A 56,999-nucleotide genomic window follows, 5' to 3' on the forward strand; every position below is an offset into this window, starting at 1 on the left:
GCGGACCTGGGACTCGGTAAGCGCAGGCAGCGGCGCACCCGAGCGGGCATCGAACAGCCGCGCCCCTTCGGGAGTTTCAGCGCGCCAGACGGGGCGATCGAAGAAACGCTGCAAGCGAACCTCGGACGCACCCGGTGCGGCCGCAACGATCCGCGACGGCGGCGCGAGGCCCGCGAGGTCGAAGGGCTGAACCATCGGCGCGCGCACGAGATGGTCGCCATGGATGGTGTCGATGTGCACGACCACCATGTAGAAGCCCGTCAGCGTCCAGAGCAGCGCCTGGACGCCGACCACCAGGGCCAGCCATTTATGCGTTCGCCGGACGAGCAGCGGCCAACGGATCGCCATATCGATTACCCTCAGAACGCGGTGCGGAAGCCGACGTAGAAACGCCGTCCGAGCAGGTCATAGGTCATCGTGTCGGTGTTCGCATCGGTGAAGCTCTGGATATAGGGCGCCTTGCGATCGAAAAGATTGTCGACGCCGACCTGGAAGCGGGTCTTCTCGTCGATTTCGAAAGCGACCTGAAGATTGTGGTAGAAGACATTGGGCGTGCTGTAGCCGATTTCGCCGGGCGCCGCATTGAAGTCGGTCGCCTTGCCGATCCACTGGGTCGACCAGGTCGCGCTGACACCATCCTTTTCGGCGGTCAGCACGCCATAGCCGCGCCACTTCGGATAACCGCCATTGCCGCCGCCGATAAAGCCGTCGAAGTCGATCGGCGCGCCGCCCGGGAAGGGCAGGACGACATATTTGTTGAGATAGGTCACGTTGACGTCAAGCGAGACGTTCATGCTGCCGATGTCATTGTTGTAAACGAGACCCAGATCGAGGCCGTTCATTTCCTCGCGGCCCGTATTGATCGGTTGCGCGGAGAGGAAGGTGACTTCGCCGGTCAGCGGGCTGCGCGTAAAATCTTCGCAGAAGGGATGCGACAGATTCTGGCTCGCATAACAGATGCCGAGCTTGGTCGACCCGGGAATAGCACGGATCGCATCCTTGATCTTGATGTCGAACCAGTCGGCAGTGAGCGAGAGTCCCGGAACCAGTCCCTTCGGTGAAATCACCGTCCCGACCGTCCAAGTCGTCGAGCTTTCGGGTTTCAGATTCTCGTTGCCGCCGACCGTCGTCAGGATCGTTGTACCAAGCTGAACATAATTGGCCGGCACGCCCGACGCCTGACAATTGGCGATCAGCGTCGCGTTTCCGCTTGTCGCATAGCGCGAGCAGGGGTCGGTGGTCGTCAGATTGCCCTCGGAGACGCCGCCGAACAATTCGGGGACGTTCGGAATGCGAAAGCCGGTGCCGTAGGTGCCGCGCAGACGGAAGCTGTCGTTGATGACCCAGTCGACGCTCCCCTTGTAGTTCCAGTCGCTGCCGAACAGGTCGTAGTTCGAGTAGCGAACCGCGCCATCGAGAGTAAGCGACTGGAAGAAGGGTGTGTCGGCCAGAACGGGCACCGACAGTTCGAGATAGGCTTCCTTCGCCGTGCTCGTTCCGGAGATCGGATCCTGCTGGTTCGTGTTCGCGATACCAAGCACCGTCAGCGGGTCCGGATCGCGCCAACCCTTTTCCTTACGATAGACGACACCGGCCGCGAAGGAGACGGGTCCCGCGGGCAGCTTGAAGAGATCGCCGTTGATATCGGCCGTCACCGTCGCGAGCTCATTGCCACCGCGGTCGCGCGACGTGAACAGGATATAGTCGAGCACTTCGGGGGTCAGGTCGCCGAAACCCAGATAGTCGGCGCAGGGGATCGAAGCCCCCGCCGCGAGGCTGCACTTGGTCGTATCGAGGGAATTCGCCACTCGCTCAAGATTGGCGATGTTGGTGGAGCCGTCGACCGCGGTGTTGCGGCCGAACGCGCCGGCGATTTCCCATCCCCAATTGTTCGAGAGCTTGCCGCGGAGGCCGAAAGTGCCCTGCCAGGTGTCGGTTTCCTGGAAGAATTGGCGCGGGCCGGGCTCGGCGAGGCGGCGCTGGACGAGGACGATATTCTGCCCCGTCGGATTGGTGGGATTGCTCGCCGCGATCGAGAGGTTACGAAGCGTTCCGGGCGTCGCGATCTGGTTCGACTTGCGGAAGGTGTAAAGGAATTCGCCGAACGCCTCGATATTGTCGGTCAAATCATAGTCGGCGAAGAAGGCCGTGCTGACGCGCTCGACGGGACTAACCGCGTTGAGGAACGGGTTCGAGTTGAAATTGTGCTTCGCCGCGCTGTACGGCTCGAAGAAATTGCCGTTGCCGCCCAGCACCTGATTGAAGTTGATCTGCTGGCCGTTCGGCAGCACCGCGCGGCCGCCGATCGTCGAGGCGCTGTTGACGCAGCTCAGCATGCCGGGCGTGGTTTCCGCCAGCGAGCAGGGCGCGCGGCTCGCCATGTTGACCGCCTTGGTCTTCTGATAGGTGACGGCCGCCATGAAGCCGCCGCGATCATTGCGGACGCCCCAGAGGAGGTCGGCGGTAAAGTCCGACCCGTCGCCCTTTTCGGTGATGCCCTGACGCACGCTGAGGCCAAGACCTTCATAGTCGGTGCGGGTCACGAGGTTGACGACGCCCGCCATCGCGTCGGCACCGTAGATTGCCGAGGCGCCGTCCTTGAGCACATCGGTGCGTGCGAGCGCCGCGACGGGAATCATGTTGAGGTCGGGCGAGGAGTTCGCCCCGGTGCCGCCCGCGACGAGGCGGCGGCCGTTGAGCAGGACGAGGGTGCGCTTGATGCCGAGACCGCGCAGGTTCACCTGCGCCGTGCCATATCCATTGTTCGCCCAATAGGCCGAAGTCTGGTTGCCCGCGAAGCCGGCGTTGGCGGGCAAGCGCTGCAGCACCGTCTCGATATTGACGACACCGGTATTTTCGATCTGCTCGGCCGACACGACCGTTGCCGGACCAACCCCCGCCAGATCCTGCCGGCGGATGCGCGAGCCGGTTACGACGATGTCCGAGCCGTTCGGGGCATCCTCGGCGGCGGGCGGCTGCGCCGGAGCGTCGCTCTGCGCAAAAGCCGGCGTCGCAAAGGTAGCGACCACTGCGGCGCTGGCGAGCAAAAATGTCTTGGTCATAGCGAAACCCCCTGATGGTTGGCTGATTCCCCTCAGAGAGCATCAAATGTATATACAGGTCAATAGGAATTTCTTGAATTATCTCAATTAGTTATACAAGAAAATGGGGGCGCAAGACACGCATTAAATACGCATGCCAAAGCGTTACCCCTCATCGATTTTGAAATTTTTTTCCAGGCCTGAGCCTTTTCGCGCAAGGAGCCACCTGCCCCTTCCTTCACCTTACTTATGAAATGACAGGATAAGTAGGCCGGCGCAACGCGGTGCGGCTGGCACGGGGCCGCCTAATGCGACAGTATCTGTTCCAGGAACGTCCGCGCACGTTCACTTTTCGGAGCGGCAAAAAAATCGACAGGCTTTGCATCCTCGATGATCTGCCCCTGGTCCATGAACAATATTCGGTCGGCCGCCTCGCGCGCGAATCCCATCTCGTGCGTCACGCACACCATCGTCCGCCCCTCGCCAGCAAGGGCGGTCATGACGTCGAGCACTTCCTTGATCATCTCGGGATCGAGCGCCGATGTCGGCTCGTCGAAGAGAAGAATCCGGGGTTCCATCGCCAGCGCGCGCGCGATGGCTGCCCGCTGCTGCTGCCCGCCCGAAAGCTGCCCCGGATATTTGTTCGCCTGATCCGCAATCCTCACTTTTTCGAGATAGGACATAGCCCGCGCCTCGGCCTCCGGAAGGGCGACGCCGCCGACAAGGACGGGCGCGAGGGTACAATTTTCGAGCACCGTCTTGTGCGGAAACAGATTGAACTGCTGAAAGACCATGCCGACCGAGCGAAGCGCCGCGGCGGCGTCGCGCGAGGCGTCCGTCACCTTGGTGCCCTCGATCAGGACCGCGCCGGAATCGGGCACTTCGAGCATGTTCATGCAGCGGATGAGCGTCGACTTGCCCGAGCCTGAAGGTCCGCAAACGACAACCCGCTCGCGCGGCGCAACTTCGAGGTCGATTGTGCGGAGCGCGTGATAGGGGCCGTAATATTTCTCGACTTGCCGAAGGCTGACAGCCGCTGGAGACGAAGCATCCGTCATGATGTCTTCCGTCCGCCGCGCATGGCCCGCACCCGCCCGAAGGCCGCATCGAGGTCGACGATCAAATCCTGCGGCGCCTCGAGCCCCGCGTGAATGCGGATCAGCGCGCCGTCGGCCTCGCCGTTGGGAAAATCGCGTATCGGCGCGGGCCATGCCGGGACCGCGAGGCTTTCGAAGCCGCCCCAGCTGGAGCCGAGCTGGAAAAGCGAGAAATTGTCGAAAAAGCTGCTTGTTTCAGCTGGAGTCAGGCGATCGAGCTGGACGCCGAACAATCCGGACGCACCGGTGAAATCTCTCTTCCAGATCGCATGACCCGGATCGGCGGGGTGGGCCGGATAGCGGACTGCGACCACCTCGGGCTGCTCGAGAAACCAGTCGATCAGCGTCATCGCGGTGCGCTGATGACGCTCAAGGCGCGTGTCGAGAGTTCGAATTCCCCGGTGGACCAGATAGCAATTGTCGGGGCTCGCGCAATTCCCCCAACGCGCCGCAGCGTCCTTGAGCTGGCGGTAGATGGTCTCGCTTGCGGCCGTCATCGTTCCGAGCAGGCAATCGGAGTGTCCCGAGAGATATTTGGTCGCCGACGCGACCGAGACATCGACGCCATGAGCGAGGGGCTTGAAGAAAAGCGGCGTCGCCCAGGTGTTGTCGATGGCGGTCACAATTCCCCGGCTGCGCGCAACCGCCGTTATCGCGGGCACGTCGATCATATCGAACGTCTGCGAGCCCGGGGTCTCCATATAGATGAGCCGGGTATTGCTACGGCACAGCGCGGCGATGTCCGAGCCGATATCGGGCCGGAAATATTCCACCTCGACTCCGAAGCGCGCGAGCACATCGGTCAGGAATTTGCGGGTCGGCCCATAGACGCAGTCCGCGACGAGCAGATGGTCATCCCCGCCGACGAATGCCGTGAGGGCAAGCGCGATCGCGCTCGTTCCCGACGAGGTGATGACCGTCGCGTAGCCGGCCTCGAGTTCGCTCACGGCCTCGGCGAGCGCGAAAGTCGTGCGCGTTCCGTAAAGGCCGTAGATGACCTCGTCATAGAGACCTTGGTGCCGGTCCATATAGGCTTCGACGCTATCGTAGATGATGGTCGACGCCCGATCGACGGGCGGATTGATGAGGCCACGCTGATCGCGCGGTCGGGGACCGGCATGAACGGCACGGGTCGGATCCTGCCAGGCGCGCCCGTTCGGGTTCGTCGGCCCGGCGGGCCATTCTCGGTCGTGATTATCCTGCATGGTATAATTTCCGTTCGATCTTCATGCTGAGCCGGGACAGCGAGAAACAGAGGAGGAAGAAGATTGCCCCGGTGAAAAGATAGGCTTCGGCGAAATAGGGCCGCCATTGCGCCTCGACGTAGGAAAGGCGCGTCGTCTGCAACAAGTCGAAGACGCCGACGATGAGGACAAGCGTCGTGTTCTTCAATTCGCTGATCGAGGTGTTGACCAGACCCGGCACGCTCACTTTCAGCGCCTGCGGCAACTGAATGTGGCGCCGCGCCTGCCACTTGGCGAGACCCAGGGCCTGCGCGGCCTCGGCCTGCCCGCCGGGAACCGCCAGCAAGCCGCCCCGGATGACCTCCGCCATATAGGCAGCGGTGAAGAGGATGAGCGCGAGCTGGACGCGCGGCAGGCTATCGATCGAGAGGTAGGAGGGCACGAACAGCGGGAACAGGACCGCAGCGAGAAAGAGCACGCCGATGAGGGGCGTTCCACGAACCAGCTCGATGAACGCGACGCTCGGCCAGCGAATGCCGCGCCGCGCCGACCTGCGGCCGAATGCGAGAAGGATGGCGAGAGGGAAAGCGCCGACCACTGCGATGCTCGCGAGCAGCAATGTGACCGGCAGGCCGCTCCACTTCTCCATCGGCACATAAGCGAGGCCCGCGACCCCACCGCGCAGCAGGAGCATGGCGATCGCGATCGCGCCGAGCCAGGCAAGACCGAGGCGGCTGCTCCAGAATCGCGGGACGAAGGAGAGCGCGAGGCAGGAAAGCAGTATGGCCGCCGCCGCCGCAGAGCGCCACTGCTCGGCTTCGGGATAGGTTCCGAACAATATGAGCCGCGCATTTTCGCGGAGGAAAGGCCAGCAAGCGCCGCTGGCCAAGCGGCACTCGGCCGCGCCCCCGGAATAGGTCGCGTCGATCAACAGCCAGGACAGGCCCTTGCCGGCAGCCAGCGCGGCGAGGGCGAGGATTAAGACCGTCAGGATCGATTGGCGCCCTCCCCTAAACAGGTTGCGCCGGATCCACGACGGCCAGGCGGCGATCGAGCGCAGCGGAAACGGTTCGAGGGTCGCCGTCTGGATGCTCCGGCCGGGCTGTCCGGTAACGCTCCACCCCATCCGGCGCGCGTAGAGGCCGGTGACGAGTGACAAGGACAGCGAAAGCAGGAGGAAGGTCAGAACGATCAGGCCGACGCCCTCGATCGCCTGGCCCGTCTGGCTGATGACGGTGTCGACGACCGAAACAAACTCGGGATATCCGATCGCCACGCCCAATGAGCTGTTCTTGATCGTGTTGAGATGCCAGCTCGTCATCGGCGGTATCGCGATGCGCAGCGCTTGCGGAACCACGATCCGTCCCATCGCCTGAGCCGGCGACAGCCCGAGCGCCTTCGCGGCTTCGCGCTGCCCCGCGGGAACCGCGAGGATCGCGCCGCGGAATATCTCGGCCAGATAGGCCGAGGCATAGACGGAAAGGCCGGCGACCAGCGTCAGAAATTCGGTGGAGAGCGAGAGGCCGCCTATGGTTCCGAAACGCCCCGCCCGCGGCAGATCGATCGCGCCCCACAGCAAAAACGGAAGGATGACAATGCCGGTCAGGGCTAGCGCGGTCCCGGCTCCAACATATTTGCGCCGATAGGCAACAAACAGAAAAGCGCAAGCCGCAAGCGCGATCAGCAATAGCGGCGTTACTGGATCGGCGAGCGTGAGCGCCGGGAGGTGCAGTCCGCGGTTGTCGAGATCGACCGCACCGACATCACCCTGGCCGGGAGCAGGGAGACCGAACAACAATGCGGCGTACCAGACAAACATCTGGAGCAGCAGCGGGATGTTGCGAACCAGCTCGATATAGAGGCCGGAGAGCCGAGCAAGCAGCCAGTTCGTCGACAGGCGCGCCATACAAACTGCAAGGCCGAGCAAGGTCGAGAAGATAATACCGAGCGCCGATATCAGAAGCGTGTTGAGAAGACCCACCGCCAGCGCCGCGGCATAGGAATCGCCCGGCGCGTAGGCGATCAGCGTTTCACCGATCGCGAAGCCCGCCCGGTCGAACAGGAAACCGAACCCCGTCCGGATGTTTCGGTCCGCAAGATTGTCAGCCAATGTCGCAAACAGGCCGTAGGCGGCCACAACTCCGCCCGCCAAAAGCAGCCAGGGCAACGCAGCGATTACAAGGCGCCTCTGCGTATGGGTCATCGCATCGGCAACGGGTAGATCAGCCCGCCGTCCCGATAGAGCTTATTTTGCCCGCGCTCGACGCCGAGCGGCGTAATGTGCCGGTCGAAGATTTCGCCATAATTGCCCGTCGCTTCGATCGCCCGATACGCCCAGTCATCGTCGAGTCCGAGCGACTTGCCGAATCCGGGCAGGCCGCCGAGCATCTTGCGCACTTCGGGGTCACGCGAGGTCACGCGCATGCGCGCTGCATTCGCGCGGGTGACCCCCATTTCCTCGGCAGCAAAGAGCGCGTTCAGCACCCATTTGTTGATCTCATACCATTGCTCGTCGTCGCTGCGCACGACGGGGCCTACCGGCTCCTTGGTGAGTCGTTCGGGCAGCACAACATAATCGTCCGGATGCGTGGTATCGGCGAGACGGATCACCGTCAGCGTGAAGGCATCTGTGGTCATCGCGTCGCACCGCCCGGCAAAGAAGGCGAGCTTGGCTTCCTCGGGATTCTCGAACACGACCGACTGGAAGCGCAGCCCCTTGCGCTCGAAATATTCGGCGGTGTTGAGTTCAGAGGTCGTTCCCTTGGTGATGCAGATCGACGCGCCGTCAAGATCTGCGGGCAGCCGCACGCCCGACCGACGCGGCACCAGAAAACTCTGCCCGTCGTAATACATGGTGCCGACGAAATTCACCCCGAGGTCGGTATCGCGCGTCAGCGTCCATGTCGTCGTCCGCGACAGGACGTCGGCCTCGCCCGTCTGCACGATCGTGAAGCGCTTGTTCGAGGCGACCGGCATGAACCGGACCTTGCGGGCATCGCCGAGGACCGCGGCGGCGAGCGCCCGGCAATAATCGACGAAGAACCCCTGCCAGCGCCCGCGCTTGTCGAGATAGGACATACCGAGCTGCCCCGTATGAATGGCGCAATTGAGCGTTCCGCGCGCGCGAATCCGCGCGAGCGTAGATCCCTTCGCCGCGGCAATCTCATATCCGCCAGTGCCGGCCGGCTCGCGGTCGCAGCCGCCAAGAAGCAGGGCGCCGGCGGCGAGCAGCGCCGGAAGCCAGCGGCGCGGTGCGTGCGACCTATTCATAATCGAGACTTTCGATGCTAGCGCCATAAGAAATAGCTATAGGGAGCGATGTCCAATGAACCTGCGTCACCTCGAAGCCTTCAGAGCCGTAATGCTCTCCGGATCGGTCACCCAGGCCGCGCAGTCGCTCAACCTGTCGCAACCCGCGGTGAGCAAGATGCTTGCCGAGCTCGAGCATCAGCTGGGCTTTCAGCTCTTCCTGCGCTCGCGCGGCAGCGCGCTCACCGTGACGCCCGAAGCCGACGCCTTTTTCTACGAAGTCGAGCGAAGTTTCTCGGGTATTGCGGCCCTGAAGCGGGTAGCGGAAGACATTCGCAACATGGCGACCGGTACGCTCCGGATCGCCGCCCTCCCGGCGCTCGCGGTCAGTTTCCTGCCGCGCGTGATCGCGGACTTTCGCGAGACACATCCCGGCGTCACCGTTCAGCTCCAGACCCGCAGCTCCTCGACGGTGCGGCAATGGATGGCGAACCAGCAGTTCGACATCGGGCTCGCAACGCCGGCGCGCGAACTGCCCGGCATAAGGATGGAGCGCTTCCTGCGCTGCCCTGGCGCCTGCGTTCTCCCTGCCGGTCACCGACTCGCGGCCAAGGACGTCATCAGGCCGGCCGATCTCGAAGGTGAGCCCTTCATTTCGCTCGCGCTCGAGGACGGCGTGCGTCACCGCATCGACCGCATTTTCGAAGACGCGGGCGTCCACCGCGAGATGGTCATCGAAACCCAATATGCGATGACCATCTGCGCGCTTGTCATGCAGGGGGTCGGATGTTCGATTCTCAACCCCGTGACCGCAGCGGATTATGCCGAGCGGGGCCTTACGGTCCGTGATTTCGCGCCGGAGGTCTATTTCGAATATATGCTCTTCACGCCGAAGTTGAGGCCGATGTCCCAAGTCGCTGCGGCCTTTATCGCGGTGCTCGAATCCCACCGCGACGCGATGTTCGGCTCCGACGCCAGCTGAAGACACAGGTCGCCGCACGGGCCTCACGGCCACCGATCAGAAGGAGGCGGTCGCGCGGACGTACCAGAAGCCCCCGTTGAACCCGGTCGGCGCGAAGCGGAGATATCGAATCCCGTTGTTGATCTGGGATTGCCGCGCCTCGACGTCAGGATAATTGTCGAAGATATTCTCGCCGCCGACCGCAAGCTTGAGCATGTCGCTGACCTTGTAGGACAGCTCGAGATCGACCAATAGTTCGGCACCGCCCGTCTGGTCGGCAGCCGGCGCCGCGCCATAGTCGGTCCATTTGTCGTAATAATTTGCACGTGCGACGAAGCCGAAGCGCTCACCCGCGTAGGTGAAGGACGCATTGCCCTTCCACTTCGGAACGAAGCCCTCAAGCTCGAGCAGACGCTCGCGGTCCGCAGTGATCACCGGCGAGGCCTTGATGACATCGGTTTTGGTATAATTGCCGTTGAGACCGAGCGTGGCCTTGCCGCCGCCGAGGTCGAAGCCCACGGTGAGCACCGCATCGACGCCCTGGGTACGGCTGTCGAAGGAGTTGGTGAAGAAGCTCACCTGCTGGAAGGAGTCCCCGCCGGGAATACCGAGCGCCGCGAGCTGCGCGCGCTGCGCCGGGGTGAGATTGAAATTGCCCGATACGGCGATCCGGTCTTCGACCTTGATGTTGAAATAGTCGAGCGTGAAGGTGATGCGATTGGAGGGCTTCACGACGAGGCCGCCCGCGAAGTTGAACGAATTCTCGGGCCGAAGCGGCGTCGCGCCAAAGAATTGCGCCACCGGATTGTTGGGCGCAATAATGCCCGCGGTCAGCGGCGCCCCGGTTATCGAGTCGATGTTGGTCTGGACCTGCGAGGCGTTCGACTGGCCAGGCGTCGGCGCACGAAAGCCGGTGTTGACCGATGCGCGCACCGCGAAGACGTCCGAGAAATCATATCGCCCATTGACCTTCCAGGTGAATTTCGAGCCGAAGTCCGAATAATTCTCGTAGCGGCCGGCAAGGCCGAACTGGAGCGAGTCGGTGAGATTGCCTTCAAGCGACGTATAGGCGGCCCAGTTGCTGCGCGCGAACTCACCCGCCTGGATGGGACTGAAGCCCGGGAAGCCGTTCGAGCCGACCGGCAGTCCGACGCGGTTCCCGGTATCGGGATCGATAACCGACGCGAAAGGCCCAACCTGCCATGACGCGATGTCGCCGGCTGTGATCTCATATGTCTCGCGCCGATACTCGAGACCGCCGGCAAGCGTCAGCGGATCGGAGGTGCCGATCGCAATGGGGTAAGTGAGATCGAGATTGAAAGCGAGTTCGCGCTGCTCGAGCTGTCCCGGCTTGAAGGACGTTGGCGACGCGAGGCCAAGCGACGGATTGACCGTATTGTCGATCCGGTAGGAAGCATGGTTCTGACCATAGGAAGCGCTGACGTCATAGGTCAGGCCCGAGGAGAATTCGCCCTTGAGGCCGGCCGCAAGCGCGGCGTCGGTCACCGTCGCGCCGAAATCCGGGGTAAAGCCGCCGGGAAAGAGCTGGCGGAAGCTGAACCGCTGTCCTCCGGGCGTATTGGTGAGCGGAATCGAGGTGGAAATGAAGCTGGCATTGGGATTGCGGTAGAAGAAGGCCGTCGTGCCGCGGCTCCAGCTGTAGTTGCCGAAGGTGTAGAATTCCATCTCCTCCGACAGATCGATGCCCGCATTGACGAAAATGCGCGCCGCCTCGGATTCGGGATTTCCCCAGCGCTGCGCCGGGACCGGAACATCCTGAACGCCGGCATCGATGAGCGCCTGTGCGTCGGGACGCTGGATGCCGCGCGACGTCGTGCTGGCGTTCACATATTCGCCGCTGATGTTGACGAAACCGGCGTCGGTGAAGGGAAGCCCGACATTGCCCTGGACGAGAAAATCCTCACCATCGCCCTTGTAGAATTGGCCGTAGCGAGCGATCAGCAACCCGCCCTCGCGGTCGCGGCGCAGACCGAAATTAAGGACGCCGGCGATCGCATCCGATCCATAGAGCGCCGACGCGCCGTCGCGCAGAACCTCTAGCTGGCCGATCGCGATCGACGGGATCGCCGAAAGATCGGGTCCCTGCGATCCCCGGATATAGGGAACATTGGTGAACTGGACCGTCGCGCCGCGATGGCGCCGCTTGCCGTTCACGAGCACCAGCGTCTGGTCCGGCGGCAGGCCGCGCAGCGAGAAAGGTCGGGTGAAGACGGCGCCGTCGTTGCTGACGAGGCGCTGGACGTTGAGCGACGGGACCTCGGTGCGGAGGAGGTCGTTCATGTCGGCCGTGCCCTTTTCGAGCAGCTCGGCGCCGGTGATGATGTCGATCGGCTGAGCGGAATCGGCCGCCTTGAGATCGTTTCGCCGCGTGCCCGTCACGATGATTTCGCTCTGCGTCATTCCCGGCTTCGGCGCCTCTTCGGCGGTATCTTGTGCGAAAGCGGCGACGGCCGACGTGGCGACCAGAACGGCAATAATCGAGCCACTGGTGCGAAGCAATTTTCTCATGGTCCCCTCCCATTTACGAAAGCTCTCGGCTTCGCCACCGAGCTATCTTTGCGACCGTGGCATGACCAGAAATAATCACGACTCATCGCTACAAACGAGATGGTTATTCCGTATGGTTATATCCCTCGCTCCGTGCCGGACGGCGTCGCGCCGCGCCCAATCCGCGGCCTCGCCGTTCCATTCTTCCGGACGGGTTCCGGCGCAAACAGCATGATCTTCGGGTGCCGCCCGCCATGGCGACGAACAGGCGACCGGTCCCGCCGGTGATTTCCAGTCCCGGCGGGCGCTTCATGCCGGCTGTCCTTGGGCGGCCGGCCGACAAGCCTCATCGGCAAATGATCTCTTACTTTTTATCCATATCGTGCCCGGCGTGCGGATCGGGTTCGGGTTCTACGGGCTTCGGCGCTTCCTGCGCGGCCTTCGCTCGCGGCGGAACAGCAGGTTTTGCGGCAGGTTTGGAATTCTCCGCCGGCCTTGCTGCTTCTGTCGGTGCCGCTTCAGGGGCTGTTGGCGTCTTGTCGGCAGCCGGCGTGGTCTCGACCATTGCCGGGGCCTCACCGGCAGGGACTTCGCTTTGTTCCGGCGCCGTGTCGCTCTTCTGCGTAGGCTCGGCGCCGCATCCCGCCAGTGCGACCATCAGCGCTGCGGCGCTCGCGAGGGGAATATATCTCGTCATATCAATCTCCACTTGTCGTTCCGACAGCTCATGCGCGAAATTGCGCAACCTTGCCGTCGCCGGCGAACGCCATCACTTCGAAGGCGTCGGTGCTTCCATCCGGCATTTCCATGCCCGGAGATCCGCGCGGCATGCCAGGGACGGCGATCCCGCGAATGTCGCGCGGCTTGTCGCGAAGCAGCTTCGCGACATGTGGCATCGGCACATGACCTTCGATGGCATAGCCACCGACGATCGCGGTGTGACACGAAGCAAGCTCGTCGGGCACACCATATTGCGCCTTTACGGCAGGCATGTCGGAACGGTTCTCAACGGTCACCGTATAGCCCGCCGCGCGCGCAATATCCGCCCAGGCTTCACAGCATCCGCATTCGGGATCGCGATAGACGAGCATCTGCCGGATGTTCGCGGCATCGGCGCGGGGCTCGCGAGCCCCGCCGTCTTTGTCGCTGGTTGCCGCCGGTCCCGAGGAAGAATTGCATGCCGCAAGCCCCATCCCCGAGCCGACGGCAATCAGACCGAGAAGGTGACGGCGCGTCATCGGACTTTTCATGTCATTTCCTGGCAAGAATGGTTTTCATCTGTTCGATTTCGGCCGCCTGTCCCGCGATGATGCCACGGCAAAGCTGGCGTATTTCGGCATCCTTGAGGGACGCCTGTTCGCACATGAGGATCGCGCCCGAATGATGCGGGATCATCGAACGCAAGAAGGCCGTGTCGCCGATCGTCGTCTGCGTCCGGATGAGCGCGAAGCTCCCGAAGAAGGCGACTACCGATCCCAGCAGCAGGAGCGTGTTAAGGCGTTTCGACGGGAACATGCCCGGCATCGCGACGATCATCAGCACGACCATCGGCGAAACCATCATCAGCGTCATGTAGAGCATGTTGAGATTATTGTAGAAGCTCGAGAGGCGGTCGATCATGACGAACATCACCAGATACATGATGACGCCGCTGACGATTGTCTGCAGCCCGAGGCTGCGATAGGCTGGTTTCACGGCATTTCTCCTCGACGTGTCGCCACCCCGCGAAACTTCTAGGCCGTAAACTCATAAACTGACTTGCGCGGCGCGGGCGCGGTTGATTCAAGGCTTCGGGAAGGAGCTTTGGATGACGCGTCGTAGATTTGAACTGACCGATGATGAGTGGCTGGTGATCGAGCCGTTGTTGCCGAACAAGCCTCGCGGGGTTCCGCGTGTGGATGACCGGCGGGTCATCGACGGGATATTGTGGCGCTTTCGCACGGGCAGTCCTTGGGCTGATATTCCCGAGCGCTATGGCCCACATACCACCTGCTACAACCGTTTCGTGCGCTGGCGCAAAGCCGGTGTGTGGGACCGCCTTCTCGAAGCGGTGAGCCAAGCCTTCGACGGCGAGTTGGTCATGATCGACAGTTCTTCCATCCGGGTCCACCAGCACGGTGCGACCCTAAAAAGGGGGACCCAAATCGCTGCATGGGACGTTCCCGGGGCGGTTTGACAACCAAGATCCATGCCCTGGTTGATGGTCGCGGCCTGCCGATCCAACTGCATCTGTCCGAAGGCCAGGCGAGCGATTGCCGTGAGGCCGAGAGGCTGCTGGCCGCCGTGCCGAACGCCACCACCTTTCTCGCCGATAAGGCTTATGACAGCGATGCCATTCGCAGTCAGATCACCGCGCAGGGTGGCTTCGCCAACATCCCAGCCAAGCGCAATCGTCGCAAAGGCTTCGCGTTCAGCAGCTTCCTGTATCGCTACCGTAATCTGGTCGAGCGTTTCTTCGGGAAACTCAAAAACGCCAGAGGCTTGGCCACCAGATACGACAAACGAAGCGATAACTTCCTCGCTGCCATCAAGCTCTTCTGCACACGCCTATGGATCGCCGCTAATGAGTCTACGCCCTAGAACCAGGCCCGCACCCCCATCACGAAATTAACTCCGCTCGCATCCTCGCCCGCCGCGCGGGCGAAACGCGCGGTATCGCCGACCTTGCGTGCCCATTCGACGCCCACATAAGGCGCGAATTCCTTCACGACCTCGTAACGCAGGCGAAGCCCGAGCTCGAGATCCGAAAGCCCCGAACCGACGCCGGTCTCGGGCACGTCCTGCAGCGCGAAATTGACCTCCGCCATCGGCTGGAGGATCAGCTTCTGCGTGATGCGCTGGTCGTAATAACCTTCGAGCCGGGCGAGCAAGTCACCCTTGTTCGAAAGAAACAGCGCGCCTTCGACTTCGAACCAATAGGGCGCGAGCCCCTCGAAACCGATCGTCGCATAAGTGCGATCGGGACCGGGTCCGAGGTCCTGCCTGATACCCGCCTGCGCGTTGAAATAGGGTCCGATCGCCCGGCTGTAGAGCGCCTGTACCTCCGCGCCTTCGATGCCTTCACCGAACACGCCCTCGCCTTCGCTCTTGATCGTCAGCCGGTTGATGTCGCCGCCGTACCAAGCCTCACCGTCCCAGCGGAACCCGTCGCGGCCCTTGCGCGCCTGATATTCGGCAAGATTGAAGCTGATGAAAGCGATGGTCTGCGCGCCATTCTCTTTCATCATATCGTGGCGCGAATGCTCCATTTCGGCTTTGGGGTAGATGCGATCGGCATACCAGTCGCCAGGAGGCGCGGGTGCGGCGGCATCGCCTGGCGGCAAGTCGGTGCCGCTGGCGCCGCTCGTCGTCGCCATAGCTTCCATTCCGGCCATGGGATCCGGAGACCCGCCCTTCGGGGTGCAATGGCCCATTTTGGCATGTTCCGGCGGACAATCGGGATCGGACGGCGGCGGTGCGCCATGATCCATCGCACCCATGTCAGAAGCGCTCTTGTCAGAAGCCTTCGCCTCCGGCGTACAATGACCCATCGCGGCATGTTCGGGTAGGCAGCTTGAAGCTTCGGGCTCCATGTCCATGCCCTGCATGCTTCCATGGTTCATCTGCTCCATCGACCCTTCGGCCGGCGCTTCGGGCGCGGGCTGCGCTACCGGCGCGGGCGCTGGCGTTGGCGTTGGCGTTGGCGAGGGAGCGGGTGTCGGCGCGGGCACCGCACCATGCATCGAATGATCCATCGACTGCGCCGCGGCGGGCACAGCAAAGGTCAGCGGGGCGATACCCGCGAGGAGAAGCGCGATCCGGCTCATTCGCCGTCTCCCTTCGGACGGACGCTGACGACGCGCATCATCCCCGCGTGCATGTGATAGAGAAGGTGGCAATGGAACGCCCAGTCGCCGAGCGCGTCGGCGGTGAAATCGAAGCTCGCGACCCCGCCCGGCTGGACGAGCACCGTATGCTTGCGCGGCGAGCGATCGCCCTTGCCCGTAACCAGCTCGAAAAAATGGCCGTGGAGGTGGATCGGGTGGCTCATCATCGAATCGTTGATGAGGTTCACACGCACCCGCTCGCCCTCGATGAAGGGGATGGGTTCGTGATGGTCGGACATCTTCACGCCGTCGAACGACCACATGAAGCGTTCCATGTTGCCTGTCAGATGGATGTCGAGAGAGCGCGAGGCAGCGCGCACGTCAGGGTTGCGCTCGAGCGCCACCAGATCGTGGTACGTCAGCACCTTGTGCCCGACGTCTTCAAGTCCCTGCCCTGGCTCGCCCATGCGATCCATCGGCATCGGCGAGATCGTCTGGACGCTCGGGTCGCGCTTGACCTGCGGCGCGACACTGAAGTCGCGCATGCTGTGCTGCATGCCTCCGCCCGATCCATGATCCATGCCCGCCATCGCGCCGCTTTCTCCCGCTGGCGTGCAATGGCCCATCTTGGCATGTTCAGGGGGACAGGAAGGATCGCTCGCCGGCATGGGCATGGCGCCCATATCGCCACCCGAATGGTCCATACCCGCCATCGAGCCGCCCGACATGTCGCCCATGCCCATGTCCTTCATCGTCGCGAGTGGCCGCTCGCGGAGCGGCGGCACCTCGGCGACCATGCCGGCGCGCGGCGCGAGCGTCGCGCGTCCCATGCCCGAGCGGTCATTGGCCTCGGCAACGAGCGTATAAGCACGGTCCTCGACCGGGGTCACGATGACGTCGTAGGTCTCGGCAACCGCGATCTGGAACTCGTCGATCTCGGTCGGCACGACATTGAGCCCGTCAGCCTGGACGACGGTCATCCTGAGGCCCGGGATGCGGACGTTGAAGATCGTCATCGCCGACGCATTGACGATACGCAGGCGCACCCGCTCGCCCGGGCTGAAGAGCGCGGTCCAGTTGTCGCGCGGGCCGTGGCCGTTGACGAGGAAAGTGTAGGTCGAACCATTGACGTCAGCGACGTCGGTCGGGTCCATCCGCATGGCACCCCACTCGATCCGTTCCTTCAGCGACTGGTCCTTGCCAGCAAGGAGACCGCTCAGCGTCTGGCGCTGCATGTTGAAATGGCCGGGATTGACTTTGAGCTTGCGGAAGATCGCCTCGGGCGAAATCTGGCTGTGGTCGGAGAGTACAACGACATGCTCGCGATCATAGCCGATCGGGTCGGCGCCCGCGGGATCGATGACGATCGGGCCATAGTGGCCGAGTTGCTCCTGCAATCCCGAATGGCTGTGATACCAATAGGTCCCCGACTGAACGACCGGGAATTCATAGACAAAGGTCGAGCGCGGCTTGATGCCCGGGAAGCTGACGCCGGGCACGCCGTCCATCTGGAACGGCAGGATCAGGCCGTGCCAGTGGATCGAGCTTTCCTCGTCGAGATCGTTGACGACGGTCAGGCGCGCTGTCTGGCCTTCCTTCAGCCGGACGAGCGGCGCGGGCACGGTGCCGTTGATCCCGATTGCGCGGCTGACCTTGCCATCAATGCGCATCGTCTGGCGCGCGATGCGCAGCGTGATGTCGTTACCGGATACAGTCGGGAGGGGCGCGGTAATGCCGGACGACACCGGCTGGGCCCAGGCCGGGAACCATGCGGCCATCGCCGCAGCCGCCCCTCCGCCCAAAGCTCCACTGACGAACCGACGCCTTTCCATCTGCATATTCTTTCCGACCGTTACTGACTGTTCCTAAAGCTATACGCAGGCGGCACGGCTGCCCCTCAACAAAAATGCCGGACGATGAGGAGATGCCGCCTGAACGAGCGGTCGAACCGTCAACCCTCCGTACTCGCGGATGTTCCCGCGAGTAATTCCCGGAGCCTGGTCCGCGCTCGGTAGAGGCGAGTTTCGACCGTCTTCTCGCTGACGCGCAAAATGACCGCGGTTTCGGCCTGACTGACCTCGTCGACACCGCGCAGGAGCAAGACTTCGCGCAAATTCTGCGGCAGTTGATCGATCGCCCCGCGAACCTTGGCGAGCTCTCGCCTGTCGGTCGCCGCGGAATCGGGCGCAGGACCATCGCTTGCTACGTGATGCGCATTTTCGAGCGGGAGCGCGCGGGAGAAAAAGGCCCGCACCTTTCGCCGTCGTGCCCAGTCGCGACATTTGTTGAGCGCGATACGGGCGATCCATGTGCGGAAGGGACGATCGCCATCATAGCGATCGAGCGCCGAAAAACCGGAGACGAACGTCTCCTGCGTCAAATCCATCGCCTCGTCGGCATCGCCGATCTGCTTTACGATGAGCCGGTAGACACCCGTTTTATAACGGCGCAGCAACTCGCGATAGGCGTCCTCGCGGTGCGCGCGCGCAAACCCCGCCAGATCCTGGTCGCTACATTGCGATAGGTCGGCGCTCACCGCGCATCGGCGGTCAGCGCCTTGACCACGCTCTTGTCGAACATCTCCGCTTGATCGGGGTTGAGAACCCCGCGCATCGCGAAGAGATGCTGGAGCGTTTCCTTCTGCAATGTCCCCATCACCTCATGCGTCTCGTCGATCGCCTCGGTGACGCGCGGTCCATAGCCATGCTCGGCTTCGATCGCCTGCGCGAGCCGAACGTTGGCGGCGCGCATCTCGAGTTCAAGCGCCTGGCGGCGACCGGCGAAGTCGGCTTCGATCCGCTCGAGTTTCGTTTCCTGCTCCGGGGTCAGGTCAAGTTGACCGTGAAGAAGCGCATGAAGTTCGGTTTCGCTGGCTCTGGGCGCATCAGCCACCAGACGGCCGACGAACACGCCGGCAATCGCCGCGGCGAAAGCAATGAGCCCCACGAGAAGAAGACGGCGCGACGGCATCGTTACTGCACGCCCAGCAAGGTGGAAGGCGCCAATGCGCTAGGCGGACCGAACGGGGTAAGGGGACTTGCCGCGACCGCCGGCTGGGAAATCGCGCTCCCCGCAAAAAAACCGCCGCCAAGCGAGACAAAGGCCGCGAGCGCCATCAGGCGGCGCGTCGCTACCGCTTCGCGCCGGCGGATCGCCAATGCACCCATGATGCGATCGTCGAGCGCGTCGAGCGCTGCGGGCAGATCGATCCTGTTCAAAATGCGAAGCTCCTCATCCATCGATCGTCTCTTCAAACCTTTCCATCATTGTACATACGCGCCGAAGCGCTTCACCCCTCATACCGGAATATTATACCGGAATATTTGAGGGCCATGCCGATATCCTGCGTATTAGCAGGACAGACACGCATTTGGAGGTGTTCATGTTCAAGTCTCTTCTCCCCTCTGCAGCGGCGGCTTTCGCACTGCTTATCACGCCGGTCGCAGCGAGCGCTCACACCAAGCTCGTCAGCTCGACGCCGGCCGCCAATTCGACCGTTTCGAAGGTCACGTCGGTCAATCTGCAGTTCAACGAAAAGATCGTCGCCTCGACCCTCAAGACCGAGCTGGTCATGACCGGCATGCCCGACATGGCCAATCATGCACCGATGAAGGTGCCCTACTCGTCGATGATGGGCAAAGAGGGCAAGTCGGCGATGCTGATGCTCAAGCGGCCGCTGACGCCCGGAACCTACAAGGTCAAATGGTCGGCGGCCGGCGCCGATACCCATCGCATGGGTAGCGAATTCAGCTTCACCGTTAAGTAAAGCGGTGGGGGACCCCGTCCTGATCGGCATCAGGTTCGCACTTTATGCGGACCTGATGCTCATCGCTGGCCTTGCTGCGTTCCCGCTCTATGCGCTGACACGAAGCGAACGCCTTGCGCCGCAGTCGATGATGGCCTCGATCTGGCGCGCAGAGCGATGGCTCTGCGCCGCCGGACTGCTACTCTCCATCTTGGGGATGGGCGTGCTCGCGGCTTCGATGCAGGGTGTGGGGCTCCTCTCCCTGGAACTCCAGCCTTTCTGGGACCTTGTGCGCGAGACCGACGTCGGCACAGCTTGGGTCTACCGGAGCGCAGCGCTGCTGCTCGCGCTGGCAGTCGCGATCTGGATGGTCCGCTGGCCGACAACTTCGGCCGCCGTGCTCGCGGCCGCAGGCTCGGTGGCCGTCGCGAGTCTGGTCTGGTCCGGCCACGCCGGCGCGACCGAAGGCGCCGCAGGCACCGTGCACCGGATCAGCGACATCTTGCACCTAATCGCAGCCGCGGTCTGGATCGGCGCGATCGGCGCCTTCCTGATCCTGATCTCACCACGTCGCGTCCGCGAATGGCCGGGCGGACTCCAAATTGGGGCGCGAAGCCTCGATCAATTTTCGCGCGTCGGCACGATCTGCGTCCTCGTTATTGCCGCCACCGGTCTCATCAATAGCCAGATGATCGTCGGCGCCGAGAATCTCGGCCGGTCTCTCGGGTCACCTTATGGACAATTGCTCCTTGCCAAGCTCGCGCTGTTTGGACTGATGCTTGCGCTCGCGGCCGCCAATCGTTGGCGACTGACGCCTGCGCTCGCGGCGGCCGCCGCAGGCGACGATGCAGAAAGCGTCGATTCCGATCCAGATGCAGCGCTCGCGGCTATGCGCAGGAGCCTGATCATCGAAGCATCGGCCGCGCTCGCCATACTCGCGCTGGTTGCCTGGTTCGGGACGCTCGAGCCGTTCGTCGTCGCCGATCCGGTTTGACGCCCAACACCGCCTCCTGGTCGGGTTCGATCATGCTCGGGACCGGCTGGGCATTGATCGATGCGCGCATCGGGATCAGCCGTCCCCATAGCCATGTGGCGCATCAGATCAGCCTCGCCGTCGAACGCGACCTCAAAATTTCCGGCGACGTCGACATGATAGTCCCTGCCGGGCAAGGCGTCGCCATAGCGTCGCATGTCCGGCACCGCTTGGGGCCGCCGGGCGCCCTCGTGCGGTCATTCTATCTCGATCCGCTTTTTCGTGCCGATGCGCGCCTGTCCGTTGGATCGGTGCCTGTCCTGTTGACGCCGGCGGAGTTGGCCGGCCTCGATGGGATCGCAAGCGGCGCGGACGCGAAGCGCTGGGCGTCCGACTATCTCGACCGGTCGCAGGCGCGTCCGGTGGATGCACGCCTGTCCGAGGCGCTCGCGGCCCCTGATGATTTGTCGAGTGCCCGCGCCTTGGCCGACGTTGCCTGCCTCTCACCCTCGCGCCTGCGCGAAATCGTCAGCCGCGACTTCGGCGTGCCTCCGGCCAAATTGCTGCAATGGCTCCAGCTTCAACGCGCAGTGCGGGCGCTGGTCGGCGGCGGAGGTCTCGCCGACGCCGCGGCGGCAGGAGGCTTTGCCGATCAGTCGCACTTCACGCGCCGCTGCGCCCAATGGCTCGGAGTGACGCCTTCGGCTGGCCTCAGCGCCTTCGCGTTCGAAATCGTGCCCTGAGCCGGATGCGCCTCGCACCGCGTCGCCCCGGCGAAACATTCAAGACCGCCGCGCCTGTTTGCCCTTAAGCGTCTCGTCGAGACCGGCGATTGCGGCCGCAATCCGGCGGCAAGCCAAAGCGTCGAAAGGAGACGGTCATGCCCGACCCGACACCCGTAGCCAGATCCTATACGCCAGCGGCAGGCTATCACATCCTGACGCCCCTTTATGATTTCGGCGTCGCGGTGACGACGCGTGAGCGCGTGTGGCGCGACCGTCTCGTTCGCTATATGGCGCTCGGCGAGGGTGACGTCATTCTCGATATCGGCTCGGGTACGGGAAATCTCGCGCTGGCGATCGCTCGCCATAGCCGGGACGTCCGCTATCTTGGTTTCGACCCCGACGAGGCCGCGACGCGAATTGCCCGAACGAAGACCGCGCAGATTGTTCCACCGCCGGAGTTTCGAGTTGGCTTTTTCGCGGCTTCGGCGATCGATGACTGGCCCTCGCCTTCCAAGATTGCGATCTGCCTCGTCCTTCATCAGGTCGGGCTTAAGGAAAAGGCACGTCTGCTACGCGAGGCCCGGCAGGTGCTCGCGCCGGGCGGCAAACTCTATGTCGCCGACTATGGGGAACAGCGCGGCCGCCTCATGCGGTTGCTGTTCCGCCTGACGATCCAGCAGCTCGACGGCGTCCAGGACACCCAACCCAACGCCGATGGATTGCTCCCGGTGCTGATGAGAGAGGCAGGCTTCTGCGATGTTCGCGAACTTGAGACGTTCCGCACGCCAACCGGTGCGATCGCGATCATCGAGGCCCGAAAGCCTGGGACCTGACGGTACGGGGCAAAGAAAATCCAAGGGATAACCGCTCTTCTTGCGTATCGATAGAAGCGGCTCCATTCTGGAACCGCCGGGAACGACGCCAGCGGCGAACTCGACCGGTAGCGTTTGGACCGCCCCGCGGCGAGGCGGGCATCCGACACATACGGGAGCGGCGGCGATGCACGATCATCAGGGCGCAGAAAAAGGCAGCGGGAGCACGACCGATCCCGTTTGCGGCATGATGGTCGATCCGGCCACCACACCTCACACCGCGACGCATAGCGGCAAGCATCACTATTTCTGCAGCGCGGACTGCCTCGCCAAATTCGAGGCCGATCCCGATCTTTATGCCGCAAAACGCGAGCCCGCCGCAGCCGATGCACCCGAAGGCGCCATCTGGACCTGCCCGATGCATCCCGAAATCCAGCGCCCCGGCCCTGGAAGCTGCCCGATCTGCGGCATGGCACTCGAGCCCATCATGCCAGCCGCATCGGACGGCCCAAGCGAAGAATATCGCGACATGCGGCGGCGCTTCTGGATCGGACTCCTTCTCGCCCTTCCCGTGGTCGCGCTCGAAATGGGCGGCCATCTGACGGGTCTCCACCAATATGTCGGTCGCCAGACGAGCAACTGGATCCAGATGCTGCTCGCGACCCCCGTCGTTCTATGGGCGGGCTGGCCCTTCTTCGAGCGCGCCTGGCTCTCGGTCCGCAACAAGAGCCTCAACATGTTCACTCTCATTGCGATGGGGACGGGGGTCGCGTGGGGCTACAGCATGATCGCGGCGATCGCCCCGCAAATCTTTCCGGCCGCCTTCCGCGCCGCCGACGGCTCCGTCGCGGTCTATTTCGAGGCCGCCGCGGTCATCACGGTGCTGGTGCTGCTCGGGCAGGTGCTCGAACTCAGGGCGCGCGAGACGACGAGCGGCGCGATCCGTGCGCTTCTGGACCTCACGCCCAAGCTTGCCCGCCGCGTCCGCAGCGATGGAAGCGACGAGGAGGTAGCGCTCGAGGAAGTCGCGGTCGGCGACATGCTGCGCATCCGTCCGGGCGAAAAAGTCCCGGTCGATGGCATCGTCGTAGAAGGCCGCGGCACGGTCGACGAATCGATGGTTACGGGCGAATCGATGCCAGTCACCAAGGAGGCCGGCGCGGCGCTGATCGGCGGAACGATCAACCAGACGGGCGGCCTGCTCATGCGCAGCGAGAAGGTCGGGCGCGACACGATGCTCGCGCGGATCGTACAGATGGTCGCCGATGCGCAGCGCAGCCGCGCGCCGATCCAGCGTCTCGCTGATACCGTTTCGGGCTGGTTCGTGCCCGGCGTCATAGTGGTTGCTATTGTCGCTTTCATCGTCTGGTCGCTTCTCGGCCCCTCGCCCGCCATGGCCTATGGCCTCATCGCCGCCGTCTCGGTGCTCATCATCGCCTGCCCGTGCGCGCTCGGCCTTGCGACGCCGATGTCGATCATGGTCGGCGTGGGGCGCGGCGCCGAAGCCGGCGTGCTGATCAAGAATGCCGAGGCGCTTGAACGGATGGAAAAGGTTGACACGCTCGTCGTCGACAAGACCGGGACGCTGACCGAAGGCCGGCCCTCGGTCGTCGCCATCGAAGTCGCCGACGGCTTCGAAGAGCAGGATCTGCTCCGGATTGCCGCGAGCCTTGAGCGCAGCAGCGAACATCCATTGGCCGCCGCGATCGTCAAGGCGGCCGAAGACCGCGGCCTCGCGCTCGTCGAGCCATCGGGCGTCGACCAGCCGGTCGGCAAGGGCATCGTCGGGGTCGTCGATAAAAAGGCGATCGTCCTCGGCAATGCGAACTTTCTCGAAGAATATGACGTCGATCTGGGCACGCTCACCGAGGCGGCGGACCGGCTTCGCGGAGACGGCGCAACGGCGATCTACATCGCGGTCAACGGCAAGGCGGCCGGCGTCATCGCCATCGCCGATCCAGTCAAGGAGACGACGGGCGCGGCACTCGCGGCGCTGCGCGAAGCCGGAATCAAGGTCATCATGCTCACCGGCGACAATCGCGTCACCGCGGAAGCCATCGCGCGGCGCCTCGGCATCGACGACGTTGAGGCCGATGTCCTCCCCGACCAGAAGAGCGCGGTCGTCCAGCGGCTGCGCGAAGAGGGCCGGATCGTCGCGATGGCCGGCGACGGGGTCAACGACGCCCCCGCGCTCGCCGCCGCCGACGTCGGCATCGCGATGGGCTCGGGAACCGACGTCGCCATCGAAAGCGCGGGTGTGACGCTGCTGCGCGGTGATCTGCTGGGCATCGTGCGCGCGCGGCATCTCAGCCATGCGACGATGGCGAACATCCGTCAGAATCTCTTCTTTGCTTTCGCCTATAATGTCGCCGGGATTCCGGTCGCAGCGGGTGTGCTCTATCCGGTCTTCGGGCTGCTCTTGTCGCCGATCATCGCCGCCGCCGCGATGGCGCTCTCGTCGGTGAGCGTCATCGCCAATTCGCTGCGGCTCCGGTTCGTGAAAATCTGATCGAAGCATCACGGCGGACGGATGCCGCCAGCGTACAGAAAGGGAGAATAGGGATGAGAGGTATCAAACAGGCGATGTTCGGGCTGGCGCTGGTCATCGCGGTTCCCGCCCACGCGGTGCCAACCCCTGATTATCAGGCGGCGACGGCGACGCTGGCGCAATATAAGCAGGCGATCGAGAGCCGCGACCTGTCGGGCGTCGAAGCCTTGTTCGCGCCCGACGCCCAGATCTTCGAGTCGGGCGGTGTCGAAGGAAATTTCGTCCATTATCGCGACCACCACCTCGCGCCCGAGCTCAAGGCGTTCAAGTCCTTCGCCTTCAAGGGCTATAAGGTTTCGGTGCGGGGCGAAGGCGAGGTTGCGATCGCGACCGAGACCTATTCCTACACGATCATACTCGCGAGTGGCGAAACGGTCGAACGCGATGGCGTTGCGACGAGCGTACTCAAATGGACAGACGGCAAATGGCGGATCATCAACCTGCACAGTTCTTCGCGCAAACCGAAGTCCTGATGGTGGCAGGCGGGACAGGGATTATCTGGCCCGGGTGTAACCGCGGCGGGGCTACCCGCGAACAGCTCGGCGGTCCAGGCGCCGCAATTTCAGTTTGACGCCAAGACTGACAAGGAACATGCTTCGACCGTGAAACGCTGGCTTTCTCTGCTGCTGCTCTTCGGAGCTGTGCTGGGCCTTCTGGCCCAGGAAGCTGCGTTCGCGTCGGCGCCGGCAATGCCTATCGCGGACACCGCGATTGCGGCCTCAGCCATGAGTGACGAATGCGCGGAAATGATGGGCATCGAAAAGTCACAGAACAAAGAGCCCTGCCAAGGCCTCACGCTCGACTGCATCGCGAAGATGGGCTGCGCGCTTCCGCCCGCCGTCGTATCGCCGGCCACGCCGATCGAGGCGAAAGCGCATGTCCCGGGCTTGCTAGATCCGCTTCCTGTCCGGCGGCTCGCTGGCAGAACATTCGGTCCCGAACCTGACCCACCCCTAGTCCTCGGCTGAACTGCACGATGCGCGCCGACTGTTTCGGCGTGTTCCCAAGCTTTTCAACCGAGGAATTCGACATGAAACCGATTTTTGCCGTTGCCGCGCTCGCGGCAGCAACGCTTGCCGCTCCCGTTTTCGCACAGGAAGCACCGGGCGGCCATTATGAATGGCAGACCCGCCAGGTGCCGGGACCGAACAAGTCCAATACCAGCTCGCGGGTCCGCGTCTGGGTGAAGGACAAGTCCGCCCAGATGGCCAACTGCGACTGCGACATGATGAAGGCCGATCCGGCCGATTGCATGAAAAAAATGACCGGCAGCCACATGGCGCACCCCGCGGCGTAATATCTCCATCCCCGGCGCCTATGCGCCGGGGATGGCCTCGCCCGATTCAAAAAGGGGGAAATCATGCGCCTTTTCTTTGCGGCAGCCGTGCTTGCGCTGCCCACGGCCCTGCACACCGAACCCATGTCGCTCGATGATGCGCTTCGACTGGCGGAAACGCGAGCGCCCGAATTACAAGCCCGAGAAGCCGGGCTCGATGCCGCCCAATCGGCGGCGATCGCCGCCGACCGGCTGCCAGACCCGAAACTCAATATCGTCCTGCAGGATTTCCCTGTCACCGGTCCCGACGCGGGCCGGCTCAACCGCGACGACTTCACGATGCAGGTCATCGGCATCAGTCAGGATTTCCCGAACCCCGCCAAGCGACGCGCGCGCGCGACGCGCGCGCAGGCCGACATCGGAATCGCCCGCGCCGACGAGGCAGTTACCGCGCAGGACGTCCGGCTCGCGACGGCGCTCGCGTGGGTCGATCTCTTCTATGCCAAGAAGCGGCTGAAGGAACTCGAGATGCTAGACGCCGGTCTTGGGGATCTGCAAGCGACCGTGACCGCGCGGCTCGCGAGTGGTGCGGCACGCCCGGCGCAGGCGCTCGAACCCGAACAGCTTCGCGCGGCGGTCAGCGATCGCCGCAGCGCGCTCGCCGCCGAAATCACCCGGGCAAGGGCGCAGCTTGCGCGATTCACGGGCGATCCGGCCGCCGACACGGCGGGCGACCCGCCGCCGCCGATGGTAAACGAAATCGCGCTGCGCGCCGGCATCGACGCCTTGCCGCGGCTGCGCGCGCTCGATGCGCGCGCGCTTGCGGCTGACGCCGAAACGGGCCTCGCGCGCGCCGACAAGCGTCCCGACTGGAGCGTCAATGCGGCCTATGGGCGGCGCGAACCCAATTATGGCGACCTCGTCACGCTTGGCGTCACGATCGACCTGCCCTTCTTCTCGAAGAAGCGGCAGGACCCGAAGATCGCGGCGCGCGCCAGCGAAGCGACGCGCGCGCGCCTCGACCGCGAAGCGGCGAAGCGCGACATCGCCGCGGCGCTCGACGCCGATCTCGCCGACCATCGCATGCATCACGAGCAGCTTGGCAATGCACGGTCGCGGTTGGTCCCGCTTGCAAAGAAGCGCGCCGAACTTGACCTCGCCAGTTACGCCGCCGGGAAGCTCGACCTCGGAACCGCGCTGCTCTCGACGCTCGCGCTGGCCGAAGCCGAAGTCGATGCGCTCGCGCGCGAAGCCGACGTCGCGCGCGACGCGATCCGGATCAATTATATCTATGGGGAGACAGGGCGATGACCGATGCGACATCAGCGGCGCGGTGGCGCGCCGGGATTTTGGCTGCCGTGCTGATCGCGGGCGGCGGGGGATATTGGCTGGGACAGCGCGGGGACGGTCAGGCGCCGGCCGAAGCCACGGCCGGCGGCCGCAAAATCCTCTATTATTACGACCCGATGTTCCCGAACCAGAAGTTCGACAAGCCCGGCAAGTCGCCCTTCATGGATATGCAGCTCGAGCCCAAATATGCCGATGAAGCGGGTGGTTCTGGCACCGGCCCCGGCATAACGGTCGACCCGGCCGCGCGGCAGAGCCTCGGAATCCGCGTGGTCGCGGCCGAAATGGGCAGCCTCGCCGCGACCTTCAACGTCAATGGCAGTGTCGATTTCAACCAGCGCGATGTCGCGATCGTCCAGGCGCGCTCGGGCGGCTTCGTCGAGCGCGTCTATCGCCTCGCGCCCGGCGACGTCATCGGCGCCGGCACCCCGATCGCCGACCTGCAATTGCCCGAATGGGGCGGTGCGCAGACCGAATATCTGAGCGTCAAGAAGCTCGGACGCCCCGACCTCACCGCGGCGGCGCGGCAGCGGCTGCGGCTGATGGGCATGCCCGAAGGCGTGATAACCGAAGTCGATCGGACGGGGCGCACCGGCGGCCGGATGACTGTCCGCGCGCCGATCGGAGGGGTTGTCCAGGCGCTGAATGCGCGGGCGGGCGTTACGCTCGCCGCTGGGCAGACGCTCGCCGAAATCTCCGGGCTCGGCACCGTCTGGCTCAATGCCGCGCTCCCCGAAGCGCAGGCGGGGCTCGTGCAGGTCGGCCAGCGCGCGACCGCGAAGCTCACCGCCTTTCCGGGCGAGCCATTCGCCGGCAAAGTCGTCGCGATCCTCCCGGCCGCGGCGGCGGACACCAGGACGCTGACCGTGCGCATCGAACTCGCCAACCGCGGCGGACGCCTGCGCCCCGGCATGTTCGCCAGCGTCGCGCTCGGCGGCGATGCCAAGCCGGCGCTGCTGGTGCCGAGCGAAGCAGTGATCCGCACCGGCACGCGCAGCATCGTGATGCTCGAGCGGGGCGATGGCCGGTATCACCCGGCCGAAGTGCTCGCTGGGCGCGAAGGCGGCGGAAAGACCGAGATATTGCGCGGTCTCGCGCCCGGCGAGAAGGTCGTCGCGTCGGGCCAGTTCCTGCTCGATTCCGAGGCGAGCCTGACCGGCCTTGCGGTTCGGCCGCTGGATGCCGCGCAATGATTGCAAAGATCATCCGCGCCTCGGTTGCGGCGCGCGGCCTCGTCGTCGCGGCCGCCCTCATCCTCACCTTGCTCGGCATCGCCGCGGTGCGGACGACACCGGTCGATGCGCTCCCCGACCTGTCGGACGTGCAGGTCATCATCCGCACGACTTATGCGGGCCAGGCGCCGCGGATCGTCGAGGACCAGGTCACCTATCCGATCACGACGACGATGCTCTCGGTGCCCGGCGCGCGCGTCGTGCGCGGCTATAGCTTCGTCGGCGACAGCTTCGTCTATGTGCTGTTCGACGACGGCACCGACCCCTATTGGGCGCGCAGCCGCGTGCTCGAATATCTGAGTCAGGTGCAAAGCCGCCTCCCCGAGGGGGCGCGGGCGAGCCTTGGCCCCGACGCAACGGGCGTCGGCTGGATCTATGAATATGCGCTCGTCGACAAGAGCGGCCGCCACGATCTCGCCGAGCTGCGCAGCCTCCAGGACTGGTTCCTGCGCTTCGAACTCAAGTCGGTCCCCGGCGTCGCCGAGGTCGCGAGCATCGGCGGCATGGTGCGCCAATATCAGATCATCGTCGATCCGCAGAAACTTGCCGCCTTCGGCGTGACGGCGCCGGAGGTGGCGGACGCGCTCAAGCGCGCCAATCAGGAAAGCGGCGGCGGCAGCCTCGAACTCGCCGAGGCCGAATATATCGTCCGCGCGAGCGGCTATCTCAAATCGCTCGACGACTTCCGCGCGGTCCCGATCCGCACGGCCGGCAGCGGGATCCCGGTGACGGTTGGCGACGTCGCGACGGTCCAGATCGGCCCCGACACGCGGCGCGGCATCGCCGAACTCAATGGCGAGGGCGAAGTCGCGGGCGGCGTCATCGTGATGCGCGAAGGCAAGAATGCCCGCGAAGTCATCGACGGCGTGCGCGCCAAGCTCGCCGAGCTCAAGCGCAGCCTGCCACCCGGGGTCGAGATCGTCACCACCTATGACCGCTCGGGACTGATCGACCGCGCGGTCGACAATCTGACCTCGAAGCTCGTCGAGGAGTTCATCATTGTCGGGCTCGTCTGCGCGCTCTTCCTCTGGCACGCGCGCTCGGCGCTGGTGGCCATCCTGACGCTGCCGCTCGGCATCCTCATCGCCTTCATCATCATGCGGCTGCAAGGTCTCAACGCCAACATCCTCTCGCTTGGCGGGATTGCGATCGCGGTCGGCGCGATGGTCGATGCCGCGGTGGTGATGATCGAGAATGCCCACAAGCATCTCGAACATTGGGAGCGCGATCATCCCGGCGAGGAATTGAAGGGCGCCGAGCGCTGGCGCGTGATCACCGACGCCGCCGCCGAAGTCGGGCCGGCGCTCTTCCTCAGCCTCCTCATCATCACCTTCTCTTTCATCCCGATCTTCACGCTCGAGGGCCAGGAAGGGCGGCTCTTCGCGCCGCTCGCCTTCACCAAAACCTATGCGATGGCCGCGGCGGCGATACTCTCGATCACGCTGGTTCCGGTACTGATGGGCTGGCTGATCCGCGGCCGGATTCCCGCCGAACAGGCTAATCCGATCAATCGCTGGCTGACCCACGCCTATCGGCCGGCACTCAACTGGGTGCTGGCCCGCCCCAAAAAGGCGCTCGCGATCGCCGGCGTCGTCTTCGCCACCAGCCTGTGGCCGATGATCCAGATCGGCGGCGAGTTCATGCCGCAGATGCGCGAAGGCGACCTGCTCTACATGCCCTCGGCGCTTCCCGGCATCTCGGCGGCGCGCGCGTCGAGCCTGCTCCAGCAAACCGATCGGCTAATCAAGACGGTGCCCGAGGTCGAGAGCGTGTTCGGCAAGGCAGGGCGCGCCGACACCGCGACCGACCCGGCGCCCCTAGAGATGTTCGAAACGACGATCCGCTTCAAACCGAAAGAGCAATGGCGTCCCGGCATGACCGAGGAAAAGCTGGTCGAGGAACTCGATGCGCGCGTCCGCGTTCCGGGGCTCGCCAATTTCTGGATTCCCCCGATCCGCAACCGCATCGATATGCTCGCGACCGGGATCAAGAGCCCGGTGGGCATCAAGGTCGCGGGATCTGACCTCGCCGAGATTGATCGCACCGCCAAGCGCATCGAAACTGTCGTCAAGACCGTGCCCGGCGTCGCGTCGGCGCTGGCCGAGCGCCTGACCGGCGGCCGCTATATCGATGTCGACATCGATCGCGCCGCGGCGGCGCGCTACGGCCTCAATGTCGCCGACGTCCAGGAGATCGTCGCCGGCGCGATCGGCGGCGAGACGATCGGCCAGACCGTCGAGGGGCTCGCCCGCTATCCGATCAGCGTGCGCTATCCGCGCGAACTGCGCGACAGTATCGGCGAACTGGCCAGCCTTCCGGTCTTGACGCCTTCTCGCCAGCAGATAACGCTCGGCACCGTCGCCAGCGTCAAGGTCAGCGATGGCCCGCCAATGCTGCGCAGCGAAAATGCTCGCCCGGTGACTTTTATCTATGTCGATAGCCGGGGCCGCGACTTGCAGGGCCTGGTGCAGGACATCCAGCGGGCGATCGCGCGCGACGTCAATCTGCCTCCGGGCATCAGCATCTCCTACACCGGGCAGTTCGAGTTTCTCATCCGCGCGACCGAACGAATGAAGATAGTCATACCGGTCACGCTCGCGATCATCTTCGTCCTGCTTTATCTCACCTTCCGCCGCTGGGATGAGGCGTTGCTCATCATGGCGACCTTGCCCTTCGCGCTCACCGGGGGGCTCTGGCTGCTCTATCTGCTCGGCTACAACCAGTCGGTCGCAAGCGCGGTCGGGTTCATAGCGCTCGCGGGCGTCGCCGCCGAGTTCGGGGTCGTTATGCTCATCTATCTCAAGCATGCGCTCGCCGATCGCAGCGACGGCGACATATTGGCCGCGGTTCGCGAAGGCGCGCTGCTGCGTGTCCGGCCGAAGGCGATGACCGTCGCGGTCATCCTCGCCAGCCTTTTCCCGATCCTGGTCGGAACCGGCACCGGCTCGGAGGTGATGAGCCGTATCGCGGCGCCGATGATCGGCGGCATGCTGACCGCGCCGCTTTTGTCGATGCTCATCATTCCCGCCGCCTATCTGCTCATGCGGCGGCGCGCGGCACATCCCGTTCAACCAGAAGGAGAAAAGACATGAAGGCATCCATTGGTATCGCACTGAGTCTTGCGCTCAGCGTGGCACTTGCCGGCTGCGGCAAGCAAAGTGAGGCGCCCAAAGCCGACGAAAAGGCCGCTGCAGCGGCCAATGATGCCGGGACCATGGCGATGCCGGCTGAAACCAAGCATGGCAAAGGCACAGCAACCGTGACCGCAATCGATACGGCGAAGGGCCAGGTCACGCTCGATCATAGCGCGATCGTCGAACTCGAATGGCCTCCGATGACGATGGGCTTTGCGGCGAAACCGGACCTGCTCAAGGACATCAAGGTCGGCGACAAGGTCGCGTTCGAGCTCGATTGGGATGGCAAGGCTGGAACGATCACCAAGCTCGACAAGGCGCCATAAGAGACTCAGCATCGCGCGCGGAGATTCAGCCGAACACCGCGCGCGATCACTCACGTCCTTGCTCGAACCCAGGCGCGTCAGCGCGGAGCGACCGATCGGATTAGAGCGCGAGCTCGGTTCCGGCGATCGCCTCGATCACCCGGCATTCGGCGACCCGGCCGCCCTCGCAGGAGGTCGCGACATCGGTCAGCGCCGAGCGCAATGTTTCGAGCCGTGCGATGCGAATGCCGATATCGTGAAGATGCTCGCGCGCAATGGCCGCGGCTTCGGCGCAATCGCGATCGGGCTGGTCCGAAAGCGCCAGCAATGACCGAATCTCGGGGATGGAAAAGCCGAGCTGCCGCGCATGGCGAATGAAGGCAAGGCGGCGCAGATCGGCCGTATCATAAGTTCGCCGGCCTGAGGCTGTGCGGAGCGCCTCGGGTAGCAGCCCGATTTCCTCGTAGAAGCGGATGGTATTGACCTTGGTGCCGGTCTGCCGGGCCAGATCGCCGATCGCGAGCCGCTTGGTCATAATTCGCTTGATCCTCCAGTGACTGGAGATTGTATAGGCTGGCCATGTCCGAAGTTGAAGACAGCAAAAAGGGCGCCGAGGCGGCAGCATGGAGATGAAGACGCGATGACGGAAGGGTCTGAAAGCGGGGACGCATGCGGCTGCACGGGCGACCCCGTGCGTGCGGAAAAGGATCCGGCCTATCGCCGCGCCTTGTGGATCGTCGTGCTCCTCAATCTCGGGTTCGGCGCGATCGAGATCGTCGGCGGGTTCATCGCCAACAGCCAGGCGCTCAAGGCGGACTCGCTCGATTTCATCGGCGATGGCACGATCACGCTCGCCGGGCTCGTGGCGATCGGCTGGACCGCACTGGCGCGCACACGCATCGCCGTCGCCCAGGGCCTGTTCCTGCTGACCTTGGGTCTCGGCGTGATCGGCGTCGCGCTGTGGCGCGCGCTGACCGCCGTTCCGCCCGAAGCCGAGTTGATGGGCGCGATCGGCATTGCCGCACTGCTGGTCAATCTGACCTCGGCCGCCGTCCTCTCGCGGTTTCGCGAAGGCGACGCCAACGTCCGCGCAGTATGGCTGTTCAGTCGCAACGACGCGGTCGCCAATGTCGCGGTTATTTTCGCGGCGGGCCTTGTCGCCTGGACTGGCGAGGCCTGGCCCGATCTCGCGGTTGCCGCGATCATCGCTGCGCTCTTCCTCCACTCGGCCTATGAAATCCTCCGCGGCGCGCGCACCGAGCTGCGCGAATTGTCGGCTGCGGCCGGATAGGATCGATGGCGCCCGCTCCCCGCTTTCGCTTTCTGCTGATCCTGCTCGCCGTCATCGCCGGCTTCGCCGCGCAAGCAGCACAGGCCCGCAGCGACGCCGACGAGGTCCAGACCATCTGGCGCCTGCTGGATTATGTCGCCGTCGACTATGCCGGTGCCGTCGCAAATGGCCAGGTGACCAGCCCAGTCGAATATGCCGAGATGACCGAGTTTTCGGCAACGGTTCGCAAGGGTATCGCGGCGCTTCCGGCGACCTCGGCGCGCGCGCGCCTCGCATCCGAAGCGGGGCAGCTCGAAGCGGCCATCGCCTCAAGGTCGGACCCGGCCAAGGTGGCCGGACTTGCGCGCAAGGTCGCGACCGACTTGCTCGCCGCCTACCCCGTGCCCCTTGCGCCTCGCAACGCCCCCGATCCCCGGCGCGGTGCCCAGATATATCTCGAAAATTGCGCCAGTTGTCACGGTACGCGCGGTGACGGCAAAGGGCCTCAGGCGATGGGGCTCGACCCGGCGCCGATCGATTTCACCGATGCCGACCGCGCCCGCAAGCGCAGCCTGTTCGCGCTCTACCAAGTCATAGGACAGGGGCTTGAGGGCACGTCGATGCCCAGTTTTGCTCATTTGTCTTCCGACGACCGTTGGGCGGTGGCAACCTATGCCGGCAGTTTTGCCTTTCAGGATGCCGCGGCCGGCAAGCGCATCTGGGAGCGCGATCCGTCCGCTCGCGGGCAGATGTCCGACCTGCAAGCCTTTACCAGCCTAAGCCCGGAAGCGCTCGGCCGCGGGCTCGGACAGGGGCCTGCCGATGCGGTCACCGCTTATTTGCGCGCCGACCCCAAGGCGCTGAGCGCGGCCACGCCCACGTCGCTCGCCGTGGCGCGGGACAAGCTTGCGCAAAGCCTCGCCGCCTATCGAAACGGAAACCGCGACGAGGCCGAGCGTCTCGCGCTATCCGCCTATCTTGACGGATTCGAGCCGCTCGAGCCGATTTTGACCACCCGCAACGCGGGTCTGATGGCGCACATCGAATCCGCCATGGCCGATTATCGCGTGTCGATCGGTCGCGGCCTGCCGGTCGAGGCCGTGGCAGGCAAGGCGGCGTCGGTCGAAGCACTTTTCGCCGATGCCGAGACCGCGCTGGCTCCCGGTGCCGCCAGCGACGCATCGACCTTCGTCGGAGCATTGACCATCCTCCTGCGCGAAGGGCTCGAAGCCCTGTTGATCGTCGTGGCGATGATCGCGTTTTTGCGAAAGGCCGAACGGCCCGAAGTCCTGCCCTATGTCCATGGCGGCTGGATCGCGGCGCTCGTCGCCGGCGGCGGGACCTGGGCGATCGCGACCTATGCCATTTCGGTCAGCGGTGCGAGCCGCGAACTGACCGAAGGTTTCGGCTCTCTATTTGCGGCGGTGGTTCTGGTCTGGGTCGGCATCTGGATGCATGGCAAGTCGCATGCCGAGAGCTGGCAGCGCTATATTCGCGAGGCGATGGGCAAGGCGCTTTCGCGCCGCTCGGCCTGGTTCCTGTTCGGGCTCGCCTTTCTCGTCGTCTATCGGGAAGTCTTCGAAACCATCCTGTTTTTCGCGGCGCTCGCCACGCAAGGGAGCAGCGGGGCCATCGCGGCTGGAGCGGGAACAGCGCTGGCAATCCTCGCCGTTATCGCGTGGGTGATGCTTCGCTACAGCCGCGTTCTGCCGATCGGGAAATTCTTCGCCTATAGTTCCGCCCTGATCGCGGTCCTAGCGGTCGTTCTCTCCGGCAAGGGAGCAGGCGCCCTGCAGGAAGCCGGACTCCTCGGCATTACACCGCTCGCCCATTTCCCCCGCTTCCCGGCGGTCGGGATTTTTCCTTCGCTCGAACCGTTGCTGCTCCAGCTTCTGGCGCTTGCGATCCTCTGGATCGGCTATCGCTACAACAGCCAGCAGCATCGCCGGATGGAGGTGACGCGGGGCCAATAGCGGAGTGCGCGGCGGCCGCATCATCGCCGGCGCGTCGAGCGTCCGCGCGCGATTGTCCGACGCGGCCCATTGCTTCAGCTTCGCGGCGGGGAGCCAGTCGGAACGAGATTTTCGACTAGGATCCGGTTTCGAAACACCGCCCTCTGCGCGCGGGTACAAGGGGCCCGAAAAACTGGCACGCTTCGTACTTTCGGGGCAAAAGCCCTCTTCTCCGCGGCACGCAAACCCAACCGCTCCGCGCGGACCTAGTCGGACAGAGCTTCGAGGAGCGGGCAGCCGCTGGCGTCGCCGGCGCCGCATGCCCGAACAAGCTCATCCAGCACCACGGCCATGCGCTCGAGGTCCGCTTGCTTGGCACGAACATCCGACAGCTGTGTCTCGGCCATCTGGCGGGCCTGGTCGCAGGAATGGCCACCACCTTCGGCTAAAGCGAGTAAAGTCCGGATGGTATGAAGCGGGAAACCGAGCTCGCGGGCGCGACGCACGAACGCGAGACGTCTAACGTCGGCAGAATCATAGCGGCGAAACCGGCCTCGCCGGACAGGTGCAGGCAGGATGCCTATGCGCTCATAGTAGCGAATAGTCTCGATGTTGCAGCCGGTGCGCCGGGAAACTTCGCCAATCGGGATGGTGCTGGAAGGGGGCATTGCGATTCCGCTTGCGTCTGTAGTCGCTACAGATGCTAGACTTGCCTCTACCGCGAAACAAGGAGTTCTATTTTGACCGGAGATCTAAGGCGCCCGAAAGGAATTGGGGCCATTTCGCTGACGCTCGGGGGGATCGCGTCGGGCTTTATCGCAGCCACTTGCTGCGCCCTTCCTATGTTGCTTGCCTCGGCGGGAATCGGGTCCGCCTGGCTCGTCGGCATTGCGGTCCCAGCGGCGCCCTACCGGCTCTGGTTCGTCGCATTCGGAGTGATTTCGCTTGTGGCCGGCGGAATCCTGCTCGCTCGCCAGCAGGCACGCGCCGCGCGCTGCGGAGCGGATGGTCGATGCGTGCCGACGGCGCTGCGCGCCGCGACACTGGTCGGCCTGGTCGTCGGCGGCGTTCTGCTGTGGCTGGGCTATCGCTATGCTTGAATCGTCGCCGAATCTCGGATCGACGCTGACTTGTCCGCTCTGCGGGCACGGCGCAGACGAAATCATGCCCACCGACGCATGCCAATATTTCTACGATTGCAAGGGATGCGGCGCGGTACTCAAGCCGCTGCCGGGAGACTGCTGCGTCTATTGTTCCTATGGGACGATGCCCTGTCCACCGGTGCAGGTCGAGGGCGGCAAAGGGGCCTGTTGCGGCTGACCCGGTCGAGCTGCCGGTCATTCGTTCCTTGCGTGTCAGAGGGCTGGGCGGGGCCATCATATCCGCCCGTTTCCGCAACACTGTTCTTGACCTGAGGGCTATAGGAAACAGTCCGTGATCGGACATGGATGAGCCAAACGCGAATTTCGACGTGATCCGGCTTCACCATGCGGCTTTTCTAATTCCCCATCTTTGCAATGAAAGCGGCGCGGCGAGCGGTCAGGCCCTTTGGCCACTGACAGCAACGTCAGCAAAGCCACCGCAACGGTGAAACCTCCGCGCAAGAGTATCTTGCGCAAGTCATTGTGACGACCTTCCTGATCCAATGGATCCGTCGATGGCGCCCCATACGCGCCGGCCTAGGGAGGATTCATCGGGTGTCCGTGCGAAGACAGGGAAAGGCTGCTATGGGTAGCCGATGTCGGGAACGTCCCATTGGAAAGGCCAGCTTCGCCTCAGCGATTATTATGCTTGCTGGTCGGGCTCCGTCGGCGACGCGGCCTCCCATCGTCATTTCGCAGCGCAGGCGGTCTTCAGCGACGAGAAGCTTACCGCGATCGACGCGAGCGGTGCCCATTTGTCGGGGCAGTGCATACTTATCGAACCCGATACACTTCACCGCTTGCTTCCCGCGCCAACGGCGGAACTATGGTTTGTCGAGCCGACGGTCGGTTTTGGGCCGCCGGAGGAATTGAGAAGACGGCTGCTCGGCTGCGATGCTGTATTTGTCGCGGAGAGGGCACGTGCATCGTTCTGGGAGAGCTGGCTGACGAGAGATATCCGCCGTCCGCTCGACCCGCGCGTCGCGCGGGCTGCCGCTTCGGTCGATCGTCTGATCTCGACAGGTCTGGTACGGCTCGCCGACACAGCGACTGACTGTGACCTTTCGCTTGGACGCTTCCGGCATCTGTTTGCCGCCGAAGTGGGTATGCCGTTCAAGCGCTACGTGCTGTGGCGCCGCTTGCTCATCGCCTTTGAGGCAATCGAGGCGCGCTACAGCGCAACCGAAGCGGCGCACCTGGCCGGGTTCAGCGACAGCCCGCATTTTGCACGCACGATCAAGACCATGTTTGGTATCCGGGCAAGCGATCTGCTCATCGAGCCGTAGCCGCTCCGTTCAAGCGAGGACATGGCAGCTTTGCTAGGCAGGGGTCATGACAGGCACCGACAGAGATTTTATACCCGCGCTTGGGAAGAGCGGCTCGCTCGACCGCTATGACGCCGCGATCGCGCTCATGACGCGCGAGAAGAGGTGGCGAAGCGATCTGCTGAAGCTAGTGGCACCCCAACCGGGCGAGCGGATCGTCGATATCGGTTGCGGCACTGGCACGTTCGCAATCGCGCTCAAGGGCGCAGCGCCGGAAAGCGAGATATTGGCGGTCGACCCGGACCCGGCCATACTCGAGATCGCGCGCGCCAAGGCAGATGTCGCGGGCGCAAATATCCAATGGTTCGAGGCGATGGGCGACGAACTCGACGCCATCGACGCCCTCCAGCAATGCGACAAGATCGTCTCGAGCCTCGTCCTCCACCAGTGCCCGATGGACGTGAAGGAAGCGATCGCCGCGCAGATGTTCAGTCTCCTGAAGCCGGGCGGCACGCTCTTCATCGCCGATTATGGCGAGCAACGCTCACTGTTGATGCGCATGCTGTTTCGCCAGATACAGCTGCTCGACGGGTTCGAATTTACCGAACCCAATGCGAAGGGCTGTGTTCCGGAGATCCTTGCAGCCGCAGGGTTCGAGGCGGTCGAGGAGGTGAAGGTCATCCCGACGCCGACCGGCTCGATTTCAATCTATCGGGCGAAGCGGTAGCCGCTCGCCCTGCCCGCCGGATATCGACTAGCCGCGCCAGTGACGCCCGCGGTGGTGGTGGTGCATCCGGCGCTTCTGGTAGCGTCGTTCGTAGCGATCCCGGCGTTCGTAGCGGCGGTCGTAGCCGCGATAATAAGGGTCATAGCCGCGATAGCCCCGGTCATAGCCGTAATTGGGTACGCCATGACGGGAGGAACGATAGTCGCGGTCATGGCCCCGCGGCGCATCATGGCCGCGATTATATCCCCCGCGATCGCCATGGTGCTGGGCAAGGGCCATTCCGGGGACCGCAAAGGCGAGCATCGCAGCCGCGATCGTCAGAAATTTTCGCATGTCAGTCTCTCCTTTTCGTGGCGTTCAAAGTCCCCCTTCATGGTTGAATGCGCTGTGAATATTGGCTCCGATGCCGCCGATCGGGCGGTGACCCGGCGTCTCCATGCGGCAGGCCGATGGCGGGAGAGACGGCGTCGCGCTGCATGGTGGGCACCCGTCCCACGTGGACGAAGCGGGACGGGTGCGGCCCTCATTTGCCCTTTGCCGCGACCGCGGCCTGAACCTTGGCCTCGACCTGTTCGGGGCTGGGCTGGACGAGCATCTCGCCATTGACGAAGAAGGTCGGGGTGCCCTTGACGCCGACCGCTCGCGCGTCGGCAATGTCCTGCTCCATCCATGCCATCGCATCGGCGGTCGGCATCGCGCGCGCCTTCGCGACATTGAGGCCGGCCTTCTCCGCCGCGGCCCAGGCCCCGTCCATCTTTCCGTCATGCCAGTCGGGCTGCGCCTCGAGCAGCGCGGCTGTCACCGGTTCGAGCTTGCCCTGCACGCGCGCTGCTTCGAGGATCACGATCGCCTCGGCCGAGCCGGGGTGCAGCGGCAGGTAGCGCATCACGAGACGCACATCCTTGGGATATTTGGCGACGATGCCCTTCACCGTCGGATAGAAGGCACGGCAGGCCTCGCACGAGGGGTCGAAGAATTCGACGATCGTGACCGGGGCATTCTTCGGGCCGATGATCGGCGAGTGCGGGCGAATGAGGCTGTCGACGGGCCCCGCCACGACCTTCTTCGTGGGTTCGCCCTCGGCGGTTCCGCTGTAGAGCATCGCGCCCCCGGTGAAGGCGAGTGCCGAGAGTACAAGCGTGGCCACCACTCCGATACGTCTGTTCATGATTTCAGTCTCCTTTGGAAGTTGAGCAAGAGGGTAAGGATGAGCGCGAATGCGGCCAGCGACAGGAGGGGCAGCGGCACGCCTCCGATTGCCATGCTCTCACCCGAGCACGACGGGCCGCCGGTACAAGGGACGATCGGAGCCGGAATGACACCGACGTAGAGCAGGCTATGGTAGAGCGCGACGAGGCCGCCGCCGAAAGCCAGCGCCAGTCCATAAGGAACGACGGCGCGGTCCGACCTGAACGCCGCGATGCCGAGAATGATCGCCAGCGGGAACATGAAGGCGCGCTGGAACCAGCAGAGGTCGCACGGCGCCTGGCCCATGACCTCGCCGACGAAGAGAACGGCAAGGCTCGACAGGAGGGCGATGGCCCAAGCCGCGCCGAGCGGACGCCATTTGTGCGGCGCGAGCAGCGGAAAGCTCATCATCGCCGACCGCCTTTGAACTTGGACTTGGGCCGTCGCGGCGGCGATTGCGGCTTGCTATATTTGGACTTGAGGTAGCTGACCAGGATGCCGTCGATCGACGCGAGCATCCTTTGAAAGCTCGTCTTGATGCCGGGAAGCCGGAGCCAGGCAAAGGGCCCGCGGCAGCGGTAGCGATGGAGGAATCTGGTCCCTTCCGGCGTCCGGGTCAGGATATAGCTCTCCTCGAATTGGAGGATGAAGCTCGGCTTCACGTCGAGTATCAGCTCCTCGCCGGCGCGCGCGGAAAGGACCGTCGCGGACACTTCAAGAAACTTGGGTTTGTGCGGATCCATGCGCATCGAATAGCGGATCGCGATCGGATCCTCGGCAAGCCGCTCGATCCGGACATAGGGATTCCAAATCCGGTGGTTCTCGAAATCGCCGAGGACCGCCCATATCTGTTCCGGACTATAGGGGAGGTCATGCTCCCGCTCGAACTCCATCAGCTTCACTCCTCTATCGATCGGCCGCCGGGCTTTGCCCCGCGCCGATGTCGGTGACACCCGCAGGCGATGGGTCGGCGTGCGCACCGCCCGTTGTGAACCAGCGGCGCAGGCGCGGGGCCATCCGGCGTTCGAAGCCCGCCGCGAGGCTGAAGGACGCCGGCACGATCAGCAGCGTCAGCATCGTCGAAAGGATGAGCCCGCCAATCACCGTGACCGCCATCGGCGCGCGCCATGCGCCGTCGCCGTTGAGCGACAGCGCGGTCGGGATCATGCCCGCGACCATCGCGACCGTGGTCATCAGGATCGGCTGCGCGCGCTTGTGCCCGGCGTCGACGATCGCCTCGTCGCGCGGCACCCCGGATGCCATTTCCTCGATCGCGAAATCGACGAGGAGGATGCTGTTCTTGCCGACGATACCGAGCAGCATCAGCACGCCGATGAACACGGGAAGCGAGAGCGGGTAGCCCGTCAAGAGCAACGCGATCGCCCCGCCGAGCGGGGCGAGCAGAAGCGAGCCCATGTTGACGAAGGGCGGGATGATCTTGCGATAGAGCAGGATCAGCACAGCGAGCACGAGGAAGATCCCCGATACGACCGCGATTGCGAAGTTGCGCAGCATCTCGGCCTGCCACTTGGCACTTCCGAGGACCAGCCGCGTGACCCCGGCGGGCAGCGTCTTGAGCGCCGGCAGCGCTTCGACTTTCTCCATCGCCTGACCGGTCACGAGACCCGGAGCAAGGTCGGCCCCGATGGTGAGCTGGCGCACCTGGTTGGTGCGATTGATCTGGGTCGGGCCGGCGCCGAAGCCGATCTCGGCCACGACCGAGAGCGGCACCGTTCCCCCGTTCCGGGTCGGAACCGGCATGTTGCGAAGCGTATCGAGCCGCTCGCGCGCGGTTTCCGCAAGCGCGACGCGCACAGGTATCTGCCGGTCGGAGAGCGAGAATTTTGCACTGTTCTGGTCAATCTCGCCCAATGTCGCGACGCGGATCGACTGGCTAAGCGCCTGTGTCGTCACGCCGAGCTGCGCCGCGAGCGCGAAGCGCGGGCGAATGACGATCTCGGGGCGCTGGAGATTGCCCTCGACACGCGGCGAGCGGATTTCCTTCACGCGTGCCATTTGAGCAAGCAACCGGTTGCCGACATCTTCGAGCTTCTTCGGGTCGTCGCTGCCGAGCGTGATCGAGATGTCACGGCTGCTCCCGCCGCCACCGCCATGCTGCGACTGGAAGTTGATGCGGGCATCGGGAACCTCAGCCAGCCGCGGCGCGCGGTCCTTTTCGAACTCGGTCGAGGTGAGGTCGCGGTCTTTGCGCAATTTCAGATAGACCGTCGCCGTGCCGACATCGATCCGCGACAAAGCGGATTGGACGAGCGGATCGCGCTTCATGAGATCGGTCACCTCGTCGGCAACCGTCTCGGTCTGTTCGAGCGTTGCACCCGGTGCGAGCTGGATGGCGACGCGGCTCGTGTCGGAATCGATCGAAGGCTGAAAGGTCATCGGGAGCAGCGAGAAGCTGAAAATGGTCGCAAAGAGCGCCAGCACCCCGATACCGACCACCCAGAGCCGGTGGTCCTTGATATAGGCGAGCCATTTCCAGCGCCCGCCGCGCGCACGCGCGGCAGCGGCCCCGCTGGTATCGAGGCTCCAGCGCAAGATGCGCATATAGGTGTCGATCAGCGGGCCCTCGCCATGTTTCTGCGGGCCCTGCGCAGAGAGAAAATAGGCGGCGAGCATGGGCGTGATCATGCGCGCGACCGCGAGGCTCATCAGCACCGCGGCCACGACCGTCAGCCCGAAATTCTTGAAATACTGCCCCGCGACGCCCGGCATCAGCCCGACCGGCAGGAACACCGCGACAATCGTCATGGTCGTCGCGAGCACTGCGAGCCCGATCTCGTCCGCGGCGTCAATCGAGGCCTGATAGGCCGATTTGCCCATCCGCATGTGGCGCACGATATTCTCGATCTCGACGATCGCATCGTCGACCAGCACGCCGGCAACGAGGCTGAGCGCGAGCAAGGTCATCATGTTGAGCGAGAAGCCCATGAGGTCCATGAACAGGAAGGTCGGGACCGCCGACAGCGGGATGGCGAGCGCGGATATCAGCGTCGCGCGCCAGTCGCGCAGGAAGAGGAAGACGACGACGACCGCGAGGATCGCGCCCTCGACCATCGCATTGATCGCCGAATGATATTGGCCCTTGGTATATTCGATATCGCTGAACAGCTCGGTGAATTTGACCTTGGGGTTTTCCTTCTCGAGCTTTCGCAGCTCCTCGACCGCCGCGTCGTAAACGGTGACATCGGAGGCGCCCTTCGCGCGCTCGAATCCGAAGGTCAGCACCTGCCGCCCGTCCTGCTTCGAGACCGAGCGCTGCTCGGCGTAGAGATCCTTGACCTCGGCGATATCGGCAAGGCGCACGGTCCGGTTCGTGCCGACCGAGATCAAGGTCTCGCCGAGCGCGTTGGCGCTGCTCGCATTGCCGAGGATGCGCACCGCCTGTTCGGACCCCGCGACCTCCATCCGGCCGCCCGCAGCATTGATGTTGAGCTGGACGAGCTGGGTGTTCACCGCGGCGGCGGTGAGGCCGTAGGCGCGCATCCGCTCGGGGTTGAGGATGACGCGGATTTCCCGGCTCACGCCGCCCCGGCGATAGGCGTCGCCCATGCCGGGGACCGCGATCAGCCGTTTGGCGACGACATTGTCGACATACCAGCTCAATTCCTCGAGCGTCATGTCGGTGGCGGAGGCCGACCAATAAGCGAGCGTGTTGCCCGAGGTCGAGAGGCGGATGACCTGCGGCTCGAGGATTCCGTTCGGCAGGTTGCTGCGGATCTGGGTGATCTTGTCGCGGATATCGGTCACCGCCCGGTCTATCGGCGTGCCGATCGCGAACTGGACGAACGTCTGCGACTGGCCTTCGGTGACCGTCGAATTGAGCTCGTCGATCCCCTCGATCGTCCGCACCGCCGCCTCGACACGCTGCGTGACCTGGGTCTCGAGTTCGGTGGGTGCGGCGCCCGGCTGCGCGATGATGACGATCGCCCCCGGAAAATCGATGTCGGGATCGCTCTGAACCCCCATCATGAGGAAGGAGACGATGCCCGCCACCGTCAGGCCGAAAAACATGACGAGCGGCGGGATCGGGTTCCGGATGGACCAGGCCGAGATATTCTTGAAATTCATCCTCTCTCCCCTTTCCGGTCTTCCACGCCCGCCGCGTCTGCGGTTCAACCGGCACTGCGGTCGCGATAGGCGAGCAGCCGCAATGCGTTGGCGACCACCACCAGCGTCGAGCCCTCATGCGCGGCCACCGCGGGGCCGATGCCGAGACCGAGGATCGTTGCCGGGACAAGCACGACGACGATGCCGAGGCTCACCACGAGATTCTGGCGGATGATCCGCCGCGTCTGGCGGCTGAGGCCGATTGCAAACGGTAGGTGAGCAAGATCGTCGGCCATGAGCGCAACGTCGGCGGTTTCGAGCGCGACGTCCGACCCGGCGGCGCCCATCGCGATCCCGACGGTCGCGCTCGCCATGGCCGGGGCATCGTTGACACCGTCACCCACCATCGCGACCGGCTGCTGGGCCTTGAGATCGCGAATGGCGTCGACCTTCTGATCGGGCATCAGGTCGCCCCAGGCCTCGTCGATCCCGACCTCGGCGGCGATGGATTCGGCGACCTTCTGGTGATCGCCCGAGATCATGATCATCCGTCCGATTCCGAGCTCGCGGAGCTTGGCAATCGCCGTGCGCGCCGCCTCGCGCGGCGTGTCCATCAAGCCGATCGCGCCCAAATCGCGGTCGCCCATACGGACCACCATCGTCGTGCGTCCCTGCTCGCGGAGGCCTGCGATCGCCGTCGCCACTTCGCCGCCGATCGGCGCGATGCCGTCTGCACCGAACATTTCGGCCTTGCCGATGAGGACGGTCTCGCCCTCGACCTTCGCCGTGACGCCGCGACCCGTCAGGCTGTTGAGGTCGTCCGCTACCGGTACGCGCGTCGACGTCAGCATGGCCTCGCCATCGCGCGCGATGGCAGCGGCAAGCGGATGATCGCTCAGCCGCTCGACCGCCACCGCGATGCGCAGCAGTTCCTCCTTCGGCACGCCGTTGGCCGGCAGGACGTCGGTGATGCGCGGCTTTCCCTCGGTGAGCGTTCCCGTCTTGTCGAACGCCAGCGCGGTCAGCGAGCCGAGATTTTCGAGCGGGCCACCGCCTTTGACCAGCACGCCGCCGCGCGCCGCACGCGCAACGCCCGACAGGACGGCGCTCGGCGTCGCGATGGCCAGCGCGCACGGGCTTGCCGCGACGAGGACCGCCATGGCGCGATAGAAGCTGTCGCGGAATGGCTCGTCGACAACGACCCAGGCGAAGAGCAGGACGAACACGAGCGCGAGCACGCTCGGCACGAAGATGCGCTCGAACTTGTCGGTGAAGCGCTGGGTCGGCGATTTCTGCGTCTCCGCTTCGCTCACCATCTTCACGACCTTGGCGAGCGTCGTATCGGCGGCAAGACGGGTTACCGCGATCTCGATCGCGCCATAGCCGTTGATGGTGCCCGCGAAGACACGATATTTCCCGTCGAGTGCGTCGGGCTTTGCCGCAGCCTGCGCGCGATCGGCCACCGGTTCCTTGTCAACGGGGACGCTCTCGCCGGTAACCGGGGCCTGGTTGACCGCCGTGCGGCCAACGACGACGAAGCCGTCGGCAGCAAGTCGCTCATTGGGCTTGACGATGACGGTGTCGCCAATCGCCAGCTGCTCGACGGAGACTTCGCGCGCCGTCCCGTCGGCATCCTTCACCGTCGCGGTCTGCGGCGCCAACTCGGCGAGCGCCTCGATCGCGCGCTTGGCGCGGCCCATGGCATAATGTTCGAGCGCATGGCCGAGGCTGAAGAGGAAGAGGAGCAGTGCGCCCTCGGCCCATGCACCGAGCGCTGCGGCGCCGGCCGCGGCGACGAGCATCAGCGTGTCGATCTCGAAGCGCTTGAGCTTCAGATTCTCGATGGCTTCGCGGACCGTAAACCAGCCGCCGAAGCCATAAGCGGCAATATAGAATGCGAGCGGCACCCACTCCGGTGCCGCGGCGAGCATTTCGATGGCAAAGCCGATGCCGAGGACGAGACCGCACAGCAGCGCGAAGATCAGTTCGGTCCGCTCGCCGAAAATGCCGCCATGATCATGGCCATGGTCGTGGTTGTCCTCACCCGTGTGGCCATGTTTGTGATCAGGCCCATGCGCATGATCCGGTCCATGGTCATGGCCATCATCGCCATGCTTGTGGGGGGCTTGTGCCGGGCGAGCCGCAGCGACGGCAGCCGATTTCTGTGTGACGCCCATATCCGAGAGTGTCTTTCTGATCGTTTCGATGGTGGTTTCCGAGCGCTGGAACTCGGCGCGCAGCGTCCCCGCGGCGCCGACTTCGGCCTCGATCACGCCCGGCATTTCGCGAAGCTTGAGTCCGATCGTCCGCGCGCGCCGGGCGTGGCCGACGCCTTCGAGGTCGTCCCAGAAGAGATGTTGATATTGGCCGGTGAGCTCGGCGCCGGCGCTGCGCGCGAGCTGCCGCACGCGTTCGAGCGGGAGAATATCCGGACGGTAATGGATGCAGAGCTGCGGCGGCGAGCCGTCGCTGGAGCGGACCACATGCACCTTGTCGACGCCGTCGCGTCCTTCGAGTTCGCCCATCAGGCGCGCGACGCAGCGGTCGGCGGTATCGGCGACTTCGGGGAGGAGAAGCGGAATATCGAGCCGCAACTGGTCACTCATGATGCCATCCTTTTCTCTTGGCAACCGGCAATGCGTTCGGCGCCTATGTTCAACGCCCGGCAGGATGAGGTGCGGGAGTACCGGGAAGTGATCTCCCGCACCTCCCTGACCGCCGGAGATCCCTGCCCGTGGTGGGGGGCGAATGAGAGGGGCCTCCGACGGCCAGGTTTCAAGTTCAAATTCATGCGCGACGCCCGCTCGGCCGCGCGTAGCGGGACTGGACGGTCGTGCGGCGGAAATGCTTTTCGAGCGCAGCGTTCGAGCGGCGCAGGAACACCGAGCAGGCGCGACGTAGAAATGGGTAGCCGAGCCACGAGAAGAAGCCCCGGCAGTCGAGCCGGTGCGTCACCTCGACACCCTGACCGAGCTTTTCGAGTCGGTAGCTTTCCTCGATGACGAGCAGACCGCGCATGCCCGTCCGCCAGGAAAAACCCGAGAGCCAGTCGAGACAGGTGATCCGGCCCTCGGCCGACAGTTCCGGCCCGCGCGGTCCGCGCGGCGAGTAGACATAGTCCACGCGCTCTTCATCACCCGGACGATCGGTGAAGCGGAGCGTCGGATGCCAGTCGCCGTACCGCTCGATATCGACGAGCAGCCGCCAGACCCGTCCGATCGGGACCGGCAGGCGGAGCGAGGTTCCTACCGAGAACATCGGCGAGCTCCTCGCTCCGGCAAGCTGGTCCGCGACGCAGGCCGGGGACCTGCGCCGCGGTGTAGACCGGCAAGATGCCGGTCAGCTCTGAACATCGGGGGGCTCCGCGGCGGATTTCCCGCCGAGGATGTCGACCGCTTCGAGCGTGATGAGCCCGATGTCCGATATTTCGGTCAGCTGCGCCGCAAAGTCGCGGAGCCGCTGCTCCTCGTCGATGATCTCGACCACGACCGCCCTGTCATTCTCCAGCGCATGCTTGCGGTGGAGATGCGCCGAGCGACCGAAACCAAGAACCGCTTCGAGCACCGTAACGCCTGCCAGCTTTTGCTGGCGAGCGAGTTCGGAGATGAACTCGAAGACCCGCTGATCGCCGAAGAAGGCGGATTCATCGGTGTAGATGCGCAAGAGCTTGGATGCTTTTGTCATGACAGTCTCTCCCTATTCCGTGACCGGCTGGACCGCCGGCTCCGCTTTCCGCTTCAGGAACTTCGGCTGCCAGTCCGCCCCGAGAACGACCTTTGCGATCGCGGGGAGAACGAGCAGCGTCAGGATCGTCGCCGCGATGAGGCCGCCGATGACGGTCGTCGCGAGCGGCTTCTGCACTTCGGCACCCGTGCCGGTCGCGATCGCCATCGGCACGAAGCCGATCGCGGGCACGAAACCGGTCATGATCACCGCGCGCATCTTCTCGGTCATGCCCTCACGGATTGCCTCCGTGAGCGGGACATCATTCTCGAGCCGCTCGCGGATCGCCGTCATGACGACGAGACCGTTGAGCACCGCGACGCCGGCAAGGCAGATGAAGCCCACAGCCGCCGAGACCGAGAAGTTGATGCCCGTAAGCGCGAGGGTGAACACCCCGCCCGCGAGGCCCAGCGGCACCGCAAGGAACACAGCGGTCGCGCGTCCGAAGGTGCCGAGCGCCATGTAGAGCAGGATGAAGATACCGGCGAAGCAGAGCGGAACCACGATGGAGAGCCGCTTCGACGCAGCCTGCAGGCTTTCGAACTGCCCGCCCCATTCGAGATAATAGCCCGAGGGGAGCTTCACATTGGCGATCTTCGCCTGCGCTTCGGCTACAAAGGACCCCGCATCGCGGCCTTCGAGGTTCACCTGCACGACGACGCGCCGCTTGCCATTTTCGCGGCTGATCTGGTTGAGCCCTTCGGTCAGCCGGATCTGCGCCACCTGGGCGAGCGGTATCTGTCCGCGGTTCCCGCCTTCTGAGGGCAGGAGGACAGGAAGCGCGCGGATGTCGTCGAGATTGACACGGGTCGCGTCAGGCACGCGGACGGTAATGTCGAACCGGCGGTCGCCTTCGTAAAGGAGACCTGATTCCCGCCCACCGAGCGCCGCCGACACAGTGTCGGCCACTTCCTGGACCGACAGTCCGTAGCGTGCGATCGCATTGCGATCGAGCTGCACGTCCAGCATGGGAGCGCCGCCAACCTGGTCGGCCTTGACGCTTCCCGCACCCGGGATGCCCTGCAGCACACGCACCATCTCGTTCGCGGCGAGCGACATCTTGTCGAGGTCGTCGCCGTAGAGCTTGATGGCGACGTCGCCGCGGACACCCGCGATTAGTTCGTTGAAGCGAAGCTCGATCGGCTGGCTGACTTCATAGAGCTGGCCGAGTTGGCCGCCAGCGGCCTTCTCGATACGCTCGACGACATCGGCCTTGGAATCGACGCCCGCCGGCCACTGATCTTGCGGCTTCAGGATGATGAAGCCGTCCGAGATGTTCGGCGGCATCGGGTCGGTCGCCACCTCGGCAGTGCCGGTTTTCGAGAACATCAGTTCGACTTCAGGCAGGCTCGAAATCGCCGTCTCGACATTGAGTTGCATGGCCAGCGACTGTTCGAGGCTCACCGAAGGCACGCGCGTCGAGGCGAGCGCCATATTCTTCTCGTCGAGCTGCGGAATGAATTCCGAGCCGAGCAGTCCGAATGCCGGGATGGCAAGGACGAAGAAGGCAAAGCCGCCGGCGATGAAAGCCCAGGGCTTTGCGAGCGCCTTGTCGAGTAGCGGGAGATAGCGCTCCTTCGACTTGCGGATCGCCCACACCTCCTTCTCGGCAACCTTGCCGCGGATCATCAGCGCGACAAGCGCCGGAACCAGCGTGATCGCGAGAATGAAAGCCGCCACGAGCGCGAGCATGATGGTGATGGCCATCGGCGAGAAGGTCTTGCCCTCGACGCCCGTGAACATCAGCAGCGGTGCGAAGGCGAGCAGGATGATCGCCTGCCCGAAGACTGTCGGTTTGATCATCTCCTGGCTGGCGCGCATCGTCTCCTCGAGACGTTCGCGAAGATTGAGCAATCTCCCTTCATGTTCCTGCCGGTGCGCCAGTCTGGCGAGGCAGTTTTCGATGATGATCACCGCCCCGTCGACGATCAGACCGAAGTCGAGCGCGCCAAGGCTCATCAGGTTACCGGGGACCCGGAACGCGTTCATGCCCATCGCCATCATCAGGAAGGAGAAGGGGATGACGAGCACCGCGATGATCGCGGCACGCCAGTTGCCGAGCAGGAAGAAGAGCGCGGCGGCGACGAGCAGTGCGCCTTCGGTCAGGTTCTTCTCCACCGTGCCGACCGTCGCGTTGACGAGCTTGGCACGGTCGAGCACCACCTTCACTTCGACGCCGGGCGGCAGGGTCTTCGACACCTGCGCGATCTTCGCCGATACGTCTTCCGCAACGGTGCGGCTGTTCTGCCCGATCAGCATGAGCACGGTTCCGATCACCGCCTCTTTGCCGTTCATGCTGCCCGCACCGGTTCTGAGGTCGCCGCCGATTTTCACATTGGCAAGCTGCCCGACGGTGACGGGGACGCCGCCGCGCGTCGCGACGACCGCGTTGCGGATTTCGTCGACCGAGCGGACACGTGCATCAACGCGCACGAGATAGGCCTCGCCTGCCCGGTTGTAGTAGTTGGCACCGACCGCGAGATTGGCGCGTTCGAGGGCTTCGCCGAGTTCACTGTAGGAAATGCCGTAGCTGGTGAGACGGGTCGGATCGGGCTCGACGACGAAGGTCTTGGCGTAGCCGCCGATGGAGTCGACGCCGGCGACGCCGCCAACTGACTTGAGCTGCGGACTGACGATCCAGTCCTGCACCGTGCGAAGATAGCCCGATTTGGCAATCTCGTCGGTGAGGATATCGCCCTCGGGGGTCAGATAGCTGCCGTCGGGTTGCCAGCCTGGCTGGCCCGCGACCTTCTTGGCGCCCTTCCCGTCGGGAAATTTATAGCCGACGGTATACATGACGACCTCGCCGAGACCCGTCGTCACGGGACCGATCTGCGGCTGGGCCCCGTCGGGAAGATTTTCGCCCGCCTGCAGCAGCCGTTCGCCCACCTGCTGGCGCGCGAAATAGAGGTCGGTTTCATCGGTGAAGATCGCCGTCACCTGGCTGAAACCGTTGCGCGAGATCGAGCGTGTCGTCTCGAGCCCCGGAATGCCCGCCAGCGAGATTTCGATCGGATAAGTAACGAGTTTCTCGATTTCGACCGGCGAAAGACGCGGATCGATCGTGTTGATTTGCACCTGCTTATTGGTGATGTCGGGAACTGCGTCGATCGGCAGCTTGGTCAGCTGCCAGACGCCGAGTCCGGCTATTACGAGGAAAAGGAAGAGAACCGCCCAGCGTGCGCGGACGGATAACGCTATCAGTTTCGCGATCACGGTTTATTCCTCCTCGCCCGCGCCCTTGCCGAGTTCGGCCTTGAGCAGGAAAGCGTTCTTGGTCGCGACGATCTGGCCGGGCTTCAGCCCAGAGAGGATTTCGACGCGGCCTGCACTGCGCTGGCCGACGGTTACCGTCTGCGCACGGAATCCTTCCTTCGTGCGGACGAAGACCACGTCGCGGCCTTCGAGCGTCTGGAGGGCTTCGTCAGCGATCACGATCCGTACCGGCCCACCGGTTTCGGCGCCGCGGCTCGGGAGCAGACGCACCCGGACCGCAAGGCCCGGCTGCAGCGCACCGGTCACATCGAGTACGGCGGTTGCCGAGCGTGTGTCGCCCGACAGGCCGGGGGTCACAGCCCGCACACGGGCATCGATCGTCCGGCCGTCGGGAAGTTCGATGATCGCACGGTCTCCGGGCGAGAGCCGCTGTGCATCGGCCGGGCCGACTGCGGCCTCGATCTGCACCTTGCTCGGATCGGCAACGCGGAACAATTCGGTTTCGGGCTGGACGAAGGCGCCAAGGCTGGCGTTCTCGGCCGTAATCCGTCCCGAGATCGGGCTTGCCACGATGACGCTGCTGCCATCGCGCGTGACCTGCGCGGCGCTCGCTGCCGCACGCGCGCGTTGCGCTTCGGCCGCGGCGGCCGCGGCTTCGGCTTGCGCCTGCTCATAATCGACCCGCGCCGACACCTTCTGGTCGAACAGAGTCTTCTCGCGGTGGAGATTTTTCTGCGCGAGCGTCGAGCGCGCATCGGCGGCAATCCGTTCGGCCGCAATCTGGGCGGCGTCGCGGCTTTGCACGATCGCGATCGTCTCACCGGCGCTGACCGGATCGCCGAGCCGCTTGAAGAGACGGGTGACGGCGCCGCCCGCGCGGGCGGTGACGATGGCCTCGCCGCTCGGCGCGGCGGTGACGGTCGCTTGCGAGATGATTTCCGAACCGAGTCCGCCGGCGCCGATCGTCTCGACGCCGATCTTGGCGGCCTTGATCGCTTCGGGCGTGATGGCGAGGCTGCTCGGAAGGGCTTCGCTCGCCGCTTCCTTATCGCCTTCTGCAGTCGGCGCGGCGGCCGGGTCGGCGCTGCAGCGTGCGACGCCGAAGCCCGTGACGGCGGCGAGTATCATGGCGCCCGCGACAGTGCCGAGGAGACGCTTGTCCTTGGTGATCATATTCTATCTCCGCTGTTGATGCGGTTCGCGCGCCGACCGGCGGCGCACCCCTGTTGACTTGGAAGAACGGCGGCGAACGCGCCCCCGTCCACTGGAAGGCTCGGCGCGCTCATGGCTGATGATCCGCGTCGCCGTCGGCGGCTGCCTGGCGCGAGAGGATGGCGCGAGCTTCGGCCCGGGCCTGCCGCGCCGCGATCAGCTCGGCCTGCGTCGCCGCATAGGCCTGCTGCGCGTCGATATATTCGACGAGCGAGGACTTGCCGGCGCGGTAGCTGAGCTCGGCGAGCCGGACACCTTCGCGCGCCTGCTCGATGCCGCTGCCCTCAAGCGCCGCGAGGCGGGCCTCTGCGGCTTCGAGTTCGGCCTGCGCATTGGCGATCTCCGCCTGAGCATTGACCACTGCATTCTCGCGCCGCGCAATGGCGGCGGCGACATCGGACTTGGCCGCCGAGATGTTGCCGCGGTTGCGGTCGAAGACGGGGAGCGGCACGGAAACATTGGCGATCAATGCGCGATCGCCGGTGTCGCGAAGTTGACGCACCCCGAAGCCGACCGACGGATCGAGCCGGCCATCGGCGCGCTGCCCCTGGAGCCGCGCTTCGGCAATCAGCTTCTCGGTTTCTGCCAAGCGAACGTCGAGCGTCGCGAGCGAGTCCACCGTCTCCGGTGCCACCCACATATCGCCTTCCATCAACTCGGCAGGCGGGACCGAGCTTCCGAGGAGCGCCGCGAGCGAACGCCGGGCGGTTTTTTCTTCGGCCTCGGCTGTGCGTAGCTCGGCGGTGGCCTGAACGAGAGCCGCATTGGCGCGGAACGCGCGGAGCGGCGGCTCGTTGCCGGTATCGACCATGGCCTGTGCCACGCGGACGAGTTCGCGGGCACGCACTTCATTCTCGCGCGCGAGCGCCAGACTGTCGCGGGCCGCGAGCGCGGTCGCGAACTGGTTGCGAACCTCTAGCGCGAGATCCGCACGGGCAATTTCGAGCCGATATTGCGCGGCGAGAAACTCGGCGTCGGCGAGCGTCATGCGCGCACGGCGCCGGCCCCCGACATCGAGACGCTGATTGACCGACACCGTCGTTTCGAGACCGTTCAGGCCCGAATAGGGACCGGTTCCCGCGAAATTCTCGACATCGACATTGAGCGTCGGATTGTAGCGATAGCCCGCCTGACGCTGGCGACCGCGAGCGGCCTCCACTTCGGCTTCGGCGGCAACCACGCGCGGCGAGCGCGCGTCGGCTTCCTCCATCGCCTGCGCGAGGGACAATCGAGCGGGAAGCGGGCCGGTACGCACGGCCTCGCCTGCGGAAGAAGGCGGTCCCACTAGCTCCGACGCTGCCGACTGGGCAGCGGCGGGCGCGGAATTTGCGCCTGCAACGAGCGCCACGAGACTCGCGGCGACAACTATGGATTTCATGAAAAAGAGACTCCTGACGTTTCCAGGGAGAAGCGCACGCGAAGGGCGCGCGCAGACCTAGAGCGTCAGGCGATTGGAGGGCGGAACGTCCCGATATAGGCGACGGGCGGCAAGGCGGCCGTCAGGATGCGCGTATGCGCTTCAGGGGCAGGCGTTTCGGTCGCTGCCGACAGCGTTTCCGCCGGGACGCCCGAATGGTGGCCGTGGCAACCATGAGCGGCGGCGGGCACCTGCTGCTTTTCGCCGGGAGAGGATTTTTTCTTGTCGACTTCGGCGCTTTCGATCGCCGGTGCGGAAACGCAGCCGGCTTCGATCGCCGCGACAAAAAGGCTCGCCTCGGCTCGATCCTCGGTCGCATGTGCGAGCGACCCCGCAACCGTTCCGGATGCAAGGAGAAGGGTCAGGAGGAAGAGGATCACCCGTCGCATTGAAACCGGCCCCTAGCATCGAAACGGCGCGGTGAAAAGTAGAAGATTTTCAATCAACTTCGGCGGCACTCTTCGAGCCCCCGAACCGGCTCCGTAATATTATCTCATGGCGGTAAGGGAGCAGTGCATCTTGCCCCTCTATATTTGCGGAAGCGTCTAAAGAAACAGGATATCCGCCGAACAATCGCGCGTTAAGCACAATAATTCTATGATCGTCTTTTGCTCTTATTTCTATCGCTTCGCTATTGGCTTCCGCCCCCTTTGTTCGGGACGACATTCGAGCGATATGCTTGCCGTGAGACGAGAGGGTAAATCGGAAGCCGAGCGGCACAGCGTCCTGCCGGAACATCAGGGCTTGACCCTGTATCTACTACAGGGTGCAAAAGCCTTCGGTGGACAAAAAAGGGGAAGAGGATGGTGCCGCCGACAGCAAAACCCGTGAGCAAGGCCGTCATCGAGCCGCTGCTGCGCGATCAATATCGCCTGTTTTGCGAATCACGCCGAATCGGAGATGAAGCGGCGGCGTGGCAGGCGCTCGAATGGGAACATATTTTGAGCCAGCCCTATATGGGCGCGCATCTCGCCTCCCACTGGCACATGCTTCGCTATGCGATCGAGCTCGGAGATGCCCGTGAGGCTGCCGGTCAGGCGATGCGGTTCCTGCTCGTCCCGCTTGGTTCGCTGACCGGCCGCCTCCCCGCAGGGAATAATGGCCGCGCGCGGGTGAGCGCCTTCGAGCCGATGCCGATGCCGAACGCCCTGGAAGCGCTGATCGAAACGGCCCGATCGACGGAGAGCGGCGCTGCGCGAACTGATTGATCCGGTTTTGGACTTCCGGAACAGGTCATTCGCTGTTAGGGGCGCGGCCATGTCCGGCGCCCCCCTTCGCCTGTTGCTTGTGTTCATCCTGCTGCTCAGCGGGCTCCACAATGCTGCGCCGGCGATGGCGGGCATGACGCACCACGCGACCGATTCGCATCTGTCCCACCATGTGGAACCTGGCCATGCGTCGGACAGGGACACGCAAGAAGGTCAGCAGGACGCCGATCTTCACGGCAGCCACCATAATTGCCCGGTCGCATCCGATCAGGCCCTTTCGGGTCATGACGATCTGTCCTGTTTTTCCGGCGGCCTGCACTTTGCGCTGCCCGCGACGCGCCTCGCTTCGCGCGCGCTCGCACCTCCCCTGAACCCTCCCCTCGCCTGAACGACGCCTGCCGCGCGGCCCCTTTTCGGCCTGCGCTCAGTCGAACCGTTCAGGAGTGATCATTCATGCATATCCATATGCGCGCCGCCCTGTTGGCCGGGGCTGCGCTGGTGGCGGGGTCCGTTTGGGCCCAGCCGCTAACGCTCGACCAGGCGGTCGAGCGGGCCATCGCTGCATCGCCCGAGCTTAGAGCGGGCGAAGCGGGGGTCGACGCTGCGCGCGCCGACCAGCTGCAAGCTCGCGTCCGTCCCAATCCGACCATATCGGTCGACATGGACAATGGCGTCGGAACGGGCAGCTACGGCCTGTTCCGGCAATCGGAACTCACCGTCACCTATTCGCAGCCGCTTGAACGCGGGGGCAAGCGCGAGGCGCGGATGGCACTTGCCGAGCGCGGCGTCGTTCTCGCCGAGGCGCAGTGGCGGCTCGTCCGGCTCGACATCGCCCAGGAAGTGCAGCGCGCCTATATTGACGTCCAGATCGCCGAGCAGATGGTCTGGATCGCAGAGGATCGCGTAAAACTCGAAAAGGAGATGCGCACCGAGGCCATACGCCGCGTGCGCGGCTACAAGGATCCTCTGTTCGTCGAGACGCGCGCCGATGCCCGCATTCTCGAAGCCGAACTGGCACTGAAGGAAGCCCAGGCGAAGCGGCAGTCCGCACGCGCATTGCTCACCTCCTTCTGGGGCGGCACGCCTGACAGCCTCGTTATCGCCGAGGGGATCGAGAAACCCGATCCGCGCGATCCGCCGCTCGCCGAAGCCGACGCGGCGGTCTTCGACGCCGCCGTCGACCGGGCCCGCGCGCAGGTCGTCGTCGAGCAGAGCCGTGCGCACCAGGACTATACGGTCTCGGGCGGCACGCGCTTTCTTCGCGAGACCAACGATGTCGCCGTTCTCGGCGGCATCTCGATCCCGCTCGGACGGTTCGACCGCAACCAGGGCAATATCGCCCGGGCCCAGGCCGAACGGCGCCAACTCGAGTATCAGTCGGAAGCAAGCCGGCTCGAGCGGCTGCGGCGCCTCGCCACGCTTCGCGCCGACGCCGACGCCGCTAGGGTTCGGGCCGAGGGCATCATGAACGACGTCTATCCCAAAGCGGTCAAGACGCTCGGTCAGGTGCGCGAAGGCTATGCCCGCGGCGGGTTCCTGTTCGCCGATGTGCAGGATGCCGCCGACGTCATCATCCAGATCCAGGGTCAGTGGGCCGAGGCCATGACGCGCTACCGCGATTTGCTCGCGGAGATCGATCGCCTGACCGGCCGCTTCGATGCGGCTCCCCTTGCGGAGAATATTCCATGAAGAAGTTTCCATTTCCCGCCGCGGCTGCGGCGCTGTTCCTTGCTGTGCCTCTCGCTGCCTGCGGCGGCGGAGCCGAGGGCGAAGACAAGCATGAAGAAGGCGAAAGCCACGCCGAGGGCGAAGGCGAGGAAGATGCCAAAGGCCCGAACGGTGGCAAGTTGCTCAAGAATGGCGATTTCGCGGTCGAGGTCATAATCTTCGAGAATGGCACCGAGCCGCAATTCCGCGTTTTCGCGACGCGGGACGGCAAGGCGGTCGACCCCAAGGATGTCCAGCTCGCCATCACGCTCACGCGGCTTGGCGGCGACGTCGATCGCTTCACCTTCCGCCCGCAAGGCAAATTCCTCGCGGGCCAAGGTGTCGTCACCGAACCGCACAGCTTCGATGTCGAGGTTGTCGCGGTGACGGGCGGCAAGCGGCACGTCTGGAAATATGCGAACCCCGAAGGGCGCACGCGGATCGCGGCTGACGCCGCGAAGGCCGGAGGCATCGAAACCGCGGTGGTCGGACCGGCGACCGTCGGCGAAATGCGCGAACTCTACGGCACCGTCCAATTGTCGCCGACCGCCCGCTCCGAAATTCGCGGCCAGTTCCCCGGCCGCGTCGTCTCGGTGACCAAGGCGGTGGGCGACAGCGTCCGGCGCGGAGACCTGCTCGCGCGCATCGAGTCCAGCGAGAGCCTCCAGGTCTATCCGGTATATGCGACGGTCGGCGGCGTGATCGCCGAGCGCAACGCCAATCCCGGCGACGTCACCGACGGGCGCGCACTCTATGTGGTCACCGACCCCGCGCAGACCACGGTCGTCTTCAACATCTTCCCCCGCGACCTCGCGATTATTCGCCCGGGCATGCGGGTGACCGTGGAGACGCAGGACGGCGCCGAAATCGCGACTGCGCCGCTCGGGCAGTTCCTGCCCGACGGCAATGTTGAGGCGGGCACCGCGCTCATCCGCGCGACCATCCCCAACCGCTCGGGAACGCT

General features: G+C 64.5%; 53 protein-coding genes (2 of these 53 running past the window's edge). 24 read left to right on the forward strand and 29 right to left on the reverse strand.

Features of this window, described 5'->3' with window-relative positions; all coding sequences use genetic code 11:
- The 6 genes from LH19_RS21350 to LH19_RS21375 all read right to left on the reverse strand — a co-directional run.
- Positions 1 to 348: the 5' portion of a PepSY domain-containing protein gene (locus LH19_RS21350; protein ID WP_054731749.1), read on the reverse strand. It extends 357 nt beyond the left edge of the window; the window shows 348 of its 705 coding nt (coding positions 1-348); the start codon lies at positions 346 to 348; its stop codon lies off the left edge, out of view.
- Between the two features lie 11 nt (positions 349 to 359).
- On the reverse strand, positions 360 to 3,062 hold the full coding sequence (locus LH19_RS21355) for a TonB-dependent receptor domain-containing protein (RefSeq protein WP_054731750.1): 2,703 nt from the start codon (positions 3,060 to 3,062) through the stop codon (positions 360 to 362).
- 284 nt (positions 3,063 to 3,346) lie between these two features.
- On the reverse strand, positions 3,347 to 4,099 hold the full coding sequence (locus LH19_RS21360; RefSeq protein ID WP_054731751.1) for an amino acid ABC transporter ATP-binding protein: 753 nt from the start codon (positions 4,097 to 4,099) through the stop codon (positions 3,347 to 3,349).
- Positions 4,096 to 5,343, reverse strand: a complete 1,248-nt coding sequence (gene metC, locus LH19_RS21365; RefSeq protein WP_054731752.1) for a cystathionine beta-lyase — start codon at positions 5,341 to 5,343, stop codon at positions 4,096 to 4,098. Before metC ends, LH19_RS21360 begins: the two co-directional genes overlap by 4 nt.
- The gene (locus LH19_RS21370; RefSeq protein WP_054731753.1) at positions 5,333 to 7,459 is read right to left on the reverse strand and encodes an ABC transporter permease subunit; all 2,127 of its coding nucleotides are present in this window, start codon (positions 7,457 to 7,459) and stop codon (positions 5,333 to 5,335) included. The genes metC and LH19_RS21370 overlap by 11 nt, the downstream gene beginning before the upstream one ends.
- Positions 7,460 to 7,521: 62 nt before the next feature.
- Entirely contained in the window at positions 7,522 to 8,592 is a 1,071-nt protein-coding gene (locus LH19_RS21375; protein WP_234715992.1) for an amino acid ABC transporter substrate-binding protein, read from the reverse strand.
- Positions 8,593 to 8,647: 55 nt separating this feature from the next.
- On the opposite strand from LH19_RS21375, the gene LH19_RS21380 reads away from it, so the two are divergent.
- Positions 8,648 to 9,553, forward strand: a complete 906-nt coding sequence (locus tag LH19_RS21380; RefSeq protein ID WP_054731755.1) for a LysR substrate-binding domain-containing protein — start codon at positions 8,648 to 8,650, stop codon at positions 9,551 to 9,553.
- Positions 9,554 to 9,589: 36 nt separating this feature from the next.
- Here the strand turns inward: LH19_RS21380 and LH19_RS21385 are convergent, their stop codons facing one another.
- The 4 genes from LH19_RS21385 to LH19_RS21395 all read right to left on the reverse strand — a co-directional run bounded on the left by LH19_RS21385 (position 9,590) and on the right by LH19_RS21395 (position 13,681).
- The gene (locus LH19_RS21385; RefSeq protein ID WP_054731756.1) at positions 9,590 to 12,061 is read right to left on the reverse strand and encodes a TonB-dependent receptor plug domain-containing protein; all 2,472 of its coding nucleotides are present in this window, start codon (positions 12,059 to 12,061) and stop codon (positions 9,590 to 9,592) included.
- A 343-nt stretch (positions 12,062 to 12,404) separates the two neighbouring features.
- Entirely contained in the window at positions 12,405 to 12,785 is a 381-nt protein-coding gene (locus LH19_RS28840) for a hypothetical protein (RefSeq protein ID WP_145923556.1), read from the reverse strand.
- The gene (locus LH19_RS21390) at positions 12,766 to 13,290 is read right to left on the reverse strand and encodes a DUF411 domain-containing protein (protein ID WP_054731757.1); all 525 of its coding nucleotides are present in this window, start codon (positions 13,288 to 13,290) and stop codon (positions 12,766 to 12,768) included. The genes LH19_RS28840 and LH19_RS21390 overlap by 20 nt, the downstream gene beginning before the upstream one ends.
- 1 nt (position 13,291) lies before the next feature.
- A complete protein-coding gene (locus LH19_RS21395) occupies positions 13,292 to 13,681 on the reverse strand; it encodes a DUF305 domain-containing protein (RefSeq protein ID WP_234716201.1) in 390 nt (129 codons plus the stop codon).
- A gap of 166 nt (positions 13,682 to 13,847) precedes the next feature.
- Here LH19_RS21395 and LH19_RS28175 point away from each other — a divergent pair.
- Positions 13,848 to 14,620 (forward strand): IS5 family transposase gene (locus LH19_RS28175; protein WP_145923346.1). Its coding sequence is split into 2 segments (ribosomal slippage): positions 13,848 to 14,166 and positions 14,166 to 14,620, totalling 774 coding nucleotides; the frame shifts between segments, so codons are not numbered across the junction.
- On the opposite strand, the gene LH19_RS21410 is transcribed toward LH19_RS28175, so the two are convergent.
- The 5 genes from LH19_RS21410 to LH19_RS21430 form a co-directional block, all read right to left on the reverse strand.
- On the reverse strand, positions 14,617 to 15,846 hold the full coding sequence (locus LH19_RS21410; protein WP_054731759.1) for a copper resistance protein B: 1,230 nt from the start codon (positions 15,844 to 15,846) through the stop codon (positions 14,617 to 14,619). The genes LH19_RS28175 and LH19_RS21410 overlap by 4 nt on opposite strands.
- Positions 15,843 to 17,678 carry a copper resistance system multicopper oxidase gene (locus LH19_RS21415; protein ID WP_381448614.1) on the reverse strand — a complete coding sequence of 612 codons (1,836 nt, stop codon included), beginning with the start codon at positions 17,676 to 17,678 and terminating at the stop codon, positions 15,843 to 15,845. The genes LH19_RS21410 and LH19_RS21415 overlap by 4 nt, the downstream gene beginning before the upstream one ends.
- Before the next feature lie 119 nt (positions 17,679 to 17,797).
- On the reverse strand, positions 17,798 to 18,382 hold the full coding sequence (locus tag LH19_RS21420) for an RNA polymerase sigma factor (protein ID WP_054731761.1): 585 nt from the start codon (positions 18,380 to 18,382) through the stop codon (positions 17,798 to 17,800).
- Positions 18,379 to 18,816: a periplasmic heavy metal sensor gene (locus LH19_RS21425; RefSeq protein ID WP_054731762.1), complete on the reverse strand. Its 438-nt coding sequence runs from the start codon at positions 18,814 to 18,816 to the stop codon at positions 18,379 to 18,381. Before LH19_RS21425 ends, LH19_RS21420 begins: the two co-directional genes overlap by 4 nt.
- Before the next feature lie 2 nt (positions 18,817 to 18,818).
- The gene (locus LH19_RS21430) at positions 18,819 to 19,085 is read right to left on the reverse strand and encodes a hypothetical protein (RefSeq protein WP_054731763.1); all 267 of its coding nucleotides are present in this window, start codon (positions 19,083 to 19,085) and stop codon (positions 18,819 to 18,821) included.
- Between the two features lie 143 nt (positions 19,086 to 19,228).
- Here LH19_RS21430 and copC point away from each other — a divergent pair, with 143 nt between their 5' ends.
- The 12 genes from copC (at position 19,229) to LH19_RS21490 (ending at position 31,964) form a co-directional block, all read left to right on the forward strand.
- Positions 19,229 to 19,612 (forward strand): copper homeostasis periplasmic binding protein CopC, encoded by a 384-nt coding sequence (copC, locus tag LH19_RS21435; RefSeq protein ID WP_054734089.1) that lies wholly within the window; start codon positions 19,229 to 19,231, stop codon positions 19,610 to 19,612.
- A gap of 4 nt (positions 19,613 to 19,616) precedes the next feature.
- The gene (copD, locus tag LH19_RS21440) at positions 19,617 to 20,585 is read left to right on the forward strand and encodes a copper homeostasis membrane protein CopD (RefSeq protein ID WP_054731764.1); all 969 of its coding nucleotides are present in this window, start codon (positions 19,617 to 19,619) and stop codon (positions 20,583 to 20,585) included.
- Positions 20,582 to 21,307 carry a helix-turn-helix domain-containing protein gene (locus LH19_RS21445; protein WP_234715993.1) on the forward strand — a complete coding sequence of 242 codons (726 nt, stop codon included), beginning with the start codon at positions 20,582 to 20,584 and terminating at the stop codon, positions 21,305 to 21,307. Before copD ends, LH19_RS21445 begins: the two co-directional genes overlap by 4 nt.
- 137 nt (positions 21,308 to 21,444) lie before the next feature.
- A complete protein-coding gene (locus LH19_RS21450; protein WP_054731765.1) occupies positions 21,445 to 22,122 on the forward strand; it encodes a class I SAM-dependent methyltransferase in 678 nt (225 codons plus the stop codon).
- Positions 22,123 to 22,288: 166 nt separating this feature from the next.
- Positions 22,289 to 24,610, forward strand: a complete 2,322-nt coding sequence (locus tag LH19_RS21455) for a heavy metal translocating P-type ATPase (protein WP_054731766.1) — start codon at positions 22,289 to 22,291, stop codon at positions 24,608 to 24,610.
- Positions 24,611 to 24,663: 53 nt separating this feature from the next.
- Positions 24,664 to 25,122, forward strand: a complete 459-nt coding sequence (locus LH19_RS21460) for a YybH family protein (protein WP_054731767.1) — start codon at positions 24,664 to 24,666, stop codon at positions 25,120 to 25,122.
- Positions 25,123 to 25,251: 129 nt separating this feature from the next.
- Complete coding sequence (locus LH19_RS21465) at positions 25,252 to 25,617, forward strand: hypothetical protein (RefSeq protein WP_054731768.1); 366 nt, start codon at positions 25,252 to 25,254, stop codon at positions 25,615 to 25,617.
- 62 nt (positions 25,618 to 25,679) lie between these two features.
- A complete protein-coding gene (locus LH19_RS21470; protein WP_054734095.1) occupies positions 25,680 to 25,946 on the forward strand; it encodes a hypothetical protein in 267 nt (88 codons plus the stop codon).
- 63 nt (positions 25,947 to 26,009) lie between these two features.
- Positions 26,010 to 27,236: a TolC family protein gene (locus LH19_RS21475; RefSeq protein ID WP_054731769.1), complete on the forward strand. Its 1,227-nt coding sequence runs from the start codon at positions 26,010 to 26,012 to the stop codon at positions 27,234 to 27,236.
- On the forward strand, positions 27,233 to 28,465 hold the full coding sequence (locus LH19_RS21480; RefSeq protein WP_054731770.1) for an efflux RND transporter periplasmic adaptor subunit: 1,233 nt from the start codon (positions 27,233 to 27,235) through the stop codon (positions 28,463 to 28,465). Before LH19_RS21475 ends, LH19_RS21480 begins: the two co-directional genes overlap by 4 nt.
- Complete coding sequence (locus LH19_RS21485) at positions 28,462 to 31,596, forward strand: efflux RND transporter permease subunit (protein ID WP_054731771.1); 3,135 nt, start codon at positions 28,462 to 28,464, stop codon at positions 31,594 to 31,596. Before LH19_RS21480 ends, LH19_RS21485 begins: the two co-directional genes overlap by 4 nt.
- Complete coding sequence (locus tag LH19_RS21490; protein WP_054731772.1) at positions 31,593 to 31,964, forward strand: copper-binding protein; 372 nt, start codon at positions 31,593 to 31,595, stop codon at positions 31,962 to 31,964. Before LH19_RS21485 ends, LH19_RS21490 begins: the two co-directional genes overlap by 4 nt.
- Before the next feature lie 100 nt (positions 31,965 to 32,064).
- Here LH19_RS21490 and LH19_RS21495 read toward each other — a convergent pair whose 3' ends face one another.
- A complete protein-coding gene (locus tag LH19_RS21495; RefSeq protein WP_054731773.1) occupies positions 32,065 to 32,478 on the reverse strand; it encodes a MerR family transcriptional regulator in 414 nt (137 codons plus the stop codon).
- A gap of 105 nt (positions 32,479 to 32,583) precedes the next feature.
- On the opposite strand from LH19_RS21495, the gene LH19_RS21500 reads away from it, so the two are divergent.
- Together LH19_RS21500 and LH19_RS21505 are read left to right on the forward strand one after the other, a co-directional pair.
- Complete coding sequence (locus tag LH19_RS21500; protein ID WP_054731774.1) at positions 32,584 to 33,234, forward strand: cation transporter; 651 nt, start codon at positions 32,584 to 32,586, stop codon at positions 33,232 to 33,234.
- Positions 33,235 to 33,239: 5 nt separating this feature from the next.
- The gene (locus LH19_RS21505) at positions 33,240 to 35,186 is read left to right on the forward strand and encodes a cytochrome c/FTR1 family iron permease (RefSeq protein ID WP_054731775.1); all 1,947 of its coding nucleotides are present in this window, start codon (positions 33,240 to 33,242) and stop codon (positions 35,184 to 35,186) included.
- A gap of 245 nt (positions 35,187 to 35,431) precedes the next feature.
- On the opposite strand, the gene LH19_RS21510 is transcribed toward LH19_RS21505, so the two are convergent.
- Positions 35,432 to 35,833, reverse strand: coding sequence for a MerR family transcriptional regulator (locus tag LH19_RS21510; RefSeq protein WP_054731776.1), 402 nt, complete (start codon positions 35,831 to 35,833; stop codon positions 35,432 to 35,434).
- Positions 35,834 to 35,905: 72 nt separating this feature from the next.
- Between LH19_RS21510 and LH19_RS21515 the strand changes: the two genes are divergently transcribed.
- The 4 genes from LH19_RS21515 to LH19_RS21530 all read left to right on the forward strand — a co-directional run bounded on the left by LH19_RS21515 (position 35,906) and on the right by LH19_RS21530 (position 38,299).
- Positions 35,906 to 36,265, forward strand: coding sequence for a hypothetical protein (locus LH19_RS21515; RefSeq protein WP_054731777.1), 360 nt, complete (start codon positions 35,906 to 35,908; stop codon positions 36,263 to 36,265).
- Entirely contained in the window at positions 36,258 to 36,485 is a 228-nt protein-coding gene (locus LH19_RS29720) for a GDCCVxC domain-containing (seleno)protein (RefSeq protein ID WP_054731778.1), read from the forward strand. Before LH19_RS21515 ends, LH19_RS29720 begins: the two co-directional genes overlap by 8 nt.
- Positions 36,486 to 36,903: 418 nt before the next feature.
- On the forward strand, positions 36,904 to 37,593 hold the full coding sequence (locus LH19_RS21525) for a helix-turn-helix transcriptional regulator (protein WP_054731779.1): 690 nt from the start codon (positions 36,904 to 36,906) through the stop codon (positions 37,591 to 37,593).
- Between the two features lie 46 nt (positions 37,594 to 37,639).
- On the forward strand, positions 37,640 to 38,299 hold the full coding sequence (locus LH19_RS21530; RefSeq protein ID WP_054731780.1) for a class I SAM-dependent methyltransferase: 660 nt from the start codon (positions 37,640 to 37,642) through the stop codon (positions 38,297 to 38,299).
- Between the two features lie 27 nt (positions 38,300 to 38,326).
- On the opposite strand, the gene LH19_RS21535 is transcribed toward LH19_RS21530, so the two are convergent.
- The 12 genes from LH19_RS21535 to LH19_RS21590 form a co-directional block, all read right to left on the reverse strand.
- A complete protein-coding gene (locus LH19_RS21535) occupies positions 38,327 to 38,632 on the reverse strand; it encodes a hypothetical protein (protein ID WP_054731781.1) in 306 nt (101 codons plus the stop codon).
- Between the two features lie 190 nt (positions 38,633 to 38,822).
- Complete coding sequence (locus LH19_RS21540) at positions 38,823 to 39,467, reverse strand: DsbA family protein (RefSeq protein ID WP_054731782.1); 645 nt, start codon at positions 39,465 to 39,467, stop codon at positions 38,823 to 38,825.
- Positions 39,464 to 39,898: a disulfide bond formation protein B gene (locus LH19_RS21545; RefSeq protein ID WP_082396002.1), complete on the reverse strand. Its 435-nt coding sequence runs from the start codon at positions 39,896 to 39,898 to the stop codon at positions 39,464 to 39,466. The genes LH19_RS21540 and LH19_RS21545 overlap by 4 nt, the downstream gene beginning before the upstream one ends.
- Positions 39,895 to 40,380, reverse strand: a complete 486-nt coding sequence (locus LH19_RS21550) for an SRPBCC family protein (RefSeq protein WP_054731784.1) — start codon at positions 40,378 to 40,380, stop codon at positions 39,895 to 39,897. Before LH19_RS21550 ends, LH19_RS21545 begins: the two co-directional genes overlap by 4 nt.
- Before the next feature lie 13 nt (positions 40,381 to 40,393).
- On the reverse strand, positions 40,394 to 43,573 hold the full coding sequence (locus LH19_RS21555; RefSeq protein WP_054731785.1) for an efflux RND transporter permease subunit: 3,180 nt from the start codon (positions 43,571 to 43,573) through the stop codon (positions 40,394 to 40,396).
- A gap of 44 nt (positions 43,574 to 43,617) precedes the next feature.
- Positions 43,618 to 46,158, reverse strand: a complete 2,541-nt coding sequence (locus LH19_RS21560) for a heavy metal translocating P-type ATPase (protein ID WP_054731786.1) — start codon at positions 46,156 to 46,158, stop codon at positions 43,618 to 43,620.
- Between the two features lie 181 nt (positions 46,159 to 46,339).
- Complete coding sequence (locus LH19_RS21565; protein ID WP_054731787.1) at positions 46,340 to 46,810, reverse strand: SRPBCC family protein; 471 nt, start codon at positions 46,808 to 46,810, stop codon at positions 46,340 to 46,342.
- 81 nt (positions 46,811 to 46,891) lie between these two features.
- Positions 46,892 to 47,236, reverse strand: coding sequence for a DUF190 domain-containing protein (locus tag LH19_RS21570; RefSeq protein WP_054731788.1), 345 nt, complete (start codon positions 47,234 to 47,236; stop codon positions 46,892 to 46,894).
- A gap of 12 nt (positions 47,237 to 47,248) precedes the next feature.
- Positions 47,249 to 50,491 carry an efflux RND transporter permease subunit gene (locus LH19_RS21575; protein ID WP_137890098.1) on the reverse strand — a complete coding sequence of 1,081 codons (3,243 nt, stop codon included), beginning with the start codon at positions 50,489 to 50,491 and terminating at the stop codon, positions 47,249 to 47,251.
- Positions 50,492 to 50,494: 3 nt separating this feature from the next.
- Positions 50,495 to 51,664: an efflux RND transporter periplasmic adaptor subunit gene (locus tag LH19_RS21580; RefSeq protein WP_054731789.1), complete on the reverse strand. Its 1,170-nt coding sequence runs from the start codon at positions 51,662 to 51,664 to the stop codon at positions 50,495 to 50,497.
- Between the two features lie 109 nt (positions 51,665 to 51,773).
- Entirely contained in the window at positions 51,774 to 52,958 is a 1,185-nt protein-coding gene (locus LH19_RS21585; RefSeq protein WP_234715994.1) for a TolC family protein, read from the reverse strand.
- 188 nt (positions 52,959 to 53,146) lie between these two features.
- On the reverse strand, positions 53,147 to 53,509 hold the full coding sequence (locus LH19_RS21590) for a hypothetical protein (protein ID WP_054731791.1): 363 nt from the start codon (positions 53,507 to 53,509) through the stop codon (positions 53,147 to 53,149).
- A gap of 438 nt (positions 53,510 to 53,947) precedes the next feature.
- Between LH19_RS21590 and LH19_RS21595 the strand changes: the two genes are divergently transcribed.
- From LH19_RS21595 to LH19_RS21610, 4 genes are all read left to right on the forward strand, one after another.
- The gene (locus tag LH19_RS21595) at positions 53,948 to 54,328 is read left to right on the forward strand and encodes a DUF3703 domain-containing protein (RefSeq protein ID WP_054734101.1); all 381 of its coding nucleotides are present in this window, start codon (positions 53,948 to 53,950) and stop codon (positions 54,326 to 54,328) included.
- A gap of 49 nt (positions 54,329 to 54,377) precedes the next feature.
- The gene (locus LH19_RS21600; RefSeq protein ID WP_054731792.1) at positions 54,378 to 54,716 is read left to right on the forward strand and encodes a hypothetical protein; all 339 of its coding nucleotides are present in this window, start codon (positions 54,378 to 54,380) and stop codon (positions 54,714 to 54,716) included.
- A 65-nt stretch (positions 54,717 to 54,781) separates the two neighbouring features.
- On the forward strand, positions 54,782 to 56,017 hold the full coding sequence (locus LH19_RS21605) for a TolC family protein (RefSeq protein ID WP_054731793.1): 1,236 nt from the start codon (positions 54,782 to 54,784) through the stop codon (positions 56,015 to 56,017).
- On the forward strand, positions 56,014 to 56,999 hold the 5' portion of the coding sequence (locus LH19_RS21610) for an efflux RND transporter periplasmic adaptor subunit (RefSeq protein WP_054731794.1). Its footprint extends 277 nt past the window's final position; 986 of the gene's 1,263 nt are visible here — the first part of the coding sequence; the start codon lies at positions 56,014 to 56,016; its stop codon lies off the right edge, out of view. The genes LH19_RS21605 and LH19_RS21610 overlap by 4 nt, the downstream gene beginning before the upstream one ends.

This window comes from Sphingopyxis macrogoltabida (assembly GCF_001314325.1).
Lineage (GTDB): Bacteria > Pseudomonadota > Alphaproteobacteria > Sphingomonadales > Sphingomonadaceae > Sphingopyxis > Sphingopyxis macrogoltabida.

What these genes read in the sequence shown, in the direction of transcription:
- LH19_RS21355 (WP_054731750.1), bottom strand. Translation starts at nt 3,062, where the DNA reads ATGACCAAGACATTTTTGCTCGCCAGCGCCGCAGTGGTCGCTACCTTT.
- LH19_RS21360 (WP_054731751.1), bottom strand. Translation starts at nt 4,099, where the DNA reads ATGACGGATGCTTCGTCTCCAGCGGCTGTCAGCCTTCGGCAAGTCGAG.
- metC (WP_054731752.1), bottom strand. Translation starts at nt 5,343, where the DNA reads ATGCAGGATAATCACGACCGAGAATGGCCCGCCGGGCCGACGAACCCG.
- LH19_RS21375 (WP_234715992.1), bottom strand. Translation starts at nt 8,592, where the DNA reads ATGAATAGGTCGCACGCACCGCGCCGCTGGCTTCCGGCGCTGCTCGCC.
- LH19_RS21380 (WP_054731755.1), top strand. Translation starts at nt 8,648, where the DNA reads ATGAACCTGCGTCACCTCGAAGCCTTCAGAGCCGTAATGCTCTCCGGA.
- LH19_RS21385 (WP_054731756.1), bottom strand. Translation starts at nt 12,061, where the DNA reads ATGAGAAAATTGCTTCGCACCAGTGGCTCGATTATTGCCGTTCTGGTC.
- LH19_RS21390 (WP_054731757.1), bottom strand. Translation starts at nt 13,290, where the DNA reads ATGAAAAGTCCGATGACGCGCCGTCACCTTCTCGGTCTGATTGCCGTC.
- LH19_RS21395 (WP_234716201.1), bottom strand. Translation starts at nt 13,681, where the DNA reads ATGTATCTGGTGATGTTCGTCATGATCGACCGCCTCTCGAGCTTCTAC.
- LH19_RS21410 (WP_054731759.1), bottom strand. Translation starts at nt 15,846, where the DNA reads ATGAGCCGGATCGCGCTTCTCCTCGCGGGTATCGCCCCGCTGACCTTT.
- LH19_RS21415 (WP_381448614.1), bottom strand. Translation starts at nt 17,678, where the DNA reads ATGGAAAGGCGTCGGTTCGTCAGTGGAGCTTTGGGCGGAGGGGCGGCT.
- LH19_RS21425 (WP_054731762.1), bottom strand. Translation starts at nt 18,816, where the DNA reads ATGCCGTCGCGCCGTCTTCTTCTCGTGGGGCTCATTGCTTTCGCCGCG.
- LH19_RS21430 (WP_054731763.1), bottom strand. Translation starts at nt 19,085, where the DNA reads ATGGATGAGGAGCTTCGCATTTTGAACAGGATCGATCTGCCCGCAGCG.
- copC (WP_054734089.1), top strand. Translation starts at nt 19,229, where the DNA reads ATGTTCAAGTCTCTTCTCCCCTCTGCAGCGGCGGCTTTCGCACTGCTT.
- LH19_RS21450 (WP_054731765.1), top strand. Translation starts at nt 21,445, where the DNA reads ATGCCCGACCCGACACCCGTAGCCAGATCCTATACGCCAGCGGCAGGC.
- LH19_RS21455 (WP_054731766.1), top strand. Translation starts at nt 22,289, where the DNA reads ATGCACGATCATCAGGGCGCAGAAAAAGGCAGCGGGAGCACGACCGAT.
- LH19_RS21460 (WP_054731767.1), top strand. Translation starts at nt 24,664, where the DNA reads ATGAGAGGTATCAAACAGGCGATGTTCGGGCTGGCGCTGGTCATCGCG.
- LH19_RS21470 (WP_054734095.1), top strand. Translation starts at nt 25,680, where the DNA reads ATGAAACCGATTTTTGCCGTTGCCGCGCTCGCGGCAGCAACGCTTGCC.
- LH19_RS21475 (WP_054731769.1), top strand. Translation starts at nt 26,010, where the DNA reads ATGCGCCTTTTCTTTGCGGCAGCCGTGCTTGCGCTGCCCACGGCCCTG.
- LH19_RS21480 (WP_054731770.1), top strand. Translation starts at nt 27,233, where the DNA reads ATGACCGATGCGACATCAGCGGCGCGGTGGCGCGCCGGGATTTTGGCT.
- LH19_RS21485 (WP_054731771.1), top strand. Translation starts at nt 28,462, where the DNA reads ATGATTGCAAAGATCATCCGCGCCTCGGTTGCGGCGCGCGGCCTCGTC.
- LH19_RS21490 (WP_054731772.1), top strand. Translation starts at nt 31,593, where the DNA reads ATGAAGGCATCCATTGGTATCGCACTGAGTCTTGCGCTCAGCGTGGCA.
- LH19_RS21495 (WP_054731773.1), bottom strand. Translation starts at nt 32,478, where the DNA reads ATGACCAAGCGGCTCGCGATCGGCGATCTGGCCCGGCAGACCGGCACC.
- LH19_RS21500 (WP_054731774.1), top strand. Translation starts at nt 32,584, where the DNA reads ATGACGGAAGGGTCTGAAAGCGGGGACGCATGCGGCTGCACGGGCGAC.
- LH19_RS21505 (WP_054731775.1), top strand. Translation starts at nt 33,240, where the DNA reads ATGGCGCCCGCTCCCCGCTTTCGCTTTCTGCTGATCCTGCTCGCCGTC.
- LH19_RS21510 (WP_054731776.1), bottom strand. Translation starts at nt 35,833, where the DNA reads ATGCCCCCTTCCAGCACCATCCCGATTGGCGAAGTTTCCCGGCGCACC.
- LH19_RS29720 (WP_054731778.1), top strand. Translation starts at nt 36,258, where the DNA reads ATGCTTGAATCGTCGCCGAATCTCGGATCGACGCTGACTTGTCCGCTC.
- LH19_RS21525 (WP_054731779.1), top strand. Translation starts at nt 36,904, where the DNA reads ATGTCGGGAACGTCCCATTGGAAAGGCCAGCTTCGCCTCAGCGATTAT.
- LH19_RS21530 (WP_054731780.1), top strand. Translation starts at nt 37,640, where the DNA reads ATGACAGGCACCGACAGAGATTTTATACCCGCGCTTGGGAAGAGCGGC.
- LH19_RS21535 (WP_054731781.1), bottom strand. Translation starts at nt 38,632, where the DNA reads ATGCGAAAATTTCTGACGATCGCGGCTGCGATGCTCGCCTTTGCGGTC.
- LH19_RS21540 (WP_054731782.1), bottom strand. Translation starts at nt 39,467, where the DNA reads ATGAACAGACGTATCGGAGTGGTGGCCACGCTTGTACTCTCGGCACTC.
- LH19_RS21545 (WP_082396002.1), bottom strand. Translation starts at nt 39,898, where the DNA reads ATGATGAGCTTTCCGCTGCTCGCGCCGCACAAATGGCGTCCGCTCGGC.
- LH19_RS21550 (WP_054731784.1), bottom strand. Translation starts at nt 40,380, where the DNA reads ATGGAGTTCGAGCGGGAGCATGACCTCCCCTATAGTCCGGAACAGATA.
- LH19_RS21555 (WP_054731785.1), bottom strand. Translation starts at nt 43,573, where the DNA reads ATGAATTTCAAGAATATCTCGGCCTGGTCCATCCGGAACCCGATCCCG.
- LH19_RS21560 (WP_054731786.1), bottom strand. Translation starts at nt 46,158, where the DNA reads ATGAGTGACCAGTTGCGGCTCGATATTCCGCTTCTCCTCCCCGAAGTC.
- LH19_RS21565 (WP_054731787.1), bottom strand. Translation starts at nt 46,810, where the DNA reads ATGTTCTCGGTAGGAACCTCGCTCCGCCTGCCGGTCCCGATCGGACGG.
- LH19_RS21570 (WP_054731788.1), bottom strand. Translation starts at nt 47,236, where the DNA reads ATGACAAAAGCATCCAAGCTCTTGCGCATCTACACCGATGAATCCGCC.
- LH19_RS21580 (WP_054731789.1), bottom strand. Translation starts at nt 51,664, where the DNA reads ATGATCACCAAGGACAAGCGTCTCCTCGGCACTGTCGCGGGCGCCATG.
- LH19_RS21590 (WP_054731791.1), bottom strand. Translation starts at nt 53,509, where the DNA reads ATGCGACGGGTGATCCTCTTCCTCCTGACCCTTCTCCTTGCATCCGGA.
- LH19_RS21600 (WP_054731792.1), top strand. Translation starts at nt 54,378, where the DNA reads ATGTCCGGCGCCCCCCTTCGCCTGTTGCTTGTGTTCATCCTGCTGCTC.
- LH19_RS21605 (WP_054731793.1), top strand. Translation starts at nt 54,782, where the DNA reads ATGCATATCCATATGCGCGCCGCCCTGTTGGCCGGGGCTGCGCTGGTG.